Origin of the sequence: Mesorhizobium sp. M0195 (genome assembly GCF_040322115.1) — a bacterium.
Classification (GTDB): Bacteria; Pseudomonadota; Alphaproteobacteria; order Rhizobiales; family Rhizobiaceae; genus Mesorhizobium.
In genome coordinates, this window is sequence record NZ_JAMYSV010000027.1 from 1 (window position 1) to 47,768 (window position 47,768).

Annotated in this window: 39 protein-coding genes and 6 pseudogenes; 28 read left to right on the plus strand and 17 right to left on the minus strand. The window is 59.8% G+C overall.

The window, feature by feature from the left end; translation table 11 throughout:
• Positions 1 to 602 (plus strand): LysR substrate-binding domain-containing protein (locus NKJ12_RS28560; protein ID WP_352706701.1); only part of this gene is annotated, 602 nt, incomplete at its 5' end.
• 1,379 nt (positions 603 to 1,981) lie between these two features.
• On the opposite strand, the gene NKJ12_RS28565 is transcribed toward NKJ12_RS28560, so the two are convergent.
• Positions 1,982 to 2,206, minus strand: coding sequence for a hypothetical protein (locus NKJ12_RS28565; RefSeq protein ID WP_023722452.1), 225 nt, complete (start codon positions 2,204 to 2,206; stop codon positions 1,982 to 1,984).
• A gap of 176 nt (positions 2,207 to 2,382) precedes the next feature.
• On the minus strand, positions 2,383 to 3,102 hold the full coding sequence (locus tag NKJ12_RS28570) for a winged helix-turn-helix domain-containing protein (RefSeq protein WP_352706704.1): 720 nt from the start codon (positions 3,100 to 3,102) through the stop codon (positions 2,383 to 2,385).
• Positions 3,103 to 3,671: 569 nt separating this feature from the next.
• On the opposite strand from NKJ12_RS28570, the gene NKJ12_RS28575 reads away from it, so the two are divergent.
• The 10 genes and pseudogenes from NKJ12_RS28575 to NKJ12_RS28615 all read left to right on the plus strand — a co-directional run bounded on the left by NKJ12_RS28575 (position 3,672) and on the right by NKJ12_RS28615 (position 11,061).
• Complete coding sequence (locus NKJ12_RS28575) at positions 3,672 to 5,051, plus strand: alpha,alpha-trehalose-phosphate synthase (UDP-forming) (RefSeq protein ID WP_352706706.1); 1,380 nt, start codon at positions 3,672 to 3,674, stop codon at positions 5,049 to 5,051.
• A 235-nt stretch (positions 5,052 to 5,286) separates the two neighbouring features.
• The gene (locus NKJ12_RS28580) at positions 5,287 to 6,219 is read left to right on the plus strand and encodes a LysR family transcriptional regulator (protein WP_352706768.1); all 933 of its coding nucleotides are present in this window, start codon (positions 5,287 to 5,289) and stop codon (positions 6,217 to 6,219) included.
• 290 nt (positions 6,220 to 6,509) lie between these two features.
• Positions 6,510 to 7,205 (plus strand): helix-turn-helix domain-containing protein, encoded by a 696-nt coding sequence (locus NKJ12_RS28585; RefSeq protein ID WP_352451774.1) that lies wholly within the window; start codon positions 6,510 to 6,512, stop codon positions 7,203 to 7,205.
• Positions 7,206 to 7,343: 138 nt separating this feature from the next.
• The gene (locus NKJ12_RS28590) at positions 7,344 to 8,219 is read left to right on the plus strand and encodes an Evf family palmitoylated virulence factor (RefSeq protein WP_352496684.1); all 876 of its coding nucleotides are present in this window, start codon (positions 7,344 to 7,346) and stop codon (positions 8,217 to 8,219) included.
• Positions 8,220 to 8,394: 175 nt separating this feature from the next.
• Positions 8,395 to 9,009 carry a glutamate acetyltransferase gene (locus tag NKJ12_RS28595; RefSeq protein WP_352706709.1) on the plus strand — a complete coding sequence of 205 codons (615 nt, stop codon included), beginning with the start codon at positions 8,395 to 8,397 and terminating at the stop codon, positions 9,007 to 9,009.
• A 160-nt stretch (positions 9,010 to 9,169) separates the two neighbouring features.
• Positions 9,170 to 9,877, plus strand: coding sequence for a DUF1906 domain-containing protein (locus NKJ12_RS28600; RefSeq protein WP_352706711.1), 708 nt, complete (start codon positions 9,170 to 9,172; stop codon positions 9,875 to 9,877).
• 281 nt (positions 9,878 to 10,158) lie between these two features.
• Positions 10,159 to 10,290 carry a hypothetical protein gene (locus tag NKJ12_RS32350; protein WP_502905748.1) on the plus strand — a complete coding sequence of 44 codons (132 nt, stop codon included), beginning with the start codon at positions 10,159 to 10,161 and terminating at the stop codon, positions 10,288 to 10,290.
• Positions 10,283 to 10,489, plus strand: a complete 207-nt coding sequence (locus tag NKJ12_RS32355) for a recombinase family protein (RefSeq protein WP_502905749.1) — start codon at positions 10,283 to 10,285, stop codon at positions 10,487 to 10,489. The genes NKJ12_RS32350 and NKJ12_RS32355 overlap by 8 nt, the downstream gene beginning before the upstream one ends.
• A 22-nt stretch (positions 10,490 to 10,511) precedes the next feature.
• Positions 10,512 to 10,715, plus strand: a pseudogene (locus NKJ12_RS28610) (Sua5/YciO/YrdC/YwlC family protein); the annotation flags it as partial.
• Entirely contained in the window at positions 10,708 to 11,061 is a 354-nt protein-coding gene (locus NKJ12_RS28615; RefSeq protein ID WP_352706714.1) for a hypothetical protein, read from the plus strand. The pseudogene NKJ12_RS28610 and the gene NKJ12_RS28615, both read left to right, overlap by 8 nt.
• Before the next feature lie 281 nt (positions 11,062 to 11,342).
• Here NKJ12_RS28615 and NKJ12_RS28620 read toward each other — a convergent pair whose 3' ends face one another.
• The gene (locus NKJ12_RS28620; RefSeq protein ID WP_352706716.1) at positions 11,343 to 12,254 is read right to left on the minus strand and encodes a DMT family transporter; all 912 of its coding nucleotides are present in this window, start codon (positions 12,252 to 12,254) and stop codon (positions 11,343 to 11,345) included.
• Between the two features lie 126 nt (positions 12,255 to 12,380).
• Between NKJ12_RS28620 and NKJ12_RS28625 the strand changes: the two genes are divergently transcribed.
• The 4 genes and pseudogenes from NKJ12_RS28625 (at position 12,381) to NKJ12_RS28640 (ending at position 18,239) form a co-directional block, all read left to right on the plus strand.
• Positions 12,381 to 12,518 carry a hypothetical protein gene (locus tag NKJ12_RS28625; RefSeq protein ID WP_352706775.1) on the plus strand — a complete coding sequence of 46 codons (138 nt, stop codon included), beginning with the start codon at positions 12,381 to 12,383 and terminating at the stop codon, positions 12,516 to 12,518.
• Positions 12,515 to 15,768: pseudogene (locus tag NKJ12_RS28630) on the plus strand (error-prone DNA polymerase). The gene NKJ12_RS28625 and the pseudogene NKJ12_RS28630 overlap by 4 nt, the downstream one beginning before the upstream one ends.
• 81 nt (positions 15,769 to 15,849) lie before the next feature.
• Entirely contained in the window at positions 15,850 to 17,253 is a 1,404-nt protein-coding gene (locus NKJ12_RS28635) for a hypothetical protein (RefSeq protein ID WP_352706718.1), read from the plus strand.
• A gap of 108 nt (positions 17,254 to 17,361) precedes the next feature.
• Positions 17,362 to 18,239, plus strand: a pseudogene (locus NKJ12_RS28640) (toll/interleukin-1 receptor domain-containing protein).
• On the opposite strand, the gene NKJ12_RS28645 reads toward NKJ12_RS28640, so the two are convergent.
• Both NKJ12_RS28645 and NKJ12_RS28650 read right to left on the minus strand, forming a co-directional pair.
• Positions 18,236 to 18,988, minus strand: coding sequence for a helix-turn-helix domain-containing protein (locus tag NKJ12_RS28645; RefSeq protein WP_352706720.1), 753 nt, complete (start codon positions 18,986 to 18,988; stop codon positions 18,236 to 18,238). The pseudogene NKJ12_RS28640 and the gene NKJ12_RS28645 overlap by 4 nt on opposite strands.
• Positions 18,989 to 19,082: 94 nt before the next feature.
• Positions 19,083 to 19,532: an SOS response-associated peptidase family protein gene (locus NKJ12_RS28650; RefSeq protein WP_352706723.1), complete on the minus strand. Its 450-nt coding sequence runs from the start codon at positions 19,530 to 19,532 to the stop codon at positions 19,083 to 19,085.
• On the opposite strand from NKJ12_RS28650, the pseudogene NKJ12_RS28655 reads away from it, so the two are divergent.
• Both NKJ12_RS28655 and NKJ12_RS28660 read left to right on the plus strand, forming a co-directional pair.
• Positions 19,499 to 20,075: pseudogene (locus NKJ12_RS28655) on the plus strand (DUF3991 domain-containing protein); the annotation flags it as partial. The gene NKJ12_RS28650 and the pseudogene NKJ12_RS28655 sit on opposite strands and share 34 nt — an antisense overlap.
• A gap of 249 nt (positions 20,076 to 20,324) precedes the next feature.
• Positions 20,325 to 20,507 carry a hypothetical protein gene (locus NKJ12_RS28660; RefSeq protein WP_352706725.1) on the plus strand — a complete coding sequence of 61 codons (183 nt, stop codon included), beginning with the start codon at positions 20,325 to 20,327 and terminating at the stop codon, positions 20,505 to 20,507.
• Between the two features lie 486 nt (positions 20,508 to 20,993).
• On the opposite strand, the gene NKJ12_RS28670 is transcribed toward NKJ12_RS28660, so the two are convergent.
• The 4 genes from NKJ12_RS28670 to NKJ12_RS28685 all read right to left on the minus strand — a co-directional run bounded on the left by NKJ12_RS28670 (position 20,994) and on the right by NKJ12_RS28685 (position 25,521).
• On the minus strand, positions 20,994 to 21,935 hold the full coding sequence (locus NKJ12_RS28670; protein ID WP_352706727.1) for a DMT family transporter: 942 nt from the start codon (positions 21,933 to 21,935) through the stop codon (positions 20,994 to 20,996).
• Between the two features lie 13 nt (positions 21,936 to 21,948).
• Positions 21,949 to 23,085, minus strand: a complete 1,137-nt coding sequence (locus NKJ12_RS28675) for an aromatic ring-hydroxylating oxygenase subunit alpha (protein WP_352706729.1) — start codon at positions 23,083 to 23,085, stop codon at positions 21,949 to 21,951.
• A 385-nt stretch (positions 23,086 to 23,470) separates the two neighbouring features.
• A complete protein-coding gene (locus NKJ12_RS28680) occupies positions 23,471 to 24,064 on the minus strand; it encodes an SET domain-containing protein-lysine N-methyltransferase (RefSeq protein WP_352706731.1) in 594 nt (197 codons plus the stop codon).
• Positions 24,065 to 24,516: 452 nt separating this feature from the next.
• Positions 24,517 to 25,521, minus strand: coding sequence for an NADP-dependent oxidoreductase (locus tag NKJ12_RS28685; protein WP_352706733.1), 1,005 nt, complete (start codon positions 25,519 to 25,521; stop codon positions 24,517 to 24,519).
• Positions 25,522 to 25,659: 138 nt separating this feature from the next.
• On the opposite strand from NKJ12_RS28685, the gene NKJ12_RS28690 reads away from it, so the two are divergent.
• Positions 25,660 to 26,538 carry a LysR family transcriptional regulator gene (locus tag NKJ12_RS28690; RefSeq protein WP_352706771.1) on the plus strand — a complete coding sequence of 293 codons (879 nt, stop codon included), beginning with the start codon at positions 25,660 to 25,662 and terminating at the stop codon, positions 26,536 to 26,538.
• Between the two features lie 81 nt (positions 26,539 to 26,619).
• Here NKJ12_RS28690 and NKJ12_RS28695 read toward each other — a convergent pair.
• The 3 genes and pseudogenes from NKJ12_RS28695 to hemA form a co-directional block, all read right to left on the minus strand.
• Positions 26,620 to 26,739, minus strand: a pseudogene (locus NKJ12_RS28695) (monooxygenase); the annotation flags it as partial.
• Between the two features lie 102 nt (positions 26,740 to 26,841).
• Positions 26,842 to 28,104, minus strand: a complete 1,263-nt coding sequence (locus NKJ12_RS28700) for an ATP-grasp domain-containing protein (RefSeq protein ID WP_352706735.1) — start codon at positions 28,102 to 28,104, stop codon at positions 26,842 to 26,844.
• A 658-nt stretch (positions 28,105 to 28,762) separates the two neighbouring features.
• A complete protein-coding gene (gene hemA, locus NKJ12_RS28705) occupies positions 28,763 to 29,974 on the minus strand; it encodes a 5-aminolevulinate synthase (RefSeq protein WP_352706738.1) in 1,212 nt (403 codons plus the stop codon).
• A gap of 870 nt (positions 29,975 to 30,844) precedes the next feature.
• Here hemA and NKJ12_RS28710 point away from each other — a divergent pair.
• Entirely contained in the window at positions 30,845 to 31,522 is a 678-nt protein-coding gene (locus NKJ12_RS28710) for a GntR family transcriptional regulator (protein WP_352706740.1), read from the plus strand.
• On the opposite strand, the gene NKJ12_RS28715 is transcribed toward NKJ12_RS28710, so the two are convergent.
• Positions 31,495 to 32,280 (minus strand): SDR family NAD(P)-dependent oxidoreductase, encoded by a 786-nt coding sequence (locus NKJ12_RS28715; protein ID WP_352706743.1) that lies wholly within the window; start codon positions 32,278 to 32,280, stop codon positions 31,495 to 31,497. The genes NKJ12_RS28710 and NKJ12_RS28715 overlap by 28 nt on opposite strands.
• Positions 32,281 to 32,649: 369 nt before the next feature.
• On the opposite strand from NKJ12_RS28715, the pseudogene NKJ12_RS28720 reads away from it, so the two are divergent.
• The 7 genes and pseudogenes from NKJ12_RS28720 to NKJ12_RS28750 form a co-directional block, all read left to right on the plus strand.
• Positions 32,650 to 32,905, plus strand: a pseudogene (locus tag NKJ12_RS28720) (ISNCY family transposase); the annotation flags it as partial.
• 350 nt (positions 32,906 to 33,255) lie between these two features.
• Entirely contained in the window at positions 33,256 to 34,326 is a 1,071-nt protein-coding gene (gene torT / locus NKJ12_RS28725; protein ID WP_352706745.1) for a TMAO reductase system periplasmic protein TorT, read from the plus strand.
• A 74-nt stretch (positions 34,327 to 34,400) separates the two neighbouring features.
• Positions 34,401 to 35,903, plus strand: coding sequence for a sugar ABC transporter ATP-binding protein (locus tag NKJ12_RS28730; protein WP_352706747.1), 1,503 nt, complete (start codon positions 34,401 to 34,403; stop codon positions 35,901 to 35,903).
• The gene (locus NKJ12_RS28735; RefSeq protein ID WP_352706750.1) at positions 35,900 to 36,874 is read left to right on the plus strand and encodes an ABC transporter permease; all 975 of its coding nucleotides are present in this window, start codon (positions 35,900 to 35,902) and stop codon (positions 36,872 to 36,874) included. Before NKJ12_RS28730 ends, NKJ12_RS28735 begins: the two co-directional genes overlap by 4 nt.
• Positions 36,867 to 37,856: an ABC transporter permease gene (locus tag NKJ12_RS28740; protein ID WP_352706753.1), complete on the plus strand. Its 990-nt coding sequence runs from the start codon at positions 36,867 to 36,869 to the stop codon at positions 37,854 to 37,856. Before NKJ12_RS28735 ends, NKJ12_RS28740 begins: the two co-directional genes overlap by 8 nt.
• A gap of 16 nt (positions 37,857 to 37,872) precedes the next feature.
• A complete protein-coding gene (locus tag NKJ12_RS28745; RefSeq protein ID WP_352706755.1) occupies positions 37,873 to 39,933 on the plus strand; it encodes a hydantoinase/oxoprolinase family protein in 2,061 nt (686 codons plus the stop codon).
• A gap of 30 nt (positions 39,934 to 39,963) precedes the next feature.
• On the plus strand, positions 39,964 to 41,757 hold the full coding sequence (locus tag NKJ12_RS28750) for a hydantoinase B/oxoprolinase family protein (RefSeq protein ID WP_352706757.1): 1,794 nt from the start codon (positions 39,964 to 39,966) through the stop codon (positions 41,755 to 41,757).
• Positions 41,758 to 41,801: 44 nt separating this feature from the next.
• Here NKJ12_RS28750 and NKJ12_RS28755 read toward each other — a convergent pair whose 3' ends face one another.
• The 4 genes from NKJ12_RS28755 to NKJ12_RS28770 form a co-directional block, all read right to left on the minus strand.
• Positions 41,802 to 42,485 (minus strand): GntR family transcriptional regulator, encoded by a 684-nt coding sequence (locus NKJ12_RS28755; RefSeq protein ID WP_023685589.1) that lies wholly within the window; start codon positions 42,483 to 42,485, stop codon positions 41,802 to 41,804.
• Between the two features lie 90 nt (positions 42,486 to 42,575).
• Entirely contained in the window at positions 42,576 to 43,889 is a 1,314-nt protein-coding gene (locus NKJ12_RS28760; protein ID WP_352706759.1) for an aspartate aminotransferase family protein, read from the minus strand.
• 35 nt (positions 43,890 to 43,924) lie between these two features.
• Complete coding sequence (locus NKJ12_RS28765; RefSeq protein ID WP_352706762.1) at positions 43,925 to 44,902, minus strand: transketolase family protein; 978 nt, start codon at positions 44,900 to 44,902, stop codon at positions 43,925 to 43,927.
• Positions 44,899 to 45,780 carry a transketolase gene (locus NKJ12_RS28770; RefSeq protein WP_352706764.1) on the minus strand — a complete coding sequence of 294 codons (882 nt, stop codon included), beginning with the start codon at positions 45,778 to 45,780 and terminating at the stop codon, positions 44,899 to 44,901. The genes NKJ12_RS28765 and NKJ12_RS28770 overlap by 4 nt, the downstream gene beginning before the upstream one ends.
• A gap of 99 nt (positions 45,781 to 45,879) precedes the next feature.
• Between NKJ12_RS28770 and NKJ12_RS28775 the strand changes: the two genes are divergently transcribed.
• Positions 45,880 to 47,250 (plus strand): aminotransferase, encoded by a 1,371-nt coding sequence (locus NKJ12_RS28775; protein WP_352706766.1) that lies wholly within the window; start codon positions 45,880 to 45,882, stop codon positions 47,248 to 47,250.
• Positions 47,251 to 47,398: 148 nt separating this feature from the next.
• Positions 47,399 to 47,768 (plus strand): aldehyde dehydrogenase family protein (locus NKJ12_RS28785; RefSeq protein ID WP_502905750.1); only part of this gene is annotated, 370 nt, incomplete at its 3' end.

Genomic DNA, 47,768 nt, shown 5'->3' on the forward strand with positions numbered 1-47,768 from the left:
TCGTCATATGTCGAAGCCCTCAAAGGCTCCGAACATCGTCCTTCACGCCGATCCCCGAAAGGTGCCGTCGGAACATCGCTTACAACGATCTGATCCTGCCGATGTGCTCGCCTTCCTATCTTGCCGAACTGCGCGCGATCTCACCGGATCCGCGCGAGCAGCTTCGCCATGCGCGGTTGATCGACAGTGTGAAGGCCTATTTCCGGTGGGATTATTGGCTGCCGTGCAACGGTATCCAGGGCGCCCGCATGACGTATCCCTATCGTTTCGACCGTTCGTCAATGTCGGTTCAACTGGCGAAGGACGGTGCAGGTGTGGTCCTGGAAAGCACAGCCCTCGCATTCGAGGACCTGGTGTCGGGTTCTCTGGTTCCGGTCTCGATAGAGTTCGAGGTCATCGAGTTTCCGGGATACTGGCTGGTCTGTCCTTCGCGGCATATGAACCGGCGCGCGGTTCGCCTGTTTTCGGACTGGGTGTCACGCGTGGGTAAGCGCGACACCGATCTGGCTCGCCGGTTTCTGGCGGAAAAGCAACTGCGCATATCGTTCGAACGACGGCCTCATTTCGGGGCACGGGATGACAAAGCGGCGCCAATGGCGTGAACAGTTCGGCGTTCAAGACATGGCAAGACGAAGATTGACAGCACGTTGCGGTTGAGGAGCTGGCAAAACCCAGGCTGTGTGCAAGCGAATGGGTTGGCCCCGCTTTTCCAGCGACCTTCCTCTTTTCCAACCCGACAACGACTGACTTACCTGTTTTCTGACGCAGCCGGAGACGGAGGCACTCAGTTCATACAGCCGTAAATTACCGGCGTCATCGTCCGTGCAACGCTACAGGGAATGCTCGACAGCATTGTAATGCCATTCCGCCGACGCGGCCATGGCTTCAATGAACGCGAGTTTGACGGTAGCGACTAAGCAACCGAACCGTGGCGCCAATGACCTTCTGAGCTTCCTCCCATTTCGGAAGATCTCGTTCCCCAACACGCGTGGCGATCGCGGCCAGTATCCAACCTACGCAGCTGATGTCTTCGGCAGCCTTCAGTTTCTCATGCTGCAGGATGCAAGCTTCAATGCCCGGTCGGGGCGGAGACCCGGGCGTAGTACGCTCAGCGATTAGCTGCAGACCGGCGTCGTAGGCGGCGCAAATTTTAATTCTATCGCCCCTTTCCGATTTCATCACCACATTCGCCCAAAGGGCCAACTCAGTTAAAAGATCGGTTACTTCATCTCTCATTAAAAACTGCCGCTGTTTTCTTCATGAAACGAAATTCCACGATCCAGATAGCGCGTGGCCCGGACAATGAGCGAGGTATTTTCGGGGTTTGTTGTTATCGAGCGAACCACTCCTTCTAAGCTTGCCGAGAATGTTAGTCAAAACGCTCAGTTTGCTCGGCAGGATCGCCGTCTAGACACAGCGGGCAAACATACGCATGCGGTTTCGTCACCACCAAGACCACCGATGGCTTGTGGCAGCGATCACAGGCAAAATCCCGGTGTGCAGTAGGCCAAACGTCATTTTCTATCTTTAGAGCACGGAGCCCCATCGTTTGGCAGCCGTCATCTTGCTGCCAGCCGGCGGAGGGCGCTGGGCTGGCACAGTGGTCTCGGGTTTAATGCGGAGGTATGGGAAAGAGAGGCTCTCCCGGCTCACTGCGCCAGCAACTCACAGGGGCGTCCCAGGTTGATTGGTGGCCCGTAGCGAGAAGACTCGATCGGGCGAGTTTGGCTGATACTCGCATTCTGACCGCCGAATTCAAGAATAGTGTTGCCCCTGAGATAACTCTTCGCGCTTGAGTTGCACGTATGCAACAGTCACTACCGACCTGCGAGGAGCGGAAAATCCCGAAACCTTGTCGGCGCCGCGAGAGGCCCCTTATTTGAAATCGCGTCTTGCCTTGCGACCTGGATGCCTCGCGCGAATATGCCGGTCTGATGGTACAGGCGAAGGCGACTGGTAAAGCGATCGGCAAGGCCGAAGGTTACGTCGCCGCCACAGCCGCTGCTCGCGAGTTCTTGTTCGTGGGCACGATCGGCATCGGGCGGGCCAGACCAAGATCGGCATGGCCAATCTCGCCTACAATCTCACCCGCCCGTATGGCACCAGGGGCGAACTGCGCCCGCATGACGACGAAGGCGGCGCAAACCGCCACCGCGATGCCAAAATCGGCAATCTCAACAACCAACTCCGAAGCGATCGCCGTCATCAGTCCACGCAGAAATCAGCGCGGCCCTACCGGTCCGCGAAACGCCGGTAGTACGAGGTGCCCAGGTGACTGGAGGCCATTCCTATGAAGGCAAAGCCTGACCCTATTCGTGATATTCTGAAGCGCCTGCAGTGGTGCTGGGTCACGTTCACTTCCCGCGCGATCTTGGCCGTCCATCAACCACGGCGCGTCCTTAGTTCCTCAATATTCACGACACTGTCGAAAATATACCCCGCGCCGCGCTCGGTGCGGATATACTGCGGGCGCGGCGCCTTATCCTGCCCCAACTTACGGCGAAGGCGGACGATAAGAACATCGATGCTGCGGTAGTAGACCTCCTGATCATAGACACGGGTCGCCATCAGAAGCTGCTCACGTGAAAGGACCCGACCTGGGTTCTTGAGAAAGGCCATCAGGAGGTTGAACTCGCCGGCGGTGAGCTTGACGTCAGGATCCGTTCCCCGGCGCAAGCTCCGACGCTTGGTGCTAACTCGCCAGTCATCGAAACGGTAGATGGTGTTTCGGTCACGCTCCGGCCGCTGGCGCATAGCGGCGCGCACGCGGGCGCGGAACTCCGTAAGCCCGAAGGGCTTAGTAATGTAGTCGCGAGCGCCGGTTTCGAGGCCAATCACCTTGTCGGCCTCATCTACGAAGTCACCGCTGATGATGATGATCGGAAGATCCCTCTTGGCACCAAAATCTCGAACGAACTGCAAACCGTCCTCTCGGCCGTAGCTCAGGTCGACAATTGCTAGATCAATCGCTTCAGAAGCCATATTGCTGGCGGCCTGCTGGCGGTTTTCGACCGCTCTGATGTTAAACTCATGCTTAGACAAGAAGCCCATAAGCGGTTCTCTCGTCGACGCGTCCTGACCGACAATGAGGATGTTCTTCATGGTCACTTCCTGTTGACTGCAGCTTGGGCTGCCGGGGACGGTAGTCAAATTAGTGACGCTCAGCAGGTGGGACAATCTTCATCAGGCGTATTGCGGAATAGCGCAGACAAATAGGTCCTATGCGGAGTTCCTGCTGCGCAACAGTGCCCCCAAAGCCTGCTAGTTTTTGATGGATTGTCCGTCCTCTGCGACCACTCGTTCGGCAGACCGGGTTTATCCCCGCTGAGATTCGTATCGCTCCGGTCCTCTGGCACCATCACTGGAGCGCTTTTGCACCCAACTTCCTCTCCCGGCGGCTCCAATTCAGTTCAGTTTTGTTTCAATTTAAATCGCTGAAAAGTTGACATTCGTATGGATTCGTCGAGATTTATTGATCAGACGCAGAACTCGCCTTGATGTTAATTCCACTGTCTACAGGAAACTCCTGATGCCAAACCTTTTATCTAATTCCAATCTCCTTTCTAGACCCATGCTATCCTTTCTTTTGAACTTGCATGTCTTATTGTGCAGATCGCTCAGGGGGCGGAGCTTTCATGAACGGCGGGATGTCCGAGAGCAGGAGAGTGGAGATGAGTAGACTGGTCGTAGTCTCAAACAGGGTTTCGCTGCCCGACGAGCATGGTTCCCCGCCGCCAGGCGGGATGGCGATTGCGCTGAGCGCTGCGCTCCGGCGAAGGCACGGCCTATGGATGGGCTGGTCGGGGAAGGTGAAAGCCGGGGAGGACCCGTCAGGGCCGATCTCACGCCGGGAGGCCGGCGGGATCAATTATGCGCTTACCGATCTCTCGCAGACAGATTTGGACGACTATTACTACGGCTTTGCCAACCGGGTTCTTTGGCCGGTTTTCCACTGCCGAGTCGACCTCGCCGAGTATTCCGAAGCACGAATGTCCGGATATCAGCGCGTCAACCGACTGTTTGCAAAGCTGTTGCAGCCGCTCATCAGCGACGACGACGTCATATGGGTGCACGACTATCACCTGATCCCGCTTGCGAAAGAACTGCGGAACCTCGGCTGCGGCAATAAGATCGGCTTCTTCCTGCACATTCCGTGGCCGGCGGCGGACATCCTCTTCACCGTACCGCACTATGATGATTTGCTACGCGGGCTTTCGTGCTATGACCTCGTCGGCTTTCATACCGATGACGATCTTAGTAACTTCGCCGAATGCTTGCGCCGTCAGGGGTTACCGGACCCCATCACAAACGGTGTGTGCCAAGCCTATGGACGTGTGTTTCGCTGCGGCGTTTTTCCGATCGGCATCGACACGGCCGAGTTCGAACGACTGGCCGAGCAGGCGGCGCGCAGCGAGACTCTGCAGGAGCCCTCTCAGAGGATTCCCGGTTGTAAAGTCGCGATCGGCGTCGACCGCCTCGACTATTCGAAGGGCATCGAGAAGCGCATCGTCGCGTTTGACCGCTTCCTGCGGAGCAACGACCACCGCATCGGCAAGACGCAACTGCTGCAGATCACACCGAAATCCCGCACGGAAATACCGGCATATCTGGCGATGCAAAAGGACGTCGCCGAGCGGGTGGGGCGCGTTGATGGCGAACTCGGAACGATCCATTGGATGCCCGTTCACTACATCAACCGGTCCGTTGGACCCAGCGAGCTCGCCGGTCTATACCGCATGGCACGCGTCGGCCTGGTCACGCCGCTCCGCGACGGCATGAACCTTGTAGCTAAGGAATATGTCGCCGCACAGGACCCACAGAATCCAGGTGTTCTCGTGCTTTCGCGTTTTGCCGGCGCAGCCAGAGAGCTAGGCGGAGCGATCCTCGTCAATCCCTACGATCCGGAAGCGACGGCGAGGGCCATCGAAGAAGCCCTGGACATGCAGTTAGATGAGCGGATCGATCGTTGGCGTGCGATGATCGGCCGGCTCCGCGAATACAACGTCTATCGCTGGTGCGACGACTTTCTGTTAGGCCTGGATCAGCGCTGAGCTTTGCCGCGTTCCTTGGCCTAGCTTCGCCAGCATGAGGCTGACCGCGACCAAGTGAATCAGGCAGCATTTCGGCCTCGCTGAGCGATGCCGAATGTGCTGACGCTTAGCGCGAGCACACCGCTTACTAAGACAAGAGGAGAAGGCCGTGGATGAGCTCGCTTGCAGTCGCGAAACTTCAAAAAAGCGGGCGCAGCCGTTTGTCGCGGAACCTCGCGCCACACGGCAGCGGCAAATGCTGGCGTCGATTGACCTGAACTTGCTGTTTGCGCTCGAAGCGCTGCTGGAACAGCGCAACGTCACGCATGCGGCTCGACACGTGGGCTTGAGCCAGCCCTCGATGAGCCGAGCGTTGAGGAGGCTGCGTGGCATTTTCAACGACGATCTTTTGGTTCGCGGCTCCATGGGCCTGGTTCCGACCCCGCAGGCCCAACGCTTGAGCCGAATGCTGCCGCCGGTGCTGGATGCGATCCGCGGGATAGTGAACGGCAGTCTTGCCCAAGCCAATTGGCGATCGAAGGCGATAATGGCGATGCCCGATCATCAAGGACTGGTCCTGCTGCCGCGGCTCCTGCCCCGGCTGCGCCAGCACGCGCCTCATCTGGACGTCGTCATCGATCCGCTTCTCTCCGGCGCGATGCGGCGGCTTGAGCTAGGCGAGATCGATTTGGCTATAGGGCAGATTAGCGCCTCGCCGCCCGGATACTTGAGGCGCAGCCTCTACTCCGACCGGTTTGCCTGCCTGCTGCGCCACGACCATCCAGCCCTGGCGCGGGAATGGACAATCGAGAGCTTCGCGGCCTTGCGCCACGCAGCCATTGCCTTGGACTCCAAAGACGGCTTCGGCCGGGTGCATGACGAAATGGTCAAGTTAGATCTCCAGGGTCGCGATCCGGTGTTGGTTTCCAACATCTTGACGGCCGCGTTGGCGATCGCGGCGACCGATCTGCTGTTGATTGTACCACGCCGCGTCGCGACCAGGATCGCCGCCTTGCTGCCGCTAGCGATTATGGATCCGCCTGTGCAATTGACACCCTATGAAGTCGCGCTGATTTGGCACGAGCGTTCCCATCGCGACCCGGAGCATCGTTGGCTGCGCCACGAGATCGCCGTCGCCGCGGCGGCGGGAACAGAGCAAAATATCCCAACTGGGAAGGCAAGTGACTGATGAGTCGCCTAGGCAAGAAACGTGATCCGAATCCGGGGCTATCGTCAGGATATGACGGAAAAAGTTTATTGCCCTGCTCGCCCGTTGGGAGGGGAAGCTGGCTCTGCTGTGCCAGCGCATTGAAACCGTGCCGGTTTCGACAATTTGAAGCGAGGCAACAGGGCCAGACGAGAAGGTATCATACGCCCAGCCATCTATATACAGGCCAAAAACCGCCTCTCTTCGACCGCCATTCGGCCGCGCCAAGCCTTCCACAGGCCAGCTTCCCATGGTGTCTGTGAGGTGCCTGCATGCTGGCAGCATATCTTGGCTCGGACCCCGAAGCATGCAAGTCCTTGGCACTAATCGCGAGTTCTCTGAGGCAGATCGATATCCTTGATCACCGTTTATTGCGGGCAGGGCGCTCCGCGCAGATCGTCATCGTCGATTGTCGCGAACCGATTCACGACAAGCACGGGCGTGCGAAGCTCTCGCCCGAACCTGTCAAACTGGCTCTGGTTCTGGAAGAGAGCCTGGATCGACAAGCGGTCTTCTCCAACGGGTATTCCGATTACCTGTTGTGGCCGCTCACCGAGCAGGAAGTCCTGCGCAGACTTACCGCCTGCATCGTTCAGTTCGCGCAGCGTTCTACCCCGCCTTTCTTCTCAGCCGATCCGATCGTTCAGAATTCATGCAGTCTGCTGGCGCAGCGGGTCGATCAGCAGATCACCCGCGTCGAATTGGCGCGAATGGTAGGGACCAACAGGACAACGCTCACCACCCGTTTCGAGACATCGTTTGGCTGCGGGCCAATGACTTGGCTACGGCGCTACCGGATGACGGAGGCTGCTGACCGGTTGCGTAACGGGCATGAAAGCATCGCCAAGGTCGCCGAATCCTTCAGCTACGAGAACAGCAACAACTTCTCCACAGCCTTCAAGGCGTTTCATGGCCTCTCGCCACTGCGCTATCGCAAAATGATACGGCGCAGAGAAAAGCCTGTCTAACGCAAAGGTGGGGGCCGGAGCGAATTGGTATAAGGCGACGCGGGCACGCAAAGATCATCTCATCTCCGAGGCGTTTCCGCGCTTTGGGCACCTTAAGCTCTCGACCAACGCTCATGTCTCACAGCAGGAGGATAAAGCATGTCGAACGCATTTTCAGTGAATGTTCAAGAGCATGAACAGCGCTATTCCAAAGAACACTATGAGGCGGCGTCCGCATTTTTCTACGCCAAGCCCCTTGTTTTGGCCCAGTTAGATGCTGCGCCCCCCAGTGACGACACGATCGCCAACGCTCAAGGGACAGTGCAGTTTCACCTCATCGGCCAAAAAACCGAAGATCCGACGTACAGCGGCACCCTCAATGAGAATCAGGACAATCTACTGGCAATAGGAGGAATTATTAACGACTACATGCATACCCATTATGCGAACATCGATGCACAGAAGCTTGATATCAACACATGGACCGATGTTGTTGGCAACATTCCAGATCTCTCTATGGGCAGGCAAAAACTGAAGAGTTTTTCAAAAAAGGTGGCCGGGACGTCGGTCTCAGCTACTTTCCTCTCGCTGATTGCCAAGGCGATCATTACCGACGGGGCATCGTTGCTGCTGGATTTCCAGTCCTTCCTTACAGAAATGGGGAATCTCACCTTCAGTGCAAACGGCAAGGCGCAGCGATACAAGGCGCTGACATGCACCTACCAGAGCTACCTTCTCGATAATGGGGCAGGCGGATATTACGACTACGGAGCAATCGTTCTGCGGCAGATCGAGTTCAAAGAGCACTTCCTCGAGCTGAAATCCTCTTGTTCGTCGACCCACTACGTCCGCGTCGACATGGACTATGCCGAGGTCACCAATCTCGTTCAGACCCGTCGGATCCGCAAAGGCGGCCCCGATCACGAAAACTTCCAGGAGCTTGTGAATAAGAACTCCACCGACCAGTTCAAGAAGGCCAAGAACTTTTTCAACGGTGGCTCGACGCCGCAACAAGACATCAAGCCGCAGGTCTGATCGTCAGGCCTTTGATCGCGAAAGCAGCGCACCCAACCAATAGCGTGGATTTGGACGAACGTCGCCCGCATCATGGATGCGATAGAGCGGTCCGGTAAGCCCTTGCGAACTACCGATGCTCTGTCGCGCCCCCGGTGCCGGCGAACTCCGGTCCCGCTTCCATAGGGAAGCAGACATGAACCCATTCGCAAAAACAGCTGCGGGCCTTTTCCTGGTGATCGGCCCGCAGAGCAGCCAACCGCTCGAGGCGGAGAGGATTTGCTCTGCCATGGTCCAGAAACTATTCGAAGACCAAACCCGGACTCTGGATTCTCGAGCATGGCAGAATGCCGCGCAAATGGTACCGAACCAGGTGGAAACCGCCACGACTTCAAGAACGCTAAACCGCACGATGGACGTGGCGGAATTGCCCAGTGCCTTTGCGTCAATTTGCGCGAATGCCGCCGACGGCAATGAAGCTGGCGTCGGTCTGGCAAAGGCAATCCGTAGCTATCTGAGCAAACACGGCGAACCGACGGCGTTCAATTGCCTCGTCCTAGATCAATCCGACTCCGCGGAAGTCCGTCTATCTTTAACCTGCCTTGCCGTGGTCGAACTTGGAAGCGCTGACAGTCTCGCCATCACCTCGATATTGCTCTCCGCATCGCTGAACCTGTCAAACGAGCAAACGCAATCCACTATCGCGCAGGTTTTCGGCCGTTTCAGCTCGCCGAGCGACTCACCGTACTACCTGCGCTTGTTCTCCAGCCGGCGGTCCCATAGTCAGAGACGTAGCGACATTCTGCAATAGACCCAAGGGCAAACAGAGGAATAGCTGATTGCGTCTGCGCCGCGTTGGTGGCTGCGGGAAATGACATCAAAAGGCTGCGCGAAGAAATAGCGTGGGAGGGCGAGGTGACCGTATAAACTGCGCATTTTCCATACAATTTCGGCCTTCGGGGAGACGGACTATGCACGATATTATCGACGTCCCGCAGAACGTCGGCGATTTTGCTGTGTGCTTGGCAGAATCTGGCGTCAATACAGTAATCCGGTACTACAACCATCGGAATAGTACACCATTTCCCTCAAAATGTCTGACAGGGGAGGAACTCGCCGCCCTTCATGGTGCTGGAATATCGGTAGCTGTGGCCTTCGAGCAGCGGGGTGGCGCGGGCGGCAATATCAGAGACTTGCATGGTGCGGCTGGAGAGCGAGACTCCGGTCGTGCGCTTGATCTGGCCGCCGCGTTGGGACAGCCCGAAGGCTCCGGAATCTATTTTGCAGTCGATTGGGACTACCACACACCACAGCATCTTGCACGAATAGCACCCTACTTCAGGAGTGTGCGGAATGCGTTGGCTGGCCGTTATCTCGTTGGCGTTTACGGATCGGGCACGGTCGGACACCACATGAAGCGCCAGGGGCTGGTGGACCATATATGGCTCTCTGGCTCGTTGGGATGGTCCGGAACGAGACAAGCGCTCAAGCAGGGGGATTGGTCGCTTTTCCAAAAGTTTATGGAAAAGCGTTCCGAGATCGGGGGCTTCGGATACGATGGAAATGTCCTCAATCCGGCCCTTGAAAACTTTGGTCAATTTGGGCCGGCAGGTACTCTCCCCTCTCGCGACGCGAAGGAACGTCTGCGTTGTTCAAAGTTGCTGCGCGAGGAGCGCTAAATCTTCGCTCCCGGCCGGGCAAGAGCTTTCGCATGGTCGATTCCTCCCGAACGGTACAAGGCACGCCCACGCCTTGTCACGCTGCACCGGAAGCTTCTCCCCCTGCGTCTTCGTCATCGATATCCCGGCATCGTTCATCCCTTCACAAACCGCTTGCCTTACGGCGCCATAATGGAAAGAGGATTATGAAAGGCTCCGCACCTGTATTCTCGTGGACACCCTCGGCCTTCCATAAACGACCGTTTGCGAAAGGAACCAGAGTGCTGATCGGCTACGCCCGCGTGAGCAGAGGCGACGACCAGTCGAACACGGCGCAGGCCAGGGCGCTCGCCGATGCCGGGTGCAAGCGTATCCTCAAGGAGGAGGCCTCCGGCGGTCGCTGGGAGCGGCCGGAATTGCACCGGGATGCTTGATCATTTGAGGGAGAGCGACACTGTCGTCGTCTGGAAGCTCGACCGTCTGTCTCGCTCACTCAAGGACGTTCTCACGATCATGGAGCGGATCGAAGCCACCAGCGCCGGTTTCCGCTCGCTGACAGAAGCGATCGACACGACGACAAGCCGGCCAGTGCCGGAACCGAGCGGCGCCGATCGTGCTGGTGAAGCGCCGTGACAGCTGCGGCGTTGCGGCGGGCGTGGCGTCGCAGCACGAGCGGCTCGGTTTCATGCTGCCCTACACGCCGTTGCATCATCTCTTGCTGCGGGCGCTGGACGGTCCGGTGGTGATGACCTCCGGCAATCGCTCGGGCGAGCCGCAATGCACGGACAATGACGAGGCGCGGCAGGAGCTTGCCGGGATCGCCGACTTCTGGCTGATGCACGACTGCGAGATTGTCAACCGGCTCGACGACAGCGTGGTGCGATTCGACGGGCACGGCATTTCGGTGTTGCGGCGCGCGCGGCTTCGCGCCGGAGCCGCTGGCGCTGCCGGCGGGCTTCGATGCCCCGGTCAGGGCGCTGGCTGCGGGCGGCGATCTAAAGGCCGCGTTCTGCCTGGCGGGCGACGGCAACGCGCTGCTGTCGCAGCATCTCGGCGACCTCGACGAGCTGAAGAACCAGAACGCGTGGAGGCAGGCGTTGGGGCTGTATCGAGGCCTGTTCGACACGAAGCCGGACCTCATTGTGGCCGACCGGAATCCGGGCTACCGTTCGACCCAGCTGATGTTACTCTGCCGGCGATGGTGATGAGGGTTTCGGCCAGGTGCTAAACATCATTGGCCGCTTCCTGCGCAGTCGTCGAACGTACGCGGGGCCAAACGTCTTCCCCCCACGGGTCTTTCCAAATCGTCACGCTCAACCTGTCTCAAGGGAGATCGTTGTCATCTCCTGATGCCGAATGTCTCAATTTCCCAAGTTTGGCAAAATTGAATCGCAGACTTTTGCAGCGTGCGAAGGTCAAGCAGTTTTGCGACAGTAGCAAAGAGCCCGAAGCCATCATCCGGACTCGGTGCTCCAATATATCGCCGCTAACGCCGGATGACGATAATCCCGGCCAGTGCGATGAGAATGATACCGAGCATGGAAGCCGCATCCAGACGTTCCGAGAACAGCACGACGCCCCATAGCACTGCGAAGGCTAGATATGAAAAGTCCCAAGTCGAGATGATCGAGGATGGTCCCAACTGGTAGGCGATGGCCGTGCCGACGCTGCCGATCAGCATCGTCATGCTCAAAAGCCCGATCAGCGCGCATTGGGTCCAGCCCATTGGAATCCACGCGCCCATGAACAGGCTTTGTCCACCCTCGCTCCCTGCCATCACGGTCGCCAAGCTAGCGCTGCCCCCGAGAACGATCGCTATCAGGTTGAAGATCAGCGCCAAAACGAAGGGGTTTTCGCCACGGCTCTTGGTGCGCGTCAGCACCATCGCCAGAGCGTAGAGAATTGCAGAAACCAGCGGCATCACGGCATGGATGCCAAGGTCGCCGGCCTGCGGCTTCTGCATGAGCAGCACACCGATGAAGCCGAGGGCGACTCCGACCCAACCTTGCACCCCGACAGGTTCCCTGATCCAGAAGGCCGCAAAAAGGGTAATGAACAGCGGGATCGTGTAATAGACCGCCGCCGCCATCGAGAAATCGAGGCGCGGTAGCGAAGCGTAATAGATCAGCAGGCTCGACAGAAGCAGGCTGCTTCGCACGATGGCCCAGCCAGGATAGGCTGGGCGCAACGACACCTGCGGAAAGCGCCATTTCAGGATCGAGATCAACAAGGGCAGCGTGACGCAGGACCGCAGGAAAATGAACTGCGACAGCGGCATGTCCGAGATCGTGACCTTGATGATCGCATCCGCGATGGAAAGCGTCAGGTCCGTGAAAACCATCGCCGCAATGGCGATGCCCACCCTGTCCGCCTTGGGGGCCGTCTGACTGATCGACATTTTTCGCGTTCCCTGCTTCGGGTGCCGAGGCTACCGAGCCAAGAACGTTCCAACAATTCCGATCATACGGAAATTTTGTCCGTGTTATTGTACAATGAGCAACGACACGAGAGAGGATGCGTCGCTTTGTACAGCGTGGACGACATGATCCTTCTGGCCGAAGTCGCCGAAACGGGCAGTTTTACCTGGATCTACCGCGCCGGCGACGGCGAGGATCCCGAGACCGGTTCCCATAAATGGTTCCTGCATGGGGTCTTTGGATGAGCGGGCCGCGCTATGCCGAGCTGCAGGTGACCAGCCATTTCTCGTTCCTGCGCGGCGCCAGCTCTTGCGACGACCTGTTCGCGCAGGCGGCCGCGCTCGGCATCGAGGCTCTGGCAGTAGTCGACCGCAATTCCCTAGCCGGCATCGTGCGGGCCCATCAAGCCGCCAAAGACACCGGCGTCAGGCTCATCGTCGGCTGCCGCCTCGATCTCATCGACGGTATGTCCCTGCTCGTCTATCCCACCGACCGGGCAGCCTATTCCCGGCTGTGCCGGCTTCTCACGCTGGGAAAGAAGCGCGGCGGCAAAGGGAAATGCCATCTCGAATGGAGCGACCTGGCCGACTATGCGGAGGGCCTGATCGCCGTTCTTGTCCCTGACCGAGCCGATGACACCTGTGCCCTGCAACTGCGTCGCGTGCGGGAAACCTTCAGTGATCGCGCCTATCTGGCGCTGACCCTGCGCCGGCGCCCCAACGACCAGCTCCGCCTGCATGGGCTTTCCAACCTCGCCACAAGAATGCAGGTGCCGACGGTGGTGACGAACGACGTGCTGTTCCATGAACCGGGCCGGCGCATCCTGCAGGATGTGGTGACGGCCATTCGCCACAACATGACCATCGACGAGCTGGGATTCCGGCGCGAACGTCATGCCGATCGGTATTTGAAGCCTCCGGAAGAAATGGCGCGGCTGTTTTCGCGCTACCCGGAAGCCCTTGCGCGCACGCTCGAGATCGCCCGGCAATGCCGCTTCTCCCTCGACGAGCTTGCCTACCAATACCCCGAAGAGAAGATGCTGCCTGGGCTGACGGCACAGCAGGCGCTCGAAAAGCTGACCTGGGAAGGCGCGGAGCGACGTTATCCCGAGGGCGTGCCGGATAAGGTCGTGGCGCTCATCAAACACGAACTGCGCCTGATCGAGATCCTGCAATATGCCCCATACTTCCTCACCGTGAACGCCATCGTGCAGTTCGCGCGCAGCAAGGACATTCTGTGCCAGGGCAGAGGCTCGGCCGCCAACTCCGCAGTCTGCTACGTGCTGGGCATCACCAGTATTGATCCCGAGCGCAACAATCTCCTCTTCGAGCGCTTCGTCTCGCAGGAGCGCAACGAGCCCCCGGATATCGATGTCGACTTCGAGCACGAGCGGCGCGAGATCGTCATGCAGTGGGTGTGCGAGACCTATGGCCGCGACCACAGTGCGCTGTGCTCGACGGTGGTGCGCTATCACACCAAGGGCGCCATCCGGGATATCGGCAAAGCGCTCGGCCTGCCTGAAGATGTCACCAAGCTGCTCTCCTCTCAGGTCTGGGGCCACGGCGAAGGCATCGATGAAAGCCGCGCCCGCGAGCTCAATTTCAACCTCGCCGATCGCCGGCTTCGGTTGACGCTCGAATTGGCGCCGCAGCTCGAAGGTACCCCCCGGCATCTGTCGCAGCATCCGGGCGGCTTCGTTCTGACCAATGACCGGCTTGATGACCTGGTGCCGATCGAGCCCGCCCGCATGGTCGACCGCCAGGTCATCGAGTGGGACAAGGGACGACATCGACATCCTCAAATTCATGAAGGTCGACGTCCTGGCGCTCGGCATGCTCACCTGCATGAAGCGCAGCTTCGATCTGCTCGCCGAGCATAAAGAGATCACGCTCGACCTCCCCACCATCCCGGCCGAAGACCCGGCGACCTACGCCATGATCCGCAAGGCGGACACGATCGGCGTCTTCCAGATCGAAAGCCGCGCCCAGATGTCGATGCTCCCGCGTATCAAGCCGCGCACCTTTTACGATCTGGTGGTCGAGGTCGCCATCGTGCGGCCCGGCCCGATCCAGGGCGACATGGTGCATCCCTATCTTCGCCGCCGCGAGGGCAAGGAGCCGGTGGAGTTTCCGACCCCCGAGCTCGAGCGCGTGCTCGGCAAGACTTTGGGCGTGCCCCTGTTCCAGGAACAGGCCATGCAGGTTGCCATGGTCTGTGCCGGTTTCTCGGCCGGAGAGGCCGACCAGCTGCGCCGCGCCATGGCGACGTTCAAGCACACCGGCGGGGTCAGCAAGTTCCGGGACAAGCTGATCGGCGGCATGATCGCCAATGGCTATACGCCCGACTTCGCGGCCACGACCTTCAAGCAGCTTGAAGGTTTCGGCAGCTATGGCTTCCCCGAAAGCCATGCGGCCAGCTTCTCGCTGATTGCCTATGCCAGCTCCTGGATGAAATTGCCACCACCCGAATGTCTTCTGCGCCGCGCTACTCAATTCCCAGCCGATGGGCTTCTACCTGCCCGCGCAGATCGTGCGCGATGCCCGCGACCACGGCGTGGAGATCCGTCCCGTCTGCATCAATGCCAGGCGATGGGACTGCACGCTCGAACCGACGGAACGGGAAGGAACCTTCGCGGTCCGGCTCGGCCTGCGCATGGTGAAGGGCCTGGCCAACGCCGGCGCAGCGGCGATCGTCGCGGCCAGGATGGACGAGCCTTTCGGTTCCATCGACGATCTCTGGCATCGGGCCGGCGTGCCCGCGGCATCGCTCGTCCAGCTCGCCGAGGCCGATGCTTTCCGCCCCCATCTGGGTCTGGGGCGCCGCGAGGCGCCATGGGCACTCAAGGGGCTGCGCGATGAACCCTTGCCGCTCTTTGCCGCCGCCTCGGCCCGCGAGCAGCAGACGGTATCGGAAATCCACGAGCCCACCATAGCGCTGCGGCCAATGACGGCCGGAAGGGAAGTGGTCGAGGACTATGGTCATGTTGGCCTCACCCTGCGCAGCCATCCGCTGACCTTCCTGCGCGCCGATCTTGCCCGCCGTCGCATTGTCACCTGCAGGGACGCGATGCAGGCGCGGGATGGTCGCTGGCTGGAGGCGGCCGGGCTGGTCTTGGTCCGCCAGCGGCCCGGCTCGGCCAAGGGGGTGATGTTCCTCACCATGGAGGATGAGACGGGCGCGGCCAATGTCGTGGTCTGGGTCAAGGTCTTCGAGAAGTTTCGTCGCGTGCTGCTCTCCTCCTCGATGCTTTCCGTCCGGGGCAAGATTCAGCGCGAGGGCGAGGTGGTGCATCTCGTCGCTCACCAGCTCACCGATCCCAGTGTCGGCAACCGTGAGACTCCGTTTCCGCTTCCGCATGGGCGCGGCGAGGAAGCCCATCACGGTGGACCCGGGATCGATCCGCGCAGCTTGCCAAAGGGATTTCGTCCCCGCGATCTGGTTGACCCGACCTTGCAGATCGAGCCAATCAAGGTAAAGACCCGGGACTTTCGATAATCATCCACCGACCACCTACCATTCGAGCGGACATGTCATCCGTTTGAGGCGGGCAAGTCGAGCTGCGTTTCTGGAGGACAATTGACCCCCAAAATCCTGCCGACCCTGGCGGTAAAATCCACCAGGGCGGTCCAGCAGTCGGAAAGCTACCTCGCCGGCAAGCACAACCAGCTCAATCATTTCGCATCGGTCGACGATCTGGTCACCGATGAGAAGCTGTTATCGAGTTCGGAGCGCAATGCGATTGAGCACCACATTGTCAATCTCCGCGCCGCCATCGCCCGCGCATTGTGGTCGCACGAGATCTACGTTGGGCGATCGGTTCTGGACGAATGCGTGCTGGGTGCGGGCAAGGCAGGCGGCGGCAACATCGCGGCGCGGGTGATCGCCCACCTCGCCCAGGCGGGCGCCGAGCGGCCCGGTTTCGTCCTCTATCCGCTGACCAGCTTCGGCATGAAAATGTCGCCGATCTTCCATCCCTCGTCCTCGCTGCAGGATTGGGTCGCCTTCCCTCGCGCAGGCTACGCCGTCAGTGGCCAGAAGCACTCGGTCAAAGCTGCTCATGCGCGGCTGGTCGAAATGGCTTCAGCCCTTGGGATCAGGCAACGTATTGCGTTTGAGGATGTCCGCCACTTCGCCTCACAAGCTGGGTGGCTGGATCGGAACCCTTTGATGCTCGTCCGCCTCACCTCGCATACCGGCGACATGTACGAAAACCAGTTCGTCTATTCGCTAAAGATCCGGACTGCAGCATCCGGGTTGCTCATGCTGCATGCACTTTCGGTCGAAAAGAGCGGCCCGGTCGACGGGTTTCACGCGACATCAAGCGTCAACAACTGGGAGACCCTCGACATCCGCCACTATCTCATCGGCGAGAACCTGCGCGGTCGGCCGATGAGCTTGCGGCGCGTGCCCATGAACGTCTCCGCCCTGGAGCTAGCCCGACTTTCCGACGTTGCCGCTATGATCTCCACCGACGAGCTCTCGACCACTCGGATGAAGCGGCTCTCGTCCGCGGTTGTGGCGGGGCTCAAAACCGTCGAGCAGGGCTATTTCCGTCATGTGAACCTGACCAGTAAAAACAAGGCTCAACAGCGTCTGTATAAGCGCTTTGTCACAGCGCTCGACTGGTATCGGCAGTCGTTCGGATCGCGCATCAACGAGTCCGAAGCCGTGGTCGCCATCGCGGTAGCCTTCGAGACCTTGCTCACCGATACCTACCAGAGGGGTGTTGCCGAGCGCATCGAGCGCCGGCTGGGTATCTGCCTCAAAGGCGTGCCCGGCGTGGGCGGTTATGAGCAAGCAGTTCTTGCCATCTACCACGCACGCAGCGAGATCGTGCACAGCGGCTCTCTGGGCCAACAAGCCAACATCATCGCCGCGCAGGCGGCCTTTGCCCGCTGCTTCTGCGCGCTCGTCTCGCGGCTCGCCGGCTGGACGCCGACGCCAGACGAGCCGATCCGCGACCTTCTGCAAGACGTCTAGGCGCCGTCCGAGGCGCCGAGCACCCGCCAAGTCGTCCCCTGCCGGCATGCGTGCTATATCCCCATCCTCATTGCCCCCTTTCGGGCGACGACCGGAGGGATCCAACAGATGTACAATTTCTTCGTTTCTGGCTGGGAGGAGGAATGGCAAGGGGCACCTTGCACCTTCGATCTGTCCCGATGCGTCAATCAGCATGAATACACCGACAAGCAGATCGCCGACAAATTCGGCGGCCTCGACCAGGTTGCCCTGGTCGAACTGACGCAGTTGCCGTGCATATTCGCTTATGAGACCGCCCGTGGCCTCGATCCCAAGTTCGGGCTCATACGGGAAGTGACCGTCCGACGCGGGCAAGCCGCATCGAGTATGAACTGATCCCCGTCCACCCCTTTCTGACCCCGACCGACTTCGACGCTCTCGCCTTCGAGCTCGACATCGGAAACTGGGAGATGAACCGCTCCCATTGGGCGGTCAAGGATGTGAATCTCCCAAGGGAGCTGCATGCCGCGCGCGGCATTGTCTTGCCGTCATGGACCCGACAGGCAGGGCGGGCCGTCGACATCACCCAGCACCTTTTCGACGTCGGACTCTCGTTTCCGGGGGAGGCCCGCGGATTAGTCGAGCAAGTCGCCCGCGAGCTCGAGGCCCGCATCGGCCCCAACGCCTATTTCTACGACAACAACTACGTGTCCCAACTGGCGCGGCCGTCGCTTGATACCCTGCTGCAGGACATCTACCGCAACCGTTCCAAGCTCATCGTTGTCTTCCTCGGCGCGGACTACCAGCGCAAGGACTGGTGCGGCGTCGAGTTCCGCGCCATCCGCGACATCATCATGGCCCGCGAAAATCAGCGCGTCATGTTCATTCGCGTCGACGATGGCGCCGTCGATGGCGTGTTCCGCACCGACGGTTATGTCGATGCGCGGCGTTTCAGTCCGGCTGAGATCGCCCAGTTCATCGCCGAGCGGCTTGCCCTCATCCCCTAGGCGTTGGCCAGCCAGCCAGGCGCCACCGCCACGGTGCGGCGGTCGACCATGACGTGGCGACGCTTCACCGCGCCGGGATCGGTAAGGCGCGGGGTCACCGAGACGATGGCGACCTTCCAGTCGGGCAGTCCCGGCTGCGGTGTGTGCATCACGCCGGACAACACGGTGAGGCCGCGGCGCTCCAGTTCCGCCACCGCCGCGAGAATGTCATGATAGAGATCGCGGCGGCCGCGCTCGGACGGCGTGGAATCCTCGACGATATCGGACAGGATGAACGAGGCCAGGTCGAGCCATTCGCCGAGATTGGCGATGTCGTCGTCATAGGTGTCGGGCACGCCGGGACGGTGGATCAGGTAGGCGTCGCATTTGGCGGCGTCGCGGATGGCCTTATGCGTCTTCATCGGCGCCACCGGAACCGGCTCGAGATGGCCGTAGGTCTCGATGAGCTGCTCGGCGGCCTTGTCGGCGCCGATCGGCAAGCGCGGCGTGGTGAACGCGCCAGCCTCATAGCCCAGCGCCTGGGCGATGCGGTCGAGCGCTTCCCGGCTCACCTTTTCGCCACGCTCGACACGCTCCACCGTGGACAACGAGACGCGCGCGAAGTCGGCGAGCGTCGTTGCCTTCCACTGCTTGAGATGCCGGCCCCAGCGCACCACCATGGCGACCAGTTCGATCGCCGGCGCGGTAGGGACATCGACCGGCTTGTTGGGCAGGTCATTGATCTTATCCAGAAGTTCCTGGGCATTCATGGAAGAAGTCTCCTTTCGTGCCCACGACCATGCCTCAGACCGGCCGGGAAAAAGAGACCGAAACGCCCTTCAGTCAGGCCGGGCCGCGGCCGCGTCATGCCCGGCCCTCCCGCACCATCTCGACCTCGAGCGAGCCCGCAGGCAGCGGGCGCAGCAGTTCGGCCTGCGGCTTGGTCAAATAGAGCCAGGCGGCCCAATCCTCGGGTTTCAGAACCACCACCTGGCGATCGTGGTAGGGCGCGATGTCGGGACCCGGCGAGGTTGTCAGCATGGTGAAGCCAACCGGATGATTGCCTTCGGCCTCGCGCCATAGCCCCGCGATAGCGAGGAATGGTGCTCCGGCCAGGCCGAATCGATACTGGGTCTTTGGGTATTTCGTGCCGACATATTCCAAGAACCCCGACGCCGGGATCAGGCAGCGATGACTCTTAGAGAAATCGCGGCCTTCCGACCGGAAGTTGAACACCGGGCCGCCCTTCGGCCGGCCGGGCGGAAAGCTGAAGTTCATCTGTGCGAGTTCGATGCCGTTGCCGGCGGCGCGCATCACCGGAGCGTTGCGGGTTTGCGCTCGACACCAAGGAGAGCACGCGCAAGGCGATAAAATATCGCCGCCAGAGCGAGATCGTCATCGTCATCCATGAGGGCAAGGGCTGGTTCGATCCGCTTTCGGACGCCAAGGGCGATATCTATTCGCTGCCTCGAAGGCTGCGATTTCCTCGGAGCATTCTTTCAGGTTGCATCACTGGTCGGCTTTGTGCCCTCGGAGCCTGCATGGACCCGGCAGTCCCGGGAACGGGAGCCGGACCTTTCCATCCCCGAACGCTGGCGGGCTCTGCGCAAGCCTTGGCGCGGATCAGCGACCTGGTGCTATCTACGCGACGATCGGCATATTCCTGAGCCGGTGATCCGCACCGCGATCACTCGGAACGACCTGCGCGAAGGCCCGTATGGCAGCATGTGGGCGGCACATACGGATGCGGCCGGCATCGTCACCGGTTGGGAGGAACGCGGCCCGGAATGGCGCGGCTTTGCGACGGGCGGCAGCAAGGTGGTGTTCCGGCTCGGTCCGGCAGACGCCGGCCGCGTCGAACGCGATGCTGAAACCAAGAACCGCGCAGCAGCGCCGACAACAACTATCGGGGAGCATTCCCGCCGTCGTCATGTGGACCCGCAGCGGCGCGCCCAGCCGGCACTCGGCATGCTGCCGCAGTGCCTCGACGTCCGTGCCCTCGGCTCCCGGAATGTAGATATCCAGTACGATCTCGCCCGTGCGTTCATCCGCGTAGGTTCCCTGTAGCCCAGGGAACTTGCCGCGGAACCATTCGAGGTTGTCGGCGTGGAGTTTTTGAAGCTCTTCACGCGTGTGCATCTGGCCGGCGATAAACGCGACCGTCAGCGGCTCGCCGCAAATGGTGAGCTTGCGCGTTTCGACCGGATCGTCGCGGGTCAAGCGCAGGACCAGCCTGCTGTCGACGCCTTCCTGCTGATCCCAGAACAGGCCGGCGAGCGAGACGCATAGGTTTGGCGCAACTCCCTGACGAGAGCGTGGCCCGTACTGAACCCGGAGCAGTTTTGCTCTTTCCGGCGTGTTCGCATCGAGCGCGGGCGTCGAACAGTCAAAGAGTGGATCGACCCTGTCGGGAGATTCCAGCTCGACGGCCATGGCCGTGGTTGTGCCAAGCAACATCAGTGCAATGACGGCTGTTGGTCGCATCCATGCATGAGAGCCGCTGCGTGCGACCAATGGGGAGGGAAATGAGGCGGCGAGAAGAAAATCAATTCCGGCTGCCGCATGCCCGCCGGTCGCCACAAGGGTGAAGCTTCGCCCGGCTGTTCATGCCCGCTCTGCGCGCAGCCGCCGGAAAAGGCGAGTTCGCAGCCTTCTACAAACGCCTCATCGCCAACGGCAAAAAGCCAATGGTGGCTATCGCAGCCGTCATGCGAAAGATCGTCGTCACCCTCAATGCGAGGCTAAGAGACGCCCTGATTCCTCAGAGTTGATGACCTAACATCGAAGAGCTGGGCGGCGGCGGGTTGCTATGATGCCCGCCAAAGCAATAAGTGCGATGCCCAACAACGATGCCGCATCCAAGCGTTCGGAGAACAGGACCACCCCCCACAAAACCGCAAAGGCCAGATATGAGAAATCCCAGGTTGAAATGACCGAAGGCGGCCCGAGTTGATAGGCGATGGCCGTTCCGACGCTGCCGATCAGCATCGTCATGCTCAAAAGCATGACCAATCCCCATTGGAACCAGCCCATCGCGATCCACTCACCGAGGAAACGGCCCCCGGTTGCGTCCAGTGCTTCGGCCGTGTCGCCCAACCCGGCCAGGCCGGTGACGGCACCACTGAGGCCAATAGCAATCAGATTGAATGTCAGGGCCAGGACCAAGGGATGCTCGCCTCGGCCCTTCGTGCGAGTGACGACCACCGCGAGAGCGTAGAGCATCGCCGATGTCAGCGGCAGCAAGGCAAAGATGTTCAGATCCCCGGCTTGTGGCTTGAGCATGAGAAGCACGCCCCCAAAACCGATCCCGACCCCGGTCCAGCCCTGAACACCGACGGGCTCCCTGATCCAGGCCGCAGCGAACAGGGTTGTGAAGAGCGGGATCGTGTAATAGACGGCAGCGGCCGTTGAGAAGTCGAGCTGTGGCAGCGAGGCATAGTAGAGCAGCAGGCTGACCAGGAGCAGACTGCTTCTCAGGATCGCCCAGGCAGGGAAAACCGGGCGTAGCGGGACCTCCGGGTAACGCAGCCTGAGGATCAGAACCAGGAGAGGAACCGTGATGCCGCATCGCAGAAAGATGAACTGCAATAGCGGCATATCGGAAACCGCGACCTTGATGATAGCATCGGCGATTGAGAGCGTGAGGTCGGTGAAGACCATCGCCATGATGGCAAGCCCTACCTGATCCTGCTTTGCGACAGCCTCATTTGTCGTCACGGAATAGCCCCAATCACTTCGGGATACCCGCATCGGGGAACATCCAGCGCATGTACATGCGATGAAATTGTCGAACCGTATCCTCACTCAGATTGCCGCTCAGCGGATCCAGGACATAATAGCCCATGTCGAAGCCGCGCTGGAACATCCCTTTTTGCACACTGCGGCAGATTTGCCGGTCCTCCTCGTTCAGAACGTCTAACCCCCATTTCGAGCGCGCGGCTTCCCGCTCCTTCGAGATGTTGTCGGGCGTGAGCGTCACGAACCGCCGTATGGAAGTTTCGGCCGAGACGGGCTCGACCCACGAGACCGAAAAGTTCTTCGTGCCCGGAAAGATCGAGAAGATGATGTTGGGGAAGAGGAACCAGAAATGTCCGTCAACGGCATCCTCCTCCAGATTAATCGGATAGGCCGCACTGGTCTCTTTCCCGCCGGAAGGGACGAACTGATAGATGAAATTATCGTGCAGAGTGAAAGTCGAGCGTTTTGCGTCCATCATGTCGCAAAAGCTCTTGTGGGCAGTCTCGCAGTGGTAGCATTCAAGAAAGTTGTCGATCGCGATCTTCCAGTTGCACTCGTAGTCGCCCCCGAAATAGCCGACGCCTTCACGCACCTTGTAGCCGCTCAGGTCGGGGATGACGCTGGCGATGCTTGATGCCAGCTCTGCAATATAGTCTGAGAAGGGGGCGGCGCCCGCATCGAGGTTCACGAAGACAAAACCCGCGATAAAGCCCACTTGGACAGGCTTCAGACAGATGGCCGAACCCACAAATTTCTTGTCGTCGCCACTTTCCCTAGCTGCTACCAGCCGCCCGGTAAGGTCGTAGCTCCAAGCATGATACGGACAGGTGATGACCTTCTTCTCACCGCGGCCTTCCAGCAGTAGATGTCCGCGGTGAGGACAGACGTTGAAGAAAGCCCGGATCTGCCCGTCCTGTTCGCAAACCACGAACACGCACTGATCAAAGATTTGCAGTGTAACGAATGCGCCTTTCTCCAACAGGGCGGTTTCATGGCAAGCGTAGTGCCAGCTTTTCATGAAGATGGCCTGTTTCTCGGCCTCAAAAACCTCGGGATCGGCGTAGAAACTACCCGGCAGCGTTCTCGAATGGGCCACTTCCTGGGGTGGATAAGGAACATTGATCTTCATGGCAAACCCCTCTGGTCAGCTGCGTGTGAAACCTCGGCAGGCCGATCTCTGAAGCAGAGCTTTCTATCTCCTTGGAATCCGCTGCCAACCGATAAGCAGGTATTGAACGCCGGTCTCTTTTGAGGAGCTAACGTTGGGTGATTCTGTATTGGCACGGACTGCCGCAAACCTTCGCCGCAAGATACTCGTAGGTAGCTGGATCAGCCGACGGGGTAATAGCTGAACACCAAGACGCTGAGCAGCTTTGCAATATAGCAGACCATGACTGCATGACCTTCAACCAGGATAAGCGCTGTTTTTGCTACTGGGCTCGCATCCTTTGCCTTGTGTGACCGGATGAGCGTAGGTCGGCCTCAGCTCACTCTGTGATCGATGACTCCAGGCACTAGGAGCCTACGATCTTTGCCAACATCCCTATCCCCCTCGGGAAATGCCTAGGGTTTCGTTGGAGATAAGGTGCGTAAAATGCTGACGTGAGCAGCGGATGATCCGGAGGCAAGGTGGGAAATCCCCCGACTGTTTTTCGGCAATTTGCTGCCGAACAAAGACAGGCCGATACCCAGATGCACTCAATCTCCGAGGTGGCGTAGTCCCAGGTCACCTCGACATCAGGTGAGATTTCCCGAATAGCGATGAAACTATAGGCTCCGAAACGGTTAGGCACGATGGCAAGATTCGGATCACAAGAGTGATTCGAGAATATCGCCGGCTTCTCAAAGATGGCATGAACGTTCCAATCCATTTGAATCGAGTATATCGACCTAACTTTTTCCAGGCGGTGAACTAGCCCAATCATAACAATTTCGCCGGGCAAGAAACGACGAGCGGCGAACACGCCGCGCCCTCTCTCGTCGCCTGCATCGCGGACCCTCACGTTGCGGACATTGATTCTCCTCGCACAACCAGCATGGTCTGATAAGATAGAGGCGCATTTCTTTACGCGTGGATTTGGCACGGAACCATTCTTCCAACATGACATTTCAAACTAGGCACTGATCTGAACTTATGAGACGGTCAGTTCCCTTGTAAAAAGTGCATCAAGATCCGTGCCAATTTGCCGTTCGCCCGAACAAGCTCTTTTTCGCCGACTTTCAGCTATTTTGCCTGAGCCAGGGTCAGATAATGGCTGTGGCGGACGGTACAAACGAGACAATTAATGTCGGAAAGCGTCGATCGAGCTGCCTGTACCTCGACTAGCCGAAGAGCCCAGAAGGAGTTGTGAGTGAAGGTTTCGACAAGATGGCTTAAATGCCTACAGTTCGCCGCGCCGCTCCCGCTGTTTCGCTATTAGAATCGCGGGAATCGAGTCCTCGAACAACATCGGTTCGCTGCGCGCGGGAGTTTTAAGCAGGGCCGTTGGTGCCAATCAGCCACGCGGGGGGATAAAGAACTCACGCGGCCCGGCCGTAGAAAATGAAAATACATTTTGTCTCATAGTTTTATGAGCTGCTTGCCGAAGTTCTCTCCATTTAACATGCGCACAAAGGCATAAGGTACCGCTTCTATCCCTTCAGCGACATCTTCTCTTGTCTCAAAAAGCCCCTGTTTATACCAAGACAACAGGTCGGCCTTTGCCGTATCAAATTCGCTTTCGTGATCATCAAGCAAAAAGCCCTCGATCCGAGCGCGGGCGATCAGAGTTTTCCTGAGATGTCGCAAACCGATATCTGGTTGATCAAACCTATCAGCCAAAGCAATCGTTCCGACAACGATAACTCGACCGAACGTATTGAGATTTAACACTGCCGCATCATGGATCGGTCCCGCAGTATTATCGATAAACACGTCTACTCCGTTTGGGCACGCAGCGGCGACATCGGCCACCAAGTCAGTCGACGTTCGGTGGTTGACGCCTTCGCGATACCCAAGCTTTTTGCACCATTCGAGTTTCGCGTCCGTGCCCGCAACAGCTACCGGATCAAGTCCCTTGATCCGCGCGATTTGCCCCGCAATCTGCCCCACGCCACCAGAGGCCGCGGAGATCAAGACTGTTTCGCCTTGTTTCGGATTGCCGGTCTTGAGTAGCGAAAAATACGCCGTCAGACCCGGCATCCCTAGGTAGCTGAGCGAGGCTTGGACTGGGGCGTCGGTCGCGGTCACAACCTTGGCTGAAGACGCAGGAATGGTCGTAAAAGGCTGCCATCCAAAATAGTCACTCATGACAATGTCGCCGGGCTTGAAATCAGGGGATTCGGATGAGATCACTTCCCCGATTCCACCTCCCAACATCAGATCCCCCAATCCAAAGCCAGCAGCGTAATTTTTCGCGCGACTGATCCTACCCCGCATGTAAGGATCCACCGAAAGCCACAAGGTTTTGAGTAGCAGTTGTCCCTTTGCGGGTTCCGGAATCGGGCGATCTTCCAGCATCCAATTGCCGACAGTCGGCATTCCCGACGGATAACTCCGTAGTACCCAGCTAGGATTTTTGGCCATGGCGGTCTCCTTAGCGGGTTCCGTCACTCAAACCCTGATGACCGAACCACTTCTTCCTGATGCAATAAATTGCATTCCATGATAATGGGCAACTAGGAGAAACATTATTTTATATTGCGAAAGAGTGGCTCGGTGGACATGGTGGCGGCAATGCGCATCGCAGTCGAAGTTGCGCGCCTTGGAAGTTTTACCGCAGCAAGCCGGGAATTAAGGCTTTCCGCGCCGTCAGTGAGTCGAATTATGGCTGAGCTGGAGGCCGATATAGGGGTGCGTCTCTTCAACCGCACAACCCGCCAACTCAATCTAACCGATGCAGGGCTGGAGTTTGTGCAGAAAAGTTCCGGCATACTTGAGGAGCTTGATGACATGCGGAGCGTGGTTCGGGAGCGCCACGACACCCCGCGCGGGCAATTGCGGGTGTCGTGCGTTACGGCTTTTGGCAACGAATGCCTAGCACCAGCCTTGCCGGAGTTTTTGCGAAGATTTCCCCAGCTAGGCATCTCACTTGATGTCGGCAACCGCTTGGTTGATCTTATCGAGGAGCATTACGATGTTGCGATTCGAGTCGGTCCATTAAGCGATTCAACTATGATCGCACAGAAGATATTTACGCAAAAAATAATATTTGTCGCCTCTCCCGGCTTTTGCCGAAGGTTTGGGATGCCCAAATCACTCGACGAAATCAGAAACTACCCATCGGTCACGCAAGTCAGCGGAGAATGGGGGCGAACACACCAGTTTAGATATTTAGGTGAAATCATCAATTTCGACGTTTTGCAACACTTTACGATGAACTCCGCGCGGGCAGTGAAAAATGCTTGCCTGACCGGATATGGCTATTCATTGCTAGGGGATTTTATGGTTGCAGAGGACATTGCGGAAAACCGTCTGGTGCATCTGCTGCCAGACTACGAACCCGTGGAGCAACCAATCTACGCCTTTTATGCACAACGACGCCATACACCGCAGAAGATACGAGTGTTCATCGACTACTTGACTGAGATTTTCGGGCGTTGAATCCTGCCAGGATCGTTTGCCCCAACTATCGTGCAGCCTCCTGATTTCGGGCGAGCGCCCACCGACAACGCCAGCCGCACGCCCGCCCGGGAAGCGCACGCGGTGGATCGGACCGTTGGCACGTAGCGCCAACATCTCGGGCGAGGGCTCGAAGTGATCGACGCGCCACATCGGCAGCGTCGGCAAGGGTCGTTCTGACATGGTGGCACTTCACTAAGCGATGGTAGCCGAACGACAATCACGAACCGAACAGAACCGGTGAGCCGCCCGAACGCCCCAAAACCTCATGCTCTCGATCACCTCTTATTTGTCGCCGCATGCAGATTGTGCCTGTTCGCTAACGGCCGGAAAAGGGGTGATCGACCAATCGATCAAGTCGACGGCGCGCTGAAGGGCGGCCTCGGTTTCAGCAAGGCCGGGTGAAGTGGCAATGACATGTCCAATCCAGTCTCGGAAATCGCCCTTCCTGACGATCGGCGTCTTGGGTTCAACATTCAATTTGACCTCGGCGACACCTGGTATAGCAGCTGCCTGAGTGTCGCCACCGATCCAGTCGAGGGTGCCATCTTGATCAGGAAGCAGAAACCGCGCGGCCGCAGTGTGCGAATGCTTTTTGCGCAGATTCCATTCCTCGCCAATGACAAGCTTGATGTGCTCGGTGACGAGATCGATACCGTAAGCCAACTGGACCAGTTGAGGGTCGGGCGCGCCACTAAGACGCGGATTGACTTCAATGACGACTGGACCGCGTTTCGTGCACCGGAGTTCAATGTTCGTTGGCCCCCAGCCAAGGCCGAGAGCTCGCAAACAGCTCAGCGAAACATCGGCGATGCGCTCACGCTCCTCTTCAGTCAGCAGGGCCGGATAGGTCACCTCACGAATGACGAAATGCGGGAGGGGACCAAAGTCATTGGCGCAAATCCCAACGACCTCATTTCCCATAATATTAATGCTATAGAACGGGCCCTGTGCGAATTCTTCGACGAGTATTTTCGGCGTAGACCGCCATAAGTGCTTTCCGCCCAACAGATATCTCGTATGTTCGGCTACGTCTTCGGCGCTGCGGCACAATCGGACACCAATGCTGCCGCTGCCTACTGCTGGCTTAAGAATCACGGGCAGGCCGATCTCCGCAGCAGAGCTTTCTACCTCTGCCGCATTCGTTGCCAACCGATAAGCAGGTATTGGAACGCCGGCCTGCGCGAGGAGCTGGCGTTGATCGAATTTGTCGCAGCTTCGTTCAATCGATTCAGGGTTCGGTCCCGGTAGATCGAAATGCCGGCAAAGCTTGCCAACTGTCGCATAGACCGACTCGTGGTCCCCCGCAAAGCCAGTAATACCAGCAATGTCGTGGGTCGCACGCAGCCGGGAACATTCGCGGATCAACGCATCGAGATTGTCAGTATCGACACGGATTGCCTCAACGTTTTCCGCCGCAAGATAGTCGTACCGAGATGGATCAGCCGTCAGAGTAATTGGATGAAGACCAAGACACTCAGCCGCTTGGACGTATAGCAGACCAGTACCCCTATGACCCTCAACCAAGATGAGCGCTTTTCTTACCATTTGCTGTTAACCCGATGTTGCATGCTGTGCGGCGGTCCGAGGGTAGTCGGTAGCACTTTTCTTAGCCGTACCGGGCCTCAGACTTGCGTGAACGTACCATTGCCAACGACTGGCGGTCCTAAAGATCTTGTAAATTGATTTGAAGGATCTGTTGCAGCGTTTTGATTACCGCGGTGTCGTACAGAGCGTCTCAACGAACGTCGGAGGCTTGCGCCGTTCAAGCGAGGTTAGGTGTGATTGGTGTGTGATCTCGTTGCCTACAATCAAAGTCTGCAAGCGCCTAAAGGCCTCTTCCTTGCCGTGAGTTTGCGCGCCACGCGGAGCGCGGCTCTTGGCTGAGCGCTACCTCACTCATTTCCACGAAGCGGCAGGCAGCCGGGCCTCGCCCGCAGCATCGAACTGCTTGTCGACCAACAGCCTGCCCACTCGTCAACCCACCCAACCCATCAAATCCTCAGTGCAGAGGTACTAGCGGATATCAGCTCTTTAGTGGCCTACCACAGCCTGCATCTCCTCGACGGGATGGATGCCGGCATCGCCGTAGCATGGTGGGTGCACTCCCGGGTTTATTCTTGAAAATGGCTCGAGCCTTGCGGTCTGCCCGGCTGACACAATCAGGTCTGAGGCTGCGCCGCCCGGTCATTCCCAGCATTTTGCCTTAGGCAGCTTTGCCAAGATTGTCCCGCAGCAGAACCTGCCTGAGCGCATCGACGAACTTCCGAATATCAGTCGTGCTATGGGCGGGCGTAACCGTCACCCTGAACCGCTCGGTTCCCGCTGGAACACTCGGCGCCAGAATTGGCTGAAGGTATATCCCATGGTGATCTAAAAGCTGACGGGACGCTTCCTTGCAACGGAATGGATCACCAATAAGCACCGGAATGATGTGGCTTTCAGTCGGCATGACCGGGATGCCGGCCTCTTTCAGCAATCCGATTAAAAGGTTCGTTTGCCGGCGCAGAGCAATTCGCTCTGAATCTGAATCGCGAAGATGGCGGAGCGCAGCCAGCGCACCAGCCGCCACCGCCGGCGCAAGCGCCGTGGTGAAAATGAAACCGGTCGAGAAGCTTCGTATGCTGTCAACAATGGAAGCCGGTCCGGTCAAATAACCCCCCATCGAGCCGAACGCTTTGCCCAGCGTCCCTTCGATGATGGTTGGACGATTCATGATGCCAAGTTCCGCAGCAATGCCGGCGCCTTTCGGACCGTACATTCCCGATGCATGAACTTCATCCAGGAACGTCATTGCGCCAAATTCGTCCGCCATATCACAGATATCTTTGATCGGTGAAATGTCACCGTCCATTGAATATATCGATTCAAAAACAACGATCTTGGGTCTTGCAGGATTTACACTGCCCAGAAGTTCCCGCAAATGCGCAACATCGTTATGCCGGAAGACGCGCTTTTCCGCCCGGCTGTTGCGGCATCCACTGATAATCGACGCATGGTTGTGCGCGTCAGAAAATATAACTGTGTTCGGCATCAACGATGCTAATGTACTCAGTGATGAATCGTTTGAGCTGAAGCCGGAAACAAAAATCAATCCTGCTTCCTTATTGTGAAAATCTGCAAGCTCCCGCTCCAGCAAGACATGATAATGGTTGGTGCCACCAATGTTGCGGGATCCTCCCGATCCTGCGCCGTTGGCATCGATGGCGCGCTTCATTGCCAATAGCACTTTTGGGTGCTGCCCCATGCCGAGATAATCATTAGTGCACCAAATGGTTATCTCTTTTCGGCCATCAGGCCTATTAAGCCAGGCCTTTGGGAAGTTGCCAGACTGACGCTCCAGATCGGCAAATTCACGATAGTCGCCGCGGCCTTTGAGTTGCTCGATTCTTTCGGCGAAATATTGCACATAGTCCAAATCTATCTCCTGGTTGGGAAGCCGTTTTTCGGCGCGCTGAGTGCTGCTTCACAGTGCACGTGCACGCCGCCAACGCCCGTTGCGTCCCTCAACAAGCACCAGCAACTTTGGATTTCGACTACCCCGCTTGAGCTTGCCGGGGTTTCGGCCCGCCCTAATTAATTGAATAACAAGCCCCGAAATTCAAGTGAAGAGAATGTAATTTATTTGTTATCGAAATGTCTAAAATTGCATGATGCCGCAATGTAATTCATAATTCTGGTCCGTCGTCCGATTCCTCTCACGGCGTTATCAGAACCGCGCTCGGCGGGCTTCGGGCCCGAAAGCCGCAATACGCGAGGGCCGCGTCTTGTCGCGCAGCAGCCCTTGAAGGCTCCGGCGGCGAAGCGCTCTGCCAACGCCATATGCAGCTCTTGGACTTGCCGGTCTGCCGGTTCATGTCGACGGTGCCGACGTCATAGTCGGCCCAGCCGGTTCGGAGCCGCCTTCAAGAATATGGAAACTTCTGTCATCAGACATAGGCGCAGACATAGAAATTGACACCGTAAGCTCCCCTGGCTCCTTCAGTGTCATCATCTCTCCCCCATAATCTCATGCCACCCAGATGAGATCGCGCCTGCTTCTGTTGTCCCATTCCATTGTCAGGGTCAGAATAGGAACGGTTTACTTGTTTCATATCTGAAATAATCGTTCATAGATAATTGCGAAAGGTTATATATTTGTAACAAACGATTAGCATCACGTAGACTTGTTTCCCACTCAATCAGGAAATATAGTTCGCTGGTTATATCTTATTAAATATCGCCACCTAGTGAAACGCGTCTATTGGACGTTGTCCGTAGAGCTGCAACAGAGACGAGGAGAATTCCTATGGGCGCTATGAAGATGCAGCCCGATGAGATGGGCAGCCTGTCCGCCCGGATTTACAACAAGGTGCGGGAAGGCCTGATCATCGGCAATTTCGCGCCGGGCGATCGTCTCCTCATGCAGGATCTTGCGGAGCAGCTCGGAACCAGCATTACGCCGGTGCGCGAAGCTTGTCTGCGGCTCGTCAGCGAGCAGGCACTCGAATTGCGCTCCGGCAGGTTCGTCACGGTGCCAGACCTCAGCCGCGCCCGCTACATTCAGATCAAGCTGATCCGAGTGGCGCTTGAAGGGCTTGCGACAGAACACGCTGCCGACCATGTTACCCCCGCCGATCTCGAACAGCTTGAGACCTTCCGCGCCTCGTTCCTAAAGAGCGAAAGGACCGGCAATATCAAGGAAGCGCGATCCTCCAATCGCGCTTTCCACTTCGGCGTCTACCGCCTATCGCATATGCCGATGCTAATCGGACAAATCGAAAGCATGTGGGCCTCGATGGGTCCAATCCTTAACGTTTACTATCGGGAAATTCCGCGCGGTTATACCGGCGCGGAAGAACATGACCATCTCATCGAGGCCTTGAGGGCCAGCAACAGGAAGAAGGCCCGCGAGGCGATCGAGAACGACATCAAGCGAGGCTCGCCTAGTTTTCTGCGCTATTTCGACGAGCGCGGCCCCGACTGAGCTGATGCCCTCCCATCGACCTGCGCAACGCGCGGTGTGCGCAGGCCGGCCGTTTCCCCGCCGTCTACAGTCACCACCGTGCCGTTGACATAGGTCGATTGATCCGAAAGTAACCAAGCGACGACATCCGCGATCTCTTCAGGGGCACCGAAGCGGTTGGCAGGGATCCGCAGTTCGAGCTGCTTCTTGCGTAGTGCATCGCTTATGATCTTGCCCATCATGCGCGTTTCGATCTGGCCGGGGCAGACAGCATTGAAGCGGATCTCCTCGCCGAACTCCAGCGCGAGCGCCTGCGTCAGGCCGATGACCGCGGCCTTCGAGGCGCAGTAGGCGGCGAGCCCTTCTTCGCCCGTCTTTCCGGCGATGCTGGCCATGTTGACGACTGAACCCCTCCCGAGCCGCAAGCCTTCCAGCGCATGACGGATGAAGAAAAAGGCGCTGCGTGCATTAACCGCAAGGACCTCATCCCAATCGTCCTGGGTGGCGGTGGCGAAGGCAATGCGCTTTGACATGCCGGCATTGTTCACGAGCCCCGCGAGCCGGCCGTTGCCAAGTTCAAGCGCACGGTCGACGACACGGCGGCAATCGTCTTCACGGATGACGTCACCGGCAACGAACGTGACGCCGTGATTGGCGCGTTCGAGCGCCGCGCCCGCTTCTGCATCTCGGCCGGTCGCCACCACTCTGGAGCCGGCAGACGCAAGTTTCTCGACGCAGGCCCGTCCAATCCCGTGCGTCGCGCCTGTTATGATGATCATTCCAATTCACTCCATTACGTATGGCAACCGCACAGTTTGCTCGCGGCTCGCTTTTGGGCCAATGCCCCGCCCCCATCAAATGATGACGAACAACGTGGTCATCGCCTGGATCTGTGGATCAAATTGTAACGCAGGTTACATCCGGTGACTGGCTCAAGCGCCGCGCCGTCGACACAACGGCTAGATTGGCGATACTGCGCACGATGGCCATGTCATTCCTCGCGTGATGGGATGTTCCGTAGAAGCGGAGCGATATGCCGGTATGACTACCAATAAGGCGGACCGGCTGTTCCGATAGGGACATCCATACTGTCGCATAGACCGACTCGTCATCCCCCGCAAAGCCAATAATGCCTGCAGTGCTGCACAATGCGCCAAGAACGCACCGACCAATCAGTGTTTCGAACTGTTCGCCGGACACGGGATCGCCTGTGAGTTGGAAAACCATGTCGCAATGGCTGGACATGCATCGCGAGCGGCGAGCCTGGTGACACGGGACTTGCGCCGGCACGATCTCAAGGGAACCGCCGCGAGGGCTTGCCGGAGGAAGCTGTGCTGCCCTGCCCCTGCTTAAGCAGTACCGCCGACTAAGCATCAGGAACCGGCGTTCCATTTGGAAGCCTCCGTCCCGTCCGGTCGGTCGTGAGGAAGCCCGGAGGACGTCGCCGCGGCCAGTTGCATGGCTACTGTCTCCGGCCTCGTCTTTCGTCAACTAGATCGTGATGCCGGTCGAGGCGATACCGCGATTGAAGACACCGGCCCGGCAGCATCGGCTAATGAAAAACGCTATTGACTTATAACTTATAAGTAGTACGGTGACGCTGTGAATGAACGACGGCGCGGATGGCCCTGAAGGCGCACTCGCCTAATCGGTGACTACGATCCACCAGCAAGTCTCTCTGCTCCCAAGGCAGACCGCGGAGCCGGCGAAATCGCCGGCTCCGGACCCGGGAACACACGAAAATGGGGAATCACATGACCAAGAATCACGCTTTCCAATCCATCCTCGCGGCGGCTTTCGTCACCAGCGTGGCCGTCCTGCCCAACGCCGCCCAAGCCAAGGATTGGTGGCCCTTCAAGATAAACGCGGCCAAGGGCGGCGATCTGAAAAAAGTCGAGGCACTCGATTATGTGCCGCTGGAAAAGGCCGAGAAGCCCTGGAACCTGTGCGTTTTGTTTCCGCACCTCAAGGACAGCTACTGGGTCTCGGTCGACTACGGTATCGTCGAAGAAGCAAAGCGCCTGGGTGTCAAGGTGACGGTGCTGCAGGCCGGCGGCTATGACGCGCTGCCAAAGCAGCTGTCGCAATATGACGATTGCGTCGCATCCGGCGCCCAGGGCGTCCTCGTCGCCGCCATCTCGGAAGCCGGTCTGGCGGCCAAGCTGAAGGAGGGCGACGCCAAGGGTCTTGTTCAGATCGCCGTCGCCAATCCGATCCTGGAAACCCCGATCACCGCGCGCATCACTCCCGATACCTACCAGAAGGGTTTTCAGGAGGGTGAGTACCTCAAGAAGTATCTCGGCGACAAAAAGACGACCGCGATCGGCCTGCCGGGTCCGCAGGGATCGGGGTGGGCGGAGAGCTATATGGCGGGCTTCCGCGACAGCACCAAGACCGGCAACATCAAGCTCGTGGCCGAGCTCTATGGCGAGCCCGGGGTTCCGCAAAGCCTGCGCATCGTCGAGGACGCCTTGCAGACCTATCCGGATCTCAATGTCATCTGGGGCGGGGCTGCGGCGGCGGAAGCGGCCGTCAGTGCCGTCGCCGACGCCGACCGCGACGATGTCGTGATCATGTCGTCCTACGAGAACCAGACGATGCTGAAGCTGGTCAAGGAAGGCAAGGTGCTTGGCTTCGCCGCCGAGTATCCGGTCATGATGGGCCGTATCAGTGTCGACCTCGCGGTGCGCGCCCTGGAAAAGAAGGACTATGAGAAGGTTCTGCTGGTCGCGCCGGGTATCGTGACCAAGGACAACGTCGACAAGATCGACCCGACGCAGATTTTCGCGCCCGATGGGTGGAAGCCTGAATTTTCGGTACAATAGTCGCATCTTCGATGGGCGGTAGACCTCGGCCTTGGCCTGCCGCCCTTCTTGCTTCGAGTTCGGTGGTGTCAGCGATGCTTGAACTTACGGGTATGACGAAGCGTTTCGGGGGTGTGGTGGCGCTTGACCGCGTCGACTTCACGCTGCTGAGCGGTGAGGTCCATGCCCTTCTCGGGGAAAACGGCGCCGGCAAGTCGACGCTCATCAATCTGATAGCGGGAACCTACGGCTGGACCGAAGGCTCGTGCCGTATCGACGGCCAAACCGCTTCCGCGCTGACCCCACAGAAATCCCGCGATGCCGGCGTCGCGGCAGTGTTCCAGGAATTCAGTCTCGTCCCCGACCTCACGGTCGAGGAGAACCTGTTTCTCGGACGCGAGTTGAAAGGGCGGCTTTTCCTGAACCGGCGCGCGATGCGCGCCCGCGCCGAGGAACGCTTCCGCGACATTGGCTTTCACGTTGAGCTGGACAGCAAGATCGAAACGCTGACCCGGGCGCAAAAGCAGATGGTCGAGATTGCCAAGGGCATGCTTTCGGATGCCAAAATCCTCATCCTCGACGAACCGACCGCGTCGCTTACCGACGGTGAAGCGGAAAAACTGTTCGCCGCCATCGCAGGCCTCAAAGCCCGCGGCGTCGGCATCATCTATGTGTCGCACCGTATGGCGGAGATCCGTCGGCTCGCGGACCGTGTCACGGTGCTGCGAGGAGGGCGTAAGATCGACACAGTGCCCATCGCCGCGGCATCGGACGCGACCCTGATCGAGATGATGGTCGGCCAGCCGGTCGAACGACTTTATCCGTCAATCAGCCAGCGCCCTTCCGATGTCGTGCTGGCGACCAGGGGGATCGGTGTCTCCGGCACCGTAGCGGATGCCTCCATCACGGTCAGGGCTGGAGAAATCGTCGGCCTGGCGGGCCTTGTTGGCTGCGGCCGCAGCGAACTTTGCCGAGCCGTGTTCGGCTTGGAGCGTGTGACGTGCGGTGAGATCGAACTCCAGGGCGAGGTGGTCAGAGCGCCAGTGCCGCACAGCATGTTGCGTGCCGGGCTCTGTTACTATCCGGCGGATCGCGGCGCCGAGGGACTGGCGCTTGGCCGTCCGGGCCGCGAGAACGTGACCATGGCCGCGCTTGACGACCCGAGACTGTCCCACGCCGGACTGCTCAAGTCATCGCGCGAGCGCCGGGCGATAGCCGGGCCGCTGAAGACACTGGGTTTGCGACCTATGGCGCCGGAACGCGCGGCGTCGTCGTTTTCGGGAGGAAACCAGCAGAAACTCGTGCTGGCGCGCGGTCTGATGCGCCCGGTCTCGGTCCATATCTTCGATGAACCGACGGTCGGCATCGACGTCGGCGCCAAAAGCGAGGTCTACAGGCTTATGAAAAGCCTGGTGGAGAATGGCGCGGCTATTCTGCTGTCGTCGTCCGAACTGCCAGAGCTCGTTCACCTGGCCAACCGCGTCTACGTCATGCGTGAGGGGCGCATAGTCGCCGAACTCAAAGCCGACGCCATCACCGAGGCGACTGTGCTGCGCCACTATTTCGACGCCGAAACCGGCGCCACGGAGGCGGCATGAGCCCTGACACGCTGCGGCGACGTTTTGTGGAAACAGGCGGGATCGTCATCCTGCTTCTGGTCGCGGTCGCGGCGGCGGCCGCGATCATCGAACCGCGTTTTCTGAACCGCCTGAACATCCTCAACGTCCTGCGCAATTTCTCCTTCTTGGCGGTTCCGGCGATCGGTCAGATGATCGTCATGACCACGGGCGGTTTTGATCTGTCGGTCGGCGCCACCATGGCGTTGGCGTCCGTGGTCACTGCCGCGGCGATGGCCGCGATGCCCGATGCGCATGGGCTCCAGCTGCTGGTGCCGGTAGCGCTGGCCTTGGCCAGCGGCGCCTGTGTTGGCCTGGTAAACGGCACGCTGGTGGCGCGGCTTTCCCTATCACCTTTCATGGTGACATTGGCATCGTTGTCGATCGTCGCGGGACTTACGCTCTATTACACACAGGGTATCCCGATCTATGGCGTTTCCGACGCCTTCGTCGATGCCATTGGGCGAGGGCAGGTGCTTGGCCTGCCGCCGGTCTTGCTGCTGGCGATCGCGGTGATCGCCATCGCCATCATTCTGCAGCGTCGGACCGCGCTCGGGCGCCACTTCTACGCCGTCGGCGGCAACGTCGGCGCCGCTCGGCTGTCGGGAGTGCGCACGCACCGTGTGCTGATAACCGCCTATGTGCTCTCCGGTCTTCTGGCCGCGCTCACCGGTGTGCTGATCACCGCTCGCATCGGTTCTGGCCAGTCCACGATCGGCGGCACGCTGGGACTGGAGACGATCGCAGCGGCGGTGATCGGCGGCGTTTCATTGCGCGGCGGCTCAGGCCGCGCCGAGAACGTCGCCATGGCGGCGCTGTGCCTGGCGATCATCGCCAATGCGATGAACCTTACGCAGATCGACAGCAAATTCCAGACGCTGGTTCTGGGCTCGGTGCTCATCGGCGCACTGGCTTTCGACCGAATTGTTCAGGGGAGGCGGGTCAATGTCTGATCGTCCAGACATGGCGGCTCCGGTTGTTCTTGACCGCGCTCGCCCGGACATCCGGCAGTTCGCGGCGCAGGCCAAGCTGCCGGGGCTTGTATTCCTGGCCCTGCTGGTTCTCGGTCTGCTCGACCCGCGCATCGTTTCAAGCGGCAATCTCTGGAACATCGCGATCCAGACCAGCTATCTCGCACTCTTCGCCATGGCGCAGACCATGGTGCTGCTGACGCGCGGCTTCGACCTGTCGCTTGGCTTTACCGTCTCGCTCGTCAGCGTCATATCGGCGATGGTGATGACCGGAACCGGCGATATGCCCATCCTGTGGGGAATCGCCGCTGGCCTTGGCGTCGGGCTGCTGATCGGCGGGCTAAACGGCTTCCTCATCGCCGGTATCGGCATCAATCCACTCGTCACGACGCTTGGCATGGCCAACATTGTCATGGCACTGGCGTCAACCGTCAGCGGCGGCTTTCCCGTGCCGGGCGTTCCCGAAGCCTTTACGGACGCCTTGGCGGAGGGACGGCTGATCGGCATTCCGGTGCCCATCCTGTTCGCCGCGCTGTGTTTCGCACTGCTGTTCCTGGTCCTGCGCTTCACCGTGTTCGGGCGCGGCCTGTATCTCATCGGCGCCAATCCTCGCGCGGCGACGGCGGCGGGCGTTCGAACCGGACGCGTCGTTGCGATCGACTACGTGGTCTGTTCGCTGCTGGCCGCGATTGGCGCCATGCTGCTCACCGCGCGCACCGGCTCGGGCGAGCCCAATCTCGGCGGCAACCTGACCCTGGAATCGATAGCGGCGGCGGTGGTCGGTGGCGTGCGGCTGACCGGCGGAGAGGGAGGCGTCACGGCGGCTCTGCTCGGCGCCCTGTTCATCACGATCATTTCCAACGCCATGAATCTCATGCAGGTCGACGGCTATCTGCAGCAGGTTCTTTTAGGCCTCATCATTCTGGCCAGCCTGATACTGGGCCGCGATCACAAGAAACGCTAACAGCTTCGGACCTTAAATGGCATATCAAGTCTGCATCGATATCGGTGGAACCTTCACCGATTGCCTGGTTTCCGAGCCCGGTGGGAAAATCTCGATCTTCAAATCGCCCACCACGCCCGGCGAATTCGAGAAGGGATTCATCAACGTGCTGCACGTCGCGGCCGCTGGATACGGGCTCGATCCCGCGACGTTCATGACCAAGATCGACTTGATCGTACACGGCTCGACCGTCTCGACCAACGCGCTGGTCGAGCGCAAGACCGTCAAGGTCGGATTGATCCTCAACGAAGGACACCAGGACATCCTCGTCTTGCGCGAGGGGCCGCGCAAGGGCGCCTTCCAGTGGCGGCTCGACTATCCGGAGCCTTATGTTCCGCGCCATTTGACGAAGACGGCACGGGGCCGCGTCGATGCGCGCGGGCGGGAGCTCGCGCCTTTGTCGAGATCCGATGTCGAGGCGGCGATAGCCGACTTCCGGCGTTATGGGGTCCAAGCGATAGCGGTCGGTCTGCTTTGGTCGGTCGTCAATCCCGTGCATGAAACAACGGTGCGCGAAATAATCGCGCAGGCATGGCCGGAGATCCCGGTCACGCTTAGCCATGAAGTCAATCCGATGTCGCGCGAGTACAAGCGCATCATCGCGGCCGCTATCGACGCGTCGATCAATCCGATCGTGCGCACCTATATCGAGGACTTGCGGCAAGCACTTTCGCAGGCGGGCTTCCAGGGCGAGCTGCTGCTGGCCAACTGCGTTGGTGGAATGATGCCTCCCGCCGAGATGCTGCGGCGGCCAATCTACAGCGTCATGTCGGGGCCGACGCTGGCGCCGATGGCGGCACTGGCGCTGAGCGACGAGGCCAATGTCATCGTCGGCGACATGGGCGGCACCACCTTCGACGTCTCGGCTTTGCGTGACCACCAGATCATCGTCACCCCGGACAGCATGATCCACGACGATTCATTAGGTATTGCGAAGGTCGATGTGAGATCGGTTGGCGCCGGCGGCGGGTCGATTGCCTGGGTCGACGATGGCGGCCTGCTGCGAGTCGGTCCCCAGAGCGCTGGCGCGCGGCCGGGGCCGGCATGCTACGGGGCGGGCGGCACCGCGCCGACGGTCACCGATGCCAATGTCGTGCTCGGCATCATTGACCCGGATTATTTTCTCGGCGGCCGGATCAAGATCAGCCGCGAACTGGCCGAGAAAGCGGTTGCGAGCATCGCGACGCAGCTCGGCATCCCGCTGCTCGACGCGGCTTACGCCATCCAGACCACCAGCAACCACAACATGGTCGGGGCCATCGAGGAAATCACCATTCGCGAGGGCATAAACCCACGCGACAGTTTCTTCGTCTGCGGCGGCGGTGCGACCGCCATCCACATCGCCGAGATGGCCGACATATTGGGCTTGAAACGCTACATGATCCCGCGCTTCATGGCCGGGCTGAGCGCGTTCGGCGGGTTGATCTCGGATATCACGCGCGAGGAAAGCGCGGTTTTTCTGACCTCGACCCGGCGCTTCGACGCCGCGGGCGTCTCCGACATCCTGGCGCGGTTGAAGGTGTCGGGCGAGGCATTCCTCGAACAGGCCGGCGTTGAGCCAGATCTCCGGCGTTTCGAGTTCTCCTTTCTTGGTCGCTACGAGTACCAGTCCTGGGAAATCGAGGTCCATTTCGAGGCCGATGAGGCGCGTCTCGACGCGGCGCAACTGCCAGGTCTCGTCGAAGCGTTCCATCAGATGCACGAACGCATTTATTCAATCAGATCCGACCGCGACGTCGTCGAATTCACCAACTGGAAGCTGCGCGCGGTGGGCAAGCGGGCCAATCAGGATGCCTGGAAAGACTTCAGGCTGGCCGACCAGGCGACAGCGCCGGTCGCCAAGACCCATCGGCCAGCTTATTTGCACGAAACCCGGCGGACGAGTTCTCTGCCCGTCTACGACATGGACCAGTTGGGCGCGGGGGCGGCGCTTGACGGCCCCTGCCTGGTTGAGGCGACGACGTTCACCGCCTTCCTCAAGGACAAGCATCGCGGGCGCGTCGACCCGCAAGGCAACATCGTCGTGACCGTCGATTGACTCAACCCTTCCCGAACAAGGCACCGCAAAATGCATTCACCTGTCATTCGCCTGGAGACGCCAACGCGCCGCGTCGATCCGTTCCTGATGTCGGTTCTCAAAAGCCGGTTCGAGGCCGTCGTGCGGGAAATGACGCTGGTCGTGATGCGGGCCAGCCGCTCAGCGGTAATCAAGAACGCCCGCGACCTGAGCTGTGCGATCCTGACCTATGATCACCGCCTCGTTTCTACCGAGGACGCGCTGCCGATCCACGTCATGTCGATGGATCTGGCGACGCGTCCGATAACGGAGTTGTTCGACGATATCGCCGACGGCGACATCTTCCTCAACAACTGCCCGTACACGGGCGGCACCCATCATGCCGACCTGATCATGGCGATGCCGATCTTCTTTGATGGCAAGCCGCTGTTCTGGGCCGTGGCGCTCTCCCATCACGCCGATACTGGCGCGCCGACACCTTCGACCTATCTGCCATTCGCCAAAAACGTTTATGAGGAAGGAATCCACTTCCCCTGCGTGCGTGTGGTCGAACAGCACAGGGAGAAGCAGGACATCCTGCGTATCGGCATGATGCGCAATCGAGTTCCAGACATCTGGCTCGGCGACGTGCGCGCCCAGATCGGCGCCTGCAGGACCGGTCGACGCCGTCTGCTGGAACTGCTCGAAAAATACGGTCGCGACCCACTCGTGGCTTTTGTCGAGGACTGGTTCGACTACGGTGCGCGGCGCGCAATGGCCGAGATCGCCAAATTGCCGAAGGGCAAGTTCTCTTACGAGGTCCGCCATGACCCTGTCCCCGGCGTGGCGGAGGAGGGCATCCCGGTCAGGATCACCATCGATGTCGACCCCGAAGCCGGCGAGATCACGGTCGATGTGCGCGACAACATGGATAATGTCCCGGGGGGGCTCAACCTCTCGGAAAACACCTGCACGGGCTCGTGCCGTATTGGCGTATTCAACAATCTCGACGACGGCATCCCGCACAACGAGGGTGCCAAGAGCCGGATCAAAGTCTTGATGCGGGAGGGAAGCGTGGTTGGCAAACCTCGCTACCCCGTTGGCACGTCGGTGGCGACCACCAATGTCAACGACCGGTTGATCATCGCCGGCAATTGCGTGTTCTCGACCATGGGAGAACCGTATGGCCAGGCCGAGAGCGGCTCGCACCTGCCAGCGGGGATCGGCGTGATTTCAGGCAAGGATCCGTTCAAGGATGGGCAGCCCTACGTCAACCAGGTCTTCATTGGCTACGCCGGCGGCGGCGCGCGTCACGGCTATGACGGCTGGTTGACATATTGCGGGCCGGCGAATGGCGGCCTGATTGCGCTGGATTCCGTCGAGGTGGACGAATCCATGTATCCCATCATCATTGAATCGCGCGGCGTGGTGGCGGACACGCAAGGCATTGGCGAGTTCGAGGGCGCTCCCGCGGTTGGCGGTGTCTTCTATCCCGTCGACCACGAGATGACACTGGTCTACTCGGCCGACGGCACAACCTTTCCGCCGCGCGGCGTGCTCGGCGGCGGTGACGCCAAGGCCAGTCGCAGCGCCAAGCGCGGCACGGACGGCGAGCTGGTGGAATTGCCTGCCTTCCATGAGGAGGCGTGTCGCGCCGGCGAGCGCATCGAGTTCGTTGCGTGTGGCGGCGGTGGGTACGGCGACCCGACCAAGCGCGATGTCCGCCGTGTCGCGGCCAGCGTTGACCGCGGTTGGCTGACGAGCGAAGCGGCTCGCCAATCCTACAAGGTGGCCCTGGTGCTGGACGCCGAGCAGGGCGCCTGGGTCGTCGACCAGGATGCCACCGCGCGCCTTCGGGCGGCCTGAGCCAGCGCGAAGAGAGGTCGCCGGCAAATGACCGGCGGCTTCGATCACGCCCGCTTGGCGGCCGCGTCCTGCTCGTCGAAATACCGCAACAGGTTCATGCCACCGCGCACGATGTCGCGTTCGATCGCCTTACGCGCCACCTTCTTGTTGCGGGTCCGGAACGCTTCGATCAGCGTCTCGTGCTCCTCCGCGCCGATGTAATCGTTCTCGGCCTGCAGATAATACACGTTGAGAATAGGGCCCATCGAGACCCACAGGCTTTCGATCTGGGCGATCAGCATATCCATCTTGGACAGGCGGTAGACGCCGAAGTGGAATTCACGATTGGCGCGACGGGCGCGGTCAGCATCGCCGGACGTTTCGCCGGCCACGAAATCGCGATGGATCTCGACAAGTTTTTCAATGTCGGCCTCCGAAACATGTTCGACGGCGAGTTCGGCCGCTAGTCCCTCGAGCGCGATGCGAATGAGCCGGACCTGCCAGTAACGCGACCGGGTCAGCTCTGGAACGGTGATGAACCGCCCTGACCGCAGTTCCAGCGCCTGCTCGCTAACGAGCCTGAAACAGGCCTCGCGCACAGGCGTGACGCTGGTGCCCAGCCGTTGCGCCAGATCCTGCATCAACAGTCTTTCGCCGGGCCGGAAATTGCCCGCGATCAGGGCTTCGCGCAGCGAGATATAAGTTCTCGCCGACAGACTGCCTTGCTCGATTGGCTGCATCGTGCTCATGGTCCACCGCTGCAATGTTGGCCGCACCGAATCGGCAACGGATAGGTACGAGACGCTCTTATATCCTATAAGTCAGGTTGCGAAACATGGCTAAGAGCTGGCGGATTTCCCAGCGGGGAGCTTGCGCAGGATTGTCTCGATGACGTCAAGTGAGTTCTCGACCGTCGCCCGGTCATGGCTCCCTGACAGATAGAGACGCTTGAGCGGAAGCGGCTGACCGATCAGCCGGTTCGCCACCATCTCCTTGCGGAATGCGAGATCGAAGACATCGTCGTTGCGCAGCAAGTCCTGGTAGTCGCGGTAAGGACCGCTGAGGAAATAGATCAGCCAGACCGAGCCAAACCCGGCGCTCTGCGCGGGCAGGCCGAGGCGATCGATAATGCCATCCAGCTCCGCCCGCATGAAAGCGCCGAGGGCAAACAGGCGGTCGTAGAAGCCTGGTTTCGACAGCTCCTCGATCGTCGCCTGCATGGCGGCGAGCGTCGACGGTGTGCCGTTGAAAGTACCGCCCATGAATACGGAGCCTTCCCCGGTCCGGCCGACGAGCTCCATGAGATCGCGACGACCGGCCACCAGGCCGACGGGATAGCCTGACGAGGCCGCCTTGCCGAAGGTCGCAAGATCAGGCGTGACGTCGGCGATCGACTGATAGCCGCCGAGCGCGTGACGAAAGCCGGTGATGACCTCGTCGAAGATCAGCACGACGCCATGATCGCTGGTCAGGCGACGTAGGTCGCGCAGGAAAACATCCGTCGCGATCACCGACCCCATATTGTGAGCGATTGGCTCGATGATGATCGCCGCCACCTCGCCTGGATTGGCGTTGAGATAATCCTCGACGGCTTGGGCATCGTTGTAAGGCAGCACGACAGTGTGACGGGCCGCGTCTTCGAGGATGCCGGCGCTGATGGGGTCGTACTTACCGATGGCTTGCGCGTGCGACTGTACGTTCATAGCGACATAGTCGTGCCAGCCATGATATCCGCCTTGGAACTTGATGATCCGCTTGCGACCGGTGGCGGCACGGGCAAGGCGCAGGGCGTGATAGGTCGCCTCCGATCCCGAATTGCAGAAGGCGACGAGATCCGCGCACGGGATGCAGTCGACCAGCGCCTCCGCCACCTCGATCTCCAGCCACATCGTTCCCGCTCCGACAAGATCGATGTCCTGGGAGACCGCCGCGATGCGTTCGCGCACCGCCGGATGACAGTGGCCAAGCACATTGGCGCCGAAGCCGCAATGGAAGTCGGTGTACTGGTGTCCATCGATGTCGTAGAGAAACGCACCCTGCGCCCGGGCAAAGACATGCGGCGCGCCGAGCCTGCGGCTCGGGCTGAGCAATCCGCCCGGCATCACCGCACCGGCGCGCTCTATGAGTGAGGTGGTGTTATTCTGATCGGTCATCGTAATGTCCGTGCATGGCTATGGTTGTCCGCCGCTCAGCCGAGGGCCTCGCGGACGGTGGCCTCGATCCCCGCCGCGTCCAGCCGGTAGTGCTTGTAGAGATGCGTTGGCGGCGCGATCAGGCTGTATTCGTCGCGGATGCCATGGCGTATCAACCGTGCCGGGCTGCCCGCTTCCGCCAAAATTTCCGCTACCGCGCCGCCCAGACCGCCGAGGATATTGTGTTCCTCGATGGTTAGGATGAAGCGGGAGTGGGCCGCGGCCGAGAGCACGGCCTTGCTATCCAGCGGCTTGATCGTGTGCATGTCGATCAGCCCGACGGATTTGCCGGCTGCGCGCAGCTTGCGGTGAGCCTCCCTTGAGGGATGGACCATCGAGCCGCAGGCGATGATGGTCAGGTCCGATCCTTCGCCGTGAACGATCGCCTTGCCGAATTGGAAGTCCACGCCGTCGTCATAGACCACTGGTTCCTGGCCGCGGCCAATGCGGAAATAGATCGGCTGGGCATGATTGACAGACGCCTTGACCGCCGCCGCCAGTTGCGGGCCGTCGGCCGGCGCGACGACCGTGAGGTCGGCAATGCTTCGCATGATGGCAAGGTCTTCCGTCGCATGGTGGGAGGTGCCGTAGAAGCCGAGTGAAATACCGGCATGATGACCGATCAGCCGCACCGGTAGGGCCGAATAGGCGACGTCGGTTCTGATCTGTTCGCAGCACAGCAGCGCGAGGAAAGAAGCGAATGTAGCGACGAACGGCATGGCGCCGGTGCTGGCCATGCCGGCAGCAGCCGAAACCATATTCTGTTCGGAAATGCCGAATTGCGTGAAGCGCTCCGGAAAGCGTTGCGCGAACCGAACCAGCCCGTTTGAATATTGCAGGTCGGCCGTGCCCACCAAGATGGGATGACCCTCTTCAACCAGATCAATGAGTGCGTTGGCCAGGTAGCTCAGGCCAGGTGCGCGTGCGTTGATCTGGCGGTATTGCCAGGAATTGGGATCGATCGGGCCGTTCATTGCGCTTTGCCTCCACGCTTGATCTCTTCGGCGGCCAAGGCCTCGTCCGACGGCGCGAGATAGCCCAGATGCCAGCCGGGTTCGGTTTCCATGTAGCCAACGCCCTTGCCTTTGGAGGTCTTGGCAATGATGCAGACGGGCCGAGTTCGATTTGTCTCGGCCTTCAGCTGTCTCAGAAGCGTCGCGAGCGCCACGACGTCATGCCCGTCGACCTCGCGCACCTGCCAGCCGAATGCCGTCCATTTGTCTGTCAGCGGCTCTATACCGATGATGTCGTCAACCTGACCGTCGAGCTGGTATCCGTTGCGGTCGACAATGGCGATTAGATTGCCGGCCTTGTGATGGGCGGCAGACAGCGCCGCTTCCCAAACCTGGCCCTCCTGCATCTCGCCGTCGCCGAGCAGGACATAAACATCGAAGCGCCGGTCTGCGGCACGGGCGCCGAGCACCATGCCGAGACCGCCGGACAAGGCATGGCCGATCGACCCGGAGCTAAAGTCGACGCCGGGCACCTTACGCATGTCAGGGTGATCGCCAAGCGGATTGCCCAGCCGGGTATAGCCATCGAGAACGTCCTTGGAGAAGAAACCCCAGTCGACCAGCAGTGGATAGAGGCCTACCGCCGCGTGTCCCTTGCCCATAAGGAAGCGGTCGCGGTCCGGCCATTGCGGCTCGCCGCGCTTGAGCCGCATCGCATCGTAGTAGAGCGTCGCGAATATCTCCGCGCAGGAGAACACCGACGAGTAGTGGCCAACCTTGGCTATTTGGATGAGGCGCAGCGTCTCGAGCCGCACGAATTCGGCCCTGTCCCGCAAAAGGGCGATCTGCTCGTCGTCGGGTCGTAAGGCGATATCTGATGGGGTTGGTGGGTTGGGCATAGAGCGTGACTCCCAGGATCATTTTTGCTCGACAACTTATAAGTTATAAGATATTTATCGCTTTTGCAATCGCCCATCTGGTCGCGAAGGAGAATTTTGATGAAGAACGAATTGCGCGTGCTGGACATGGCCAGGCACTTTCATTCCCAAACGGATCCCCGCCTGCATGAGGATCATGGTCCGTTGATGATCATGGCCGGCGAGGGCTCGACCATCATCGATGACGCCGGCAACCGCTACATTGAGGGAATGGGCGGACTCTGGTGTGCCTCGCTCGGCTTCAGCGACAGCCGGCTGGCTGACGCGGCTGACCGCCAGATGCGCAAACTGGCCGTCTACCACACCTTCAACCACCGTTCGAACGAGCCTACCGTCGAACTCGTCGAACAGCTCGCCGCGTTGGCGCCATTCGACGACGCGCGCGTTTTTCTGGTCGGCTCCGGTTCGGAAGCCAATGACACGATGGTTAAGCTCGCCTGGTATTACCAGGCCGCGCGTGGGCGTCCCGAGAAACGGAAGATCATCAGCAGGTTTGGCGCCTTCCACGGCAGTACGATCATGGGCGCGGCGCTGAGTGGTTTGCCGCACATGCACAAGTCCTTCAACCTGCCGCCGCTTCCCGTGATATTCGCGGCGAGGCCGTTCCACTATCTCGATGGTCTGCCAGCCGAGGCGGAGCGTGACTACGCCACGCGCTTGGCCCAAGAACTCGAAGCCCTGATTCTAGCGGAGGGGGCCGAGACCATCGCCGCGATGATCGCCGAGCCGGTAATGGGCGCCGGCGGCGTGCTGGTGCCACCGGAGGATTATTTTCCAAAGGTTCAGGCGGTGCTGCGCAAATACGACATCCTCATGCTGTCCGACGAGGTGGTCTGCGGCTTCGCACGCACCGGAAACTGGTTCGGCAGCCAGACATTTGGCATGGAACCGGACATGCTGTCGGTCGCCAAAGGGCTTTCATCCGGTCACCTGCCGATTGGCGGCGTCATTATCTCCGACAAGGTCTACCAATGCGTCGCCGACGAGGCCCACAAGGTCGGCGTGTTCGGTCACGGTTTCACCTATTCCGGCCATCCGGTGACAGCGGCTGTCGCCGCCGAGGCGATCAGGATCTACCGCGAGATCGATCTCGTGAGCCAGGCGCGCCGTCTCGGCGATTATCTGCATGCAGCGCTCGCCGCCGCGCTAGGCGACCATTCGCTGGTCGGCGAGGTTCGCGGCCGCGGCTTTATCGCGGGGATCCAGATCGTCGAGGATCGCGCCACCCGTCGCGCCTTCGCGCCGGAGCTCCGGATTGGCACGGATGTCGAGCGGCGGTGCCGCGATCATGGCGTCATGATCCGCAACATGGGCGACGTGCTGGCGATCTGCCCGCCGTATGTGATCACCCCCACCGAGATTGATGCCATGGTTGATGGCATTCGGGCAGCTCTTGATGAGACCGCGGCGGAGCATCCGTGGACTGGCTAGTTGGCATGAACCCGCGGGGCACGGCGGCGAGACATCGCGCAAGGGCGCGTGCCCGTCTGGACGTGTCGTTCTACCGCGCGACAAGGGCGCTTCGCTAAGGCGCGAGCCGCAGCATAGAGGATCCTGATTGCATATTGGAGGCTAAACCATGCTTCAGAAAACCAGCCATTTCATGCGGCAGGCCAATCTCATCAACGGCGAATGGGTGCAGGCTGACAGCGGCCAGACAGTCGACGTCAACAATCCGGCTACCGGCCTCAAGATCGGCACGGTGCCGAAGTCGGGCAAGGCCGAGACCCGCCGCGCCATCGCGTCGTGCAGCTTGCGCAACAGCTTCGAGCGTTCGAGCGCGGTGGTCTTGCGCCACGTCTTGAAGGCAGCGTCGGCGGCCTCGATGATGGATAATCAGGACGTGCTGGCCGAACTGCTGACGATCGAGCAGGGCAAGTCGCTGTTCGAATCGAAGGGCGAGATCGGCTCGGCCGCGTCCTACATATTGTGGTTCGCCGAAGAGGGCC

What these genes read in the sequence shown, in the direction of transcription:
- NKJ12_RS28645 (WP_352706720.1), bottom strand. Translation starts at nt 18,988, where the DNA reads ATGAATGCCCAGGAACTTCTGGATAAGATCAATGACCTGCCCAACAAG.
- NKJ12_RS32355 (WP_502905749.1), top strand. Translation starts at nt 10,283, where the DNA reads ATGCTTGATCATTTGAGGGAGAGCGACACTGTCGTCGTCTGGAAGCTC.
- NKJ12_RS28565 (WP_023722452.1), bottom strand. Translation starts at nt 2,206, where the DNA reads ATGACGGCGATCGCTTCGGAGTTGGTTGTTGAGATTGCCGATTTTGGC.
- NKJ12_RS28685 (WP_352706733.1), bottom strand. Translation starts at nt 25,521, where the DNA reads ATGGCCAAAAATCCTAGCTGGGTACTACGGAGTTATCCGTCGGGAATG.
- torT (WP_352706745.1), top strand. Translation starts at nt 33,256, where the DNA reads ATGACCAAGAATCACGCTTTCCAATCCATCCTCGCGGCGGCTTTCGTC.
- NKJ12_RS28585 (WP_352451774.1), top strand. Translation starts at nt 6,510, where the DNA reads ATGCTGGCAGCATATCTTGGCTCGGACCCCGAAGCATGCAAGTCCTTG.
- NKJ12_RS28675 (WP_352706729.1), bottom strand. Translation starts at nt 23,085, where the DNA reads ATGAAGATCAATGTTCCTTATCCACCCCAGGAAGTGGCCCATTCGAGA.
- NKJ12_RS28775 (WP_352706766.1), top strand. Translation starts at nt 45,880, where the DNA reads ATGAAGAACGAATTGCGCGTGCTGGACATGGCCAGGCACTTTCATTCC.
- NKJ12_RS28700 (WP_352706735.1), bottom strand. Translation starts at nt 28,104, where the DNA reads ATGGTAAGAAAAGCGCTCATCTTGGTTGAGGGTCATAGGGGTACTGGT.
- NKJ12_RS28715 (WP_352706743.1), bottom strand. Translation starts at nt 32,280, where the DNA reads ATGATCATCATAACAGGCGCGACGCACGGGATTGGACGGGCCTGCGTC.
- NKJ12_RS28745 (WP_352706755.1), top strand. Translation starts at nt 37,873, where the DNA reads ATGGCATATCAAGTCTGCATCGATATCGGTGGAACCTTCACCGATTGC.
- NKJ12_RS28600 (WP_352706711.1), top strand. Translation starts at nt 9,170, where the DNA reads ATGCACGATATTATCGACGTCCCGCAGAACGTCGGCGATTTTGCTGTG.
- NKJ12_RS28750 (WP_352706757.1), top strand. Translation starts at nt 39,964, where the DNA reads ATGCATTCACCTGTCATTCGCCTGGAGACGCCAACGCGCCGCGTCGAT.
- NKJ12_RS28740 (WP_352706753.1), top strand. Translation starts at nt 36,867, where the DNA reads ATGTCTGATCGTCCAGACATGGCGGCTCCGGTTGTTCTTGACCGCGCT.
- NKJ12_RS28580 (WP_352706768.1), top strand. Translation starts at nt 5,287, where the DNA reads ATGCTGGCGTCGATTGACCTGAACTTGCTGTTTGCGCTCGAAGCGCTG.
- NKJ12_RS28595 (WP_352706709.1), top strand. Translation starts at nt 8,395, where the DNA reads ATGAACCCATTCGCAAAAACAGCTGCGGGCCTTTTCCTGGTGATCGGC.
- NKJ12_RS28590 (WP_352496684.1), top strand. Translation starts at nt 7,344, where the DNA reads ATGTCGAACGCATTTTCAGTGAATGTTCAAGAGCATGAACAGCGCTAT.
- NKJ12_RS28650 (WP_352706723.1), bottom strand. Translation starts at nt 19,532, where the DNA reads ATGCGCGCCGCCGGCAACGGCATCGAACTCGCACAGATGAACTTCAGC.
- NKJ12_RS28760 (WP_352706759.1), bottom strand. Translation starts at nt 43,889, where the DNA reads ATGACCGATCAGAATAACACCACCTCACTCATAGAGCGCGCCGGTGCG.
- NKJ12_RS28755 (WP_023685589.1), bottom strand. Translation starts at nt 42,485, where the DNA reads ATGAGCACGATGCAGCCAATCGAGCAAGGCAGTCTGTCGGCGAGAACT.
- NKJ12_RS28770 (WP_352706764.1), bottom strand. Translation starts at nt 45,780, where the DNA reads ATGCCCAACCCACCAACCCCATCAGATATCGCCTTACGACCCGACGAC.
- NKJ12_RS28575 (WP_352706706.1), top strand. Translation starts at nt 3,672, where the DNA reads ATGAGTAGACTGGTCGTAGTCTCAAACAGGGTTTCGCTGCCCGACGAG.
- NKJ12_RS28620 (WP_352706716.1), bottom strand. Translation starts at nt 12,254, where the DNA reads ATGTCGATCAGTCAGACGGCCCCCAAGGCGGACAGGGTGGGCATCGCC.
- NKJ12_RS28765 (WP_352706762.1), bottom strand. Translation starts at nt 44,902, where the DNA reads ATGAACGGCCCGATCGATCCCAATTCCTGGCAATACCGCCAGATCAAC.
- NKJ12_RS28570 (WP_352706704.1), bottom strand. Translation starts at nt 3,102, where the DNA reads ATGAAGAACATCCTCATTGTCGGTCAGGACGCGTCGACGAGAGAACCG.
- NKJ12_RS28710 (WP_352706740.1), top strand. Translation starts at nt 30,845, where the DNA reads ATGGGCGCTATGAAGATGCAGCCCGATGAGATGGGCAGCCTGTCCGCC.
- NKJ12_RS28690 (WP_352706771.1), top strand. Translation starts at nt 25,660, where the DNA reads ATGGTGGCGGCAATGCGCATCGCAGTCGAAGTTGCGCGCCTTGGAAGT.
- NKJ12_RS28730 (WP_352706747.1), top strand. Translation starts at nt 34,401, where the DNA reads ATGCTTGAACTTACGGGTATGACGAAGCGTTTCGGGGGTGTGGTGGCG.
- NKJ12_RS28680 (WP_352706731.1), bottom strand. Translation starts at nt 24,064, where the DNA reads ATGTCATGTTGGAAGAATGGTTCCGTGCCAAATCCACGCGTAAAGAAA.
- NKJ12_RS28735 (WP_352706750.1), top strand. Translation starts at nt 35,900, where the DNA reads ATGAGCCCTGACACGCTGCGGCGACGTTTTGTGGAAACAGGCGGGATC.